Annotated in this window: 50 protein-coding genes, 6 tRNA genes, 1 pseudogene and 1 riboswitch; of the genes and pseudogenes, 14 read left to right on the top strand and 43 right to left on the bottom strand. The window is 64.1% G+C overall.

The window, feature by feature from the left end; translation table 11 throughout:
- Nucleotides 1–159 precede the first annotated feature (159 nt).
- From hflX to rlmE, 7 genes are all read right to left on the bottom strand, one after another.
- On the bottom strand, nt 160–1,470 hold the full coding sequence (gene hflX, locus AC1VWL_RS09160) for a ribosome rescue GTPase HflX (RefSeq protein ID WP_282271180.1): 1,311 nt from the start codon (nt 1,468–1,470) through the stop codon (nt 160–162).
- 14 nt (nt 1,471–1,484) lie between these two features.
- Nucleotides 1,485–1,772 (bottom strand): RNA chaperone Hfq, encoded by a 288-nt coding sequence (gene hfq, locus AC1VWL_RS09155; protein ID WP_282271171.1) that lies wholly within the window; start codon nt 1,770–1,772, stop codon nt 1,485–1,487.
- A 92-nt stretch (nt 1,773–1,864) separates the two neighbouring features.
- Entirely contained in the window at nt 1,865–2,818 is a 954-nt protein-coding gene (gene miaA / locus AC1VWL_RS09150) for a tRNA (adenosine(37)-N6)-dimethylallyltransferase MiaA (protein WP_482986454.1), read from the bottom strand.
- Nucleotides 2,818–3,714: a dihydropteroate synthase gene (folP, locus tag AC1VWL_RS09145; RefSeq protein WP_482986453.1), complete on the bottom strand. Its 897-nt coding sequence runs from the start codon at nt 3,712–3,714 to the stop codon at nt 2,818–2,820. Before folP ends, miaA begins: the two co-directional genes overlap by 1 nt.
- A gap of 108 nt (nt 3,715–3,822) precedes the next feature.
- Entirely contained in the window at nt 3,823–4,011 is a 189-nt protein-coding gene (locus AC1VWL_RS09140; RefSeq protein ID WP_282271167.1) for a hypothetical protein, read from the bottom strand.
- Nucleotides 4,012–4,125: 114 nt separating this feature from the next.
- Nucleotides 4,126–6,051 carry an ATP-dependent zinc metalloprotease FtsH gene (gene ftsH / locus AC1VWL_RS09135; RefSeq protein ID WP_481614480.1) on the bottom strand — a complete coding sequence of 642 codons (1,926 nt, stop codon included), beginning with the start codon at nt 6,049–6,051 and terminating at the stop codon, nt 4,126–4,128.
- A gap of 58 nt (nt 6,052–6,109) precedes the next feature.
- Entirely contained in the window at nt 6,110–6,742 is a 633-nt protein-coding gene (gene rlmE, locus AC1VWL_RS09130; RefSeq protein WP_282271929.1) for a 23S rRNA (uridine(2552)-2'-O)-methyltransferase RlmE, read from the bottom strand.
- 64 nt (nt 6,743–6,806) lie between these two features.
- Here rlmE and yhbY point away from each other — a divergent pair, with 64 nt between their 5' ends.
- Both yhbY and AC1VWL_RS09120 read left to right on the top strand, forming a co-directional pair.
- Complete coding sequence (gene yhbY, locus AC1VWL_RS09125; RefSeq protein ID WP_282271931.1) at nt 6,807–7,112, top strand: ribosome assembly RNA-binding protein YhbY; 306 nt, start codon at nt 6,807–6,809, stop codon at nt 7,110–7,112.
- Between the two features lie 16 nt (nt 7,113–7,128).
- Nucleotides 7,129–7,509 carry an Mth938-like domain-containing protein gene (locus tag AC1VWL_RS09120; protein WP_296249158.1) on the top strand — a complete coding sequence of 127 codons (381 nt, stop codon included), beginning with the start codon at nt 7,129–7,131 and terminating at the stop codon, nt 7,507–7,509.
- Between the two features lie 726 nt (nt 7,510–8,235).
- Here AC1VWL_RS09120 and AC1VWL_RS09115 read toward each other — a convergent pair.
- The 4 genes from AC1VWL_RS09115 to surE are packed head-to-tail and all read right to left on the bottom strand — an operon-like array spanning nt 8,236 to nt 11,099.
- The gene (locus AC1VWL_RS09115) at nt 8,236–9,015 is read right to left on the bottom strand and encodes a peptidoglycan DD-metalloendopeptidase family protein (RefSeq protein ID WP_482986452.1); all 780 of its coding nucleotides are present in this window, start codon (nt 9,013–9,015) and stop codon (nt 8,236–8,238) included.
- Nucleotides 9,012–9,626, bottom strand: a complete 615-nt coding sequence (locus tag AC1VWL_RS09110; RefSeq protein ID WP_303749664.1) for a YqaA family protein — start codon at nt 9,624–9,626, stop codon at nt 9,012–9,014. Before AC1VWL_RS09110 ends, AC1VWL_RS09115 begins: the two co-directional genes overlap by 4 nt.
- A gap of 19 nt (nt 9,627–9,645) precedes the next feature.
- Nucleotides 9,646–10,323, bottom strand: coding sequence for a protein-L-isoaspartate(D-aspartate) O-methyltransferase (locus tag AC1VWL_RS09105; RefSeq protein ID WP_282271936.1), 678 nt, complete (start codon nt 10,321–10,323; stop codon nt 9,646–9,648).
- Nucleotides 10,320–11,099, bottom strand: a complete 780-nt coding sequence (gene surE / locus AC1VWL_RS09100; protein ID WP_482986451.1) for a 5'/3'-nucleotidase SurE — start codon at nt 11,097–11,099, stop codon at nt 10,320–10,322. Before surE ends, AC1VWL_RS09105 begins: the two co-directional genes overlap by 4 nt.
- Before the next feature lie 181 nt (nt 11,100–11,280).
- On the opposite strand from surE, the gene AC1VWL_RS09095 reads away from it, so the two are divergent.
- Entirely contained in the window at nt 11,281–11,820 is a 540-nt protein-coding gene (locus tag AC1VWL_RS09095; RefSeq protein WP_482986450.1) for a Smr/MutS family protein, read from the top strand.
- A gap of 175 nt (nt 11,821–11,995) precedes the next feature.
- On the opposite strand, the gene truD is transcribed toward AC1VWL_RS09095, so the two are convergent.
- From truD to AC1VWL_RS09060, 7 genes are all read right to left on the bottom strand, one after another.
- Entirely contained in the window at nt 11,996–13,087 is a 1,092-nt protein-coding gene (truD, locus tag AC1VWL_RS09090) for a tRNA pseudouridine(13) synthase TruD (protein WP_482986449.1), read from the bottom strand.
- Nucleotides 13,084–13,584, bottom strand: coding sequence for a 2-C-methyl-D-erythritol 2,4-cyclodiphosphate synthase (gene ispF, locus AC1VWL_RS09085; RefSeq protein ID WP_296249138.1), 501 nt, complete (start codon nt 13,582–13,584; stop codon nt 13,084–13,086). Before ispF ends, truD begins: the two co-directional genes overlap by 4 nt.
- 45 nt (nt 13,585–13,629) lie before the next feature.
- A complete protein-coding gene (gene ispD, locus AC1VWL_RS09080) occupies nt 13,630–14,328 on the bottom strand; it encodes a 2-C-methyl-D-erythritol 4-phosphate cytidylyltransferase (RefSeq protein ID WP_482986448.1) in 699 nt (232 codons plus the stop codon).
- The gene (ftsB, locus tag AC1VWL_RS09075; protein WP_296249134.1) at nt 14,325–14,702 is read right to left on the bottom strand and encodes a cell division protein FtsB; all 378 of its coding nucleotides are present in this window, start codon (nt 14,700–14,702) and stop codon (nt 14,325–14,327) included. The genes ispD and ftsB overlap by 4 nt, the downstream gene beginning before the upstream one ends.
- A gap of 5 nt (nt 14,703–14,707) precedes the next feature.
- Nucleotides 14,708–16,000, bottom strand: coding sequence for a phosphopyruvate hydratase (gene eno, locus AC1VWL_RS09070; RefSeq protein WP_282271948.1), 1,293 nt, complete (start codon nt 15,998–16,000; stop codon nt 14,708–14,710).
- Nucleotides 16,001–16,293: 293 nt separating this feature from the next.
- The gene (locus AC1VWL_RS09065; protein ID WP_481614488.1) at nt 16,294–17,958 is read right to left on the bottom strand and encodes a CTP synthase; all 1,665 of its coding nucleotides are present in this window, start codon (nt 17,956–17,958) and stop codon (nt 16,294–16,296) included.
- Between the two features lie 129 nt (nt 17,959–18,087).
- Complete coding sequence (locus AC1VWL_RS09060; RefSeq protein ID WP_482986447.1) at nt 18,088–18,339, bottom strand: hypothetical protein; 252 nt, start codon at nt 18,337–18,339, stop codon at nt 18,088–18,090.
- Between the two features lie 157 nt (nt 18,340–18,496).
- Here AC1VWL_RS09060 and parE point away from each other — a divergent pair, with 157 nt between their 5' ends.
- A complete protein-coding gene (parE, locus tag AC1VWL_RS09055; RefSeq protein ID WP_282273023.1) occupies nt 18,497–20,386 on the top strand; it encodes a DNA topoisomerase IV subunit B in 1,890 nt (629 codons plus the stop codon).
- Between the two features lie 248 nt (nt 20,387–20,634).
- On the opposite strand, the gene AC1VWL_RS09050 is transcribed toward parE, so the two are convergent.
- Nucleotides 20,635–21,756, bottom strand: a complete 1,122-nt coding sequence (locus AC1VWL_RS09050) for an inorganic phosphate transporter (RefSeq protein ID WP_482986446.1) — start codon at nt 21,754–21,756, stop codon at nt 20,635–20,637.
- A gap of 12 nt (nt 21,757–21,768) precedes the next feature.
- Nucleotides 21,769–22,395 (bottom strand): DUF47 domain-containing protein, encoded by a 627-nt coding sequence (locus AC1VWL_RS09045; protein ID WP_057628278.1) that lies wholly within the window; start codon nt 22,393–22,395, stop codon nt 21,769–21,771.
- 276 nt (nt 22,396–22,671) lie between these two features.
- Here AC1VWL_RS09045 and AC1VWL_RS09040 point away from each other — a divergent pair, with 276 nt between their 5' ends.
- Together AC1VWL_RS09040 and AC1VWL_RS09035 are read left to right on the top strand one after the other, a co-directional pair.
- Nucleotides 22,672–24,015, top strand: coding sequence for a hemolysin family protein (locus tag AC1VWL_RS09040; protein ID WP_282272630.1), 1,344 nt, complete (start codon nt 22,672–22,674; stop codon nt 24,013–24,015).
- A complete protein-coding gene (locus AC1VWL_RS09035; protein WP_481614491.1) occupies nt 23,999–24,673 on the top strand; it encodes an exopolysaccharide biosynthesis protein in 675 nt (224 codons plus the stop codon). The genes AC1VWL_RS09040 and AC1VWL_RS09035 overlap by 17 nt, the downstream gene beginning before the upstream one ends.
- Before the next feature lie 112 nt (nt 24,674–24,785).
- Here the strand turns inward: AC1VWL_RS09035 and AC1VWL_RS09030 are convergent, their stop codons facing one another.
- From AC1VWL_RS09030 to AC1VWL_RS09020, 3 genes are all read right to left on the bottom strand, one after another.
- On the bottom strand, nt 24,786–25,781 hold the full coding sequence (locus tag AC1VWL_RS09030) for an LLM class flavin-dependent oxidoreductase (protein WP_482986445.1): 996 nt from the start codon (nt 25,779–25,781) through the stop codon (nt 24,786–24,788).
- Between the two features lie 109 nt (nt 25,782–25,890).
- Entirely contained in the window at nt 25,891–26,646 is a 756-nt protein-coding gene (locus AC1VWL_RS09025) for a sulfurtransferase (protein WP_482986455.1), read from the bottom strand.
- A 232-nt stretch (nt 26,647–26,878) separates the two neighbouring features.
- Nucleotides 26,879–27,244, bottom strand: coding sequence for a DUF6164 family protein (locus AC1VWL_RS09020; RefSeq protein ID WP_482986444.1), 366 nt, complete (start codon nt 27,242–27,244; stop codon nt 26,879–26,881).
- 61 nt (nt 27,245–27,305) lie between these two features.
- Between AC1VWL_RS09020 and AC1VWL_RS09015 the strand changes: the two genes are divergently transcribed.
- Both AC1VWL_RS09015 and AC1VWL_RS09010 read left to right on the top strand, forming a co-directional pair.
- On the top strand, nt 27,306–27,737 hold the full coding sequence (locus AC1VWL_RS09015; RefSeq protein WP_482986443.1) for an FKBP-type peptidyl-prolyl cis-trans isomerase: 432 nt from the start codon (nt 27,306–27,308) through the stop codon (nt 27,735–27,737).
- Nucleotides 27,721–28,950, top strand: a complete 1,230-nt coding sequence (locus AC1VWL_RS09010; protein WP_482986442.1) for a TIGR03862 family flavoprotein — start codon at nt 27,721–27,723, stop codon at nt 28,948–28,950. Before AC1VWL_RS09015 ends, AC1VWL_RS09010 begins: the two co-directional genes overlap by 17 nt.
- Nucleotides 28,951–29,211: 261 nt before the next feature.
- On the opposite strand, the gene AC1VWL_RS09005 is transcribed toward AC1VWL_RS09010, so the two are convergent.
- The 5 genes from AC1VWL_RS09005 to AC1VWL_RS08985 all read right to left on the bottom strand — a co-directional run bounded on the left by AC1VWL_RS09005 (nt 29,212) and on the right by AC1VWL_RS08985 (nt 34,235).
- Entirely contained in the window at nt 29,212–30,834 is a 1,623-nt protein-coding gene (locus AC1VWL_RS09005; protein ID WP_482986441.1) for an FMN-binding glutamate synthase family protein, read from the bottom strand.
- Between the two features lie 31 nt (nt 30,835–30,865).
- The gene (locus AC1VWL_RS09000; RefSeq protein WP_482986440.1) at nt 30,866–32,155 is read right to left on the bottom strand and encodes a nucleotide sugar dehydrogenase; all 1,290 of its coding nucleotides are present in this window, start codon (nt 32,153–32,155) and stop codon (nt 30,866–30,868) included.
- 22 nt (nt 32,156–32,177) lie between these two features.
- Nucleotides 32,178–32,264, bottom strand: a tRNA-Leu gene (locus AC1VWL_RS08995).
- A gap of 89 nt (nt 32,265–32,353) precedes the next feature.
- On the bottom strand, nt 32,354–33,760 hold the full coding sequence (gene hemN / locus AC1VWL_RS08990; protein WP_482986439.1) for an oxygen-independent coproporphyrinogen III oxidase: 1,407 nt from the start codon (nt 33,758–33,760) through the stop codon (nt 32,354–32,356).
- A 91-nt stretch (nt 33,761–33,851) separates the two neighbouring features.
- Entirely contained in the window at nt 33,852–34,235 is a 384-nt protein-coding gene (locus tag AC1VWL_RS08985) for a group III truncated hemoglobin (protein ID WP_481615017.1), read from the bottom strand.
- 180 nt (nt 34,236–34,415) lie between these two features.
- Between AC1VWL_RS08985 and AC1VWL_RS08980 the strand changes: the two genes are divergently transcribed.
- The 3 genes from AC1VWL_RS08980 (at nt 34,416) to AC1VWL_RS08970 (ending at nt 37,227) form a co-directional block, all read left to right on the top strand.
- Entirely contained in the window at nt 34,416–34,703 is a 288-nt protein-coding gene (locus AC1VWL_RS08980; RefSeq protein WP_282266568.1) for a hypothetical protein, read from the top strand.
- Nucleotides 34,700–35,779 (top strand): 4Fe-4S dicluster domain-containing protein, encoded by a 1,080-nt coding sequence (locus AC1VWL_RS08975; protein WP_482986438.1) that lies wholly within the window; start codon nt 34,700–34,702, stop codon nt 35,777–35,779. Before AC1VWL_RS08980 ends, AC1VWL_RS08975 begins: the two co-directional genes overlap by 4 nt.
- 248 nt (nt 35,780–36,027) lie before the next feature.
- Nucleotides 36,028–37,227, top strand: coding sequence for a leucine-rich repeat-containing protein kinase family protein (locus AC1VWL_RS08970; RefSeq protein WP_482986437.1), 1,200 nt, complete (start codon nt 36,028–36,030; stop codon nt 37,225–37,227).
- Between the two features lie 177 nt (nt 37,228–37,404).
- On the opposite strand, the gene AC1VWL_RS08965 is transcribed toward AC1VWL_RS08970, so the two are convergent.
- Together AC1VWL_RS08965 and AC1VWL_RS08960 are read right to left on the bottom strand one after the other, a co-directional pair.
- Nucleotides 37,405–37,478: transfer RNA gene (locus AC1VWL_RS08965), tRNA-Cys, on the bottom strand.
- A 72-nt stretch (nt 37,479–37,550) separates the two neighbouring features.
- Nucleotides 37,551–37,626, bottom strand: a tRNA-Gly gene (locus tag AC1VWL_RS08960).
- A 241-nt stretch (nt 37,627–37,867) separates the two neighbouring features.
- Between AC1VWL_RS08960 and AC1VWL_RS08955 the strand changes: the two genes are divergently transcribed.
- The 3 genes from AC1VWL_RS08955 (at nt 37,868) to pnuC (ending at nt 41,980) form a co-directional block, all read left to right on the top strand.
- Nucleotides 37,868–39,004: a phosphotransferase enzyme family protein gene (locus tag AC1VWL_RS08955; RefSeq protein ID WP_482986436.1), complete on the top strand. Its 1,137-nt coding sequence runs from the start codon at nt 37,868–37,870 to the stop codon at nt 39,002–39,004.
- A 43-nt stretch (nt 39,005–39,047) separates the two neighbouring features.
- Nucleotides 39,048–39,143, top strand: a riboswitch (TPP riboswitch).
- A 69-nt stretch (nt 39,144–39,212) separates the two neighbouring features.
- Nucleotides 39,213–41,387 (top strand): TonB-dependent receptor, encoded by a 2,175-nt coding sequence (locus AC1VWL_RS08950; protein ID WP_482986435.1) that lies wholly within the window; start codon nt 39,213–39,215, stop codon nt 41,385–41,387.
- Entirely contained in the window at nt 41,384–41,980 is a 597-nt protein-coding gene (gene pnuC / locus AC1VWL_RS08945; protein ID WP_482986434.1) for a nicotinamide riboside transporter PnuC, read from the top strand. The genes AC1VWL_RS08950 and pnuC overlap by 4 nt, the downstream gene beginning before the upstream one ends.
- A gap of 133 nt (nt 41,981–42,113) precedes the next feature.
- Here pnuC and AC1VWL_RS08940 read toward each other — a convergent pair.
- The 13 genes and pseudogenes from AC1VWL_RS08940 to AC1VWL_RS08880 form a co-directional block, all read right to left on the bottom strand.
- Nucleotides 42,114–42,189: transfer RNA gene (locus tag AC1VWL_RS08940), tRNA-Gly, on the bottom strand.
- A 55-nt stretch (nt 42,190–42,244) separates the two neighbouring features.
- Nucleotides 42,245–42,320 (bottom strand) — tRNA-Gly (locus AC1VWL_RS08935).
- Between the two features lie 60 nt (nt 42,321–42,380).
- A tRNA-Gly gene (locus tag AC1VWL_RS08930) sits at nt 42,381–42,456 on the bottom strand.
- Nucleotides 42,457–42,504: 48 nt separating this feature from the next.
- Nucleotides 42,505–43,119 (bottom strand): CDP-diacylglycerol--glycerol-3-phosphate 3-phosphatidyltransferase, encoded by a 615-nt coding sequence (pgsA, locus tag AC1VWL_RS08925; RefSeq protein WP_481534132.1) that lies wholly within the window; start codon nt 43,117–43,119, stop codon nt 42,505–42,507.
- Between the two features lie 7 nt (nt 43,120–43,126).
- The gene (gene uvrC / locus AC1VWL_RS08920) at nt 43,127–44,974 is read right to left on the bottom strand and encodes an excinuclease ABC subunit UvrC (protein ID WP_482986433.1); all 1,848 of its coding nucleotides are present in this window, start codon (nt 44,972–44,974) and stop codon (nt 43,127–43,129) included.
- Entirely contained in the window at nt 44,971–46,386 is a 1,416-nt protein-coding gene (locus AC1VWL_RS08915) for a hypothetical protein (protein ID WP_481534134.1), read from the bottom strand. The genes uvrC and AC1VWL_RS08915 overlap by 4 nt, the downstream gene beginning before the upstream one ends.
- On the bottom strand, nt 46,383–46,874 hold the full coding sequence (locus AC1VWL_RS08910; protein ID WP_482986432.1) for a low molecular weight protein-tyrosine-phosphatase: 492 nt from the start codon (nt 46,872–46,874) through the stop codon (nt 46,383–46,385). Before AC1VWL_RS08910 ends, AC1VWL_RS08915 begins: the two co-directional genes overlap by 4 nt.
- On the bottom strand, nt 46,871–47,644 hold the full coding sequence (kdsB, locus tag AC1VWL_RS08905) for a 3-deoxy-manno-octulosonate cytidylyltransferase (protein WP_481534136.1): 774 nt from the start codon (nt 47,642–47,644) through the stop codon (nt 46,871–46,873). Before kdsB ends, AC1VWL_RS08910 begins: the two co-directional genes overlap by 4 nt.
- A 36-nt stretch (nt 47,645–47,680) precedes the next feature.
- Nucleotides 47,681–48,703 (bottom strand): tetraacyldisaccharide 4'-kinase, encoded by a 1,023-nt coding sequence (gene lpxK, locus AC1VWL_RS08900; RefSeq protein WP_482986431.1) that lies wholly within the window; start codon nt 48,701–48,703, stop codon nt 47,681–47,683.
- Nucleotides 48,703–50,448 carry a lipid A export permease/ATP-binding protein MsbA gene (msbA, locus tag AC1VWL_RS08895; protein WP_481534138.1) on the bottom strand — a complete coding sequence of 582 codons (1,746 nt, stop codon included), beginning with the start codon at nt 50,446–50,448 and terminating at the stop codon, nt 48,703–48,705. Before msbA ends, lpxK begins: the two co-directional genes overlap by 1 nt.
- On the bottom strand, nt 50,445–50,867 hold the full coding sequence (locus AC1VWL_RS08890) for an ExbD/TolR family protein (RefSeq protein WP_481534139.1): 423 nt from the start codon (nt 50,865–50,867) through the stop codon (nt 50,445–50,447). The genes msbA and AC1VWL_RS08890 overlap by 4 nt, the downstream gene beginning before the upstream one ends.
- Nucleotides 50,868–50,871: 4 nt before the next feature.
- A complete protein-coding gene (locus AC1VWL_RS08885; RefSeq protein ID WP_282270584.1) occupies nt 50,872–51,534 on the bottom strand; it encodes a MotA/TolQ/ExbB proton channel family protein in 663 nt (220 codons plus the stop codon).
- A pseudogene (locus tag AC1VWL_RS08880) lies at nt 51,428–53,952 on the bottom strand (DNA internalization-related competence protein ComEC/Rec2). Before AC1VWL_RS08880 ends, AC1VWL_RS08885 begins: the two are co-directional and overlap by 107 nt.
- Between the last annotated feature and the right edge of the window lie 458 nt (nt 53,953–54,410).

Here is a 54,410-nt window from a genome sequence, read left to right as displayed (position 1 = left end):
GCACAGGTGCGGTTGTTGTAGTAGGGGCTTATGCGGCTAAGCTGATGATGCTGAAGTGGCTGGCAGCTGTGCCATCTGATGACGCATCTGCTTCGCGGCTTACGCCGCTCCCACAAACAAAACAGCCGGCACGGGGCCGGCTGTCTCTTCCCGCCCGAATCACCATTCGGGCAATTTTTCCGGCAACAGCGGGCGTATCACCGCACCATCCTCGCTTGCTGCAAGCTTCTCGGCTTCGGCAATCGGGATATCCACGTCGATCAGCCAACCTTCTTCATCAGCCTGCTCACTGCGGATGACCTCCAGCTGGTGCAGGCGTGCGCGCAGGCGGCCGGCACTTGGCGGCAGACGGATCTGGCCGGTGACATGCTGCAGGCCCAGGCGCTTGCCCAATACCGATTGCAGCAGTTCCAGCCCACGGCCATCACGCGCGGAAACCCAAACCCGCTCGCGCCGTGATTCATCCGGCACGCCATCCTGCGCGTCGTGGCGCACTTCAGCACCTTCGATGCGATCGATCTTGTTGAACACCAGCAGCTGCGGAAGGTCACCCGCACCTACGGCCTCCAATACTTCATCGACCTGGGCGATACGTTCCTCGCGCAGCGGATCAGCGGCATCGACCAGATGCAGCAGGAAATCCGCCTCACGCGCTTCGGACAAGGTAGAGCGGAACGCCGCCACCAGGTCATGCGGCAGGTCGCGCACGAAACCGACGGTGTCGGCCAGCATCGCATTGCCACCGGGCAAGGTGATACGCCGCACGGTGGGGTCAAGCGTCGCAAACAGCAGGTCTGCGGCGTAGGCACCAGCGCCGGTCAAGGCATTGAACAAGGTGGACTTGCCGGCATTGGTATAACCAACCAGCGCGATACGCGGCATTTCGCTGCGCACGCGCGCGCGACGCATCTGGGTGCGTTGCACCTCGACCTTCTCCAGCCGCTTCTGCAGCTGCTCCACCCGCTTCTGCAGCAGGCGGCGGTCGGTTTCCAACTGGGTTTCACCCGGGCCACGCAGGCCGATGGAACCACCGCGCTGGCGCTCAAGGTGAGTCCAGCCGCGGACCAGTCGCGTGGCGATATGCCGCAGCTGGGCAAGCTCCACCTGCAACTTGCCTTCATGGCTGTGCGCACGCTGGGCGAAGATGTCCAGGATCAGGCCGGTACGATCAATGACCCGGCGTTCCAGGTAGCGCTCAAGATTGCGCTCCTGCACCGGACTGAGCTGATGGTTGACCAGCACCAGATCGGCGCCAGTGGCATCGGCCGCAGCCTTCACCTCTTCCAGCTTGCCGCTGCCGATCAGCGTGGAGGGGTTCGGCCTGTCCATGCGCGCAGTGATGGTCGCGGCAACACTTGCCCCGGCCGAGCGCGCCAGATCGGTGAATTCCTCCAGTACATCTTCTTCCAGCCGGCCAACATGCGGCTGGATCAACAGCGCATGTTCGCCCTTTTTAGAGCGGTCAAACATGCGCCGCCACCTGCTTATTCGTTGTCGTTGTCAATATCGTCATCAGCTGCCTGACTTCCGTCACCCGATTGCACGTAGCCACCACCCGGCCCCACGCGCACGTTGCGCGCCGGCACCACGGTGGAAATGGCGTGCTTGTAGACCATCTGGCTGACGGTATTGCGCAGGAGCACCACGAACTGGTCGAACGACTCGATCGTGCCCTGCAATTTGATGCCATTTACCAGGTAGACCGAAACCGGCACGCGCTCGCGGCGCAACGCATTCAGAAACGGATCCTGCAAAGACTGCCCCTTGGACATCGTCTACTCCTCGTTATTGTTTTTATGGACCGGACCGATGGCGGCATCCCCTGCCCGTCCGGAACCCTGATGGTACACCGCCGCGCGCTCGCTCAGCCTTGCAGAAAGCGGGAAACCGCGTTCTGCACACCGGACATGTCCCGAACTGGGTCGAACCAGCGGGCATCCAGCTCGCCGCGCAGCCAGGTGAGCTGACGCTTGGCCAGCTGGCGGGTGGCGAACACCCCCTTGTCACGGAACTCGGCGGCCGTGCCCAGCCCGTCCAAATACTGCCAGGCCTGCCGGTAACCGACCGCACGTACCGCCGGCAGATCCAAGGGTGCCGCCACCGCCGCCATCTGTGGCAAGGCCCGCAACGCCCGCACCTCCTCCAGGAAACCACGCTCCAGCATCAGGTCGAAGCGTCGCTCGATGCGCTGATGCAGTACCGCACGGTCGGCCGGAGCCAGCACCAGCTTCAGCACCCGCGCCGGCAGGCGCGCGATGCCAGGCAAGCCTTGCCAATAGCTGATCGGCTTGCCGGTCAGCCGGTACACCTCCAGCGCCCGCTGGATGCGTTGCGGATCGGTGGCATGGATGCGCGCGGCAGCGACCGGATCGAGTCCGGCCAGCTGTGCGTGCAAGGCGGGCCAGCCGCAGACTTCAGCCTCGGCAGCAATAGTTGCGCGCAAGGCCGGATCGGCTTCCGGCATCGGCGACAACCCCTGCAGCAATGCGCGGAAATACAGCCCGGTACCGCCAGCCAGGATCGGCAACTTGCCGCGCGCAACGATGTCACGCACGGCCTCGGTGGCGTCAGCGGAGAACTCGGCCGCCGAATAGGTCTGCCAGGGGTCGCGCAGATCCAGCAGGTGATGGCGGATGCCATCCTGCTCGGCGGCGTCCGGCTTGGCTGCACCAATGTCCAAACCACGGTAGACCAGCGCCGAATCGACGCTGACGATCTCACCGTCATAGGCCTTGGCCAAGGCGATGGCCGCGGCCGTCTTGCCCGAGGCGGTCGGCCCCATCAGGGCGATGGCCAAGGGGCGTTGATCGATGCTCATCAATCCTCGTCCGGCCAGCGCGGCATGGCCGGCTTGGCGGCGCGCGGCGCCGGCACCGCATCGAATGCAGCCAGCACCTTGAGCGCGTCAACCGTCGCGGCCACGTCGTGCACACGCACCATCATCGCTCCCTTCTGCACTGCCAGCAGATGCGCGGCCAGCGAACCGGCCATGCGCTCGGCAGCCACCGTCCGCCCGGTGACATCACCAATGCAGCGCTTGCGCGAGAAGCCCGCCAGCACCGGCGCGCCCAGATCGTTCAAGCGATCCTGTGCGGCCAGCAAGGCAAAGTTCTGCGCGGTGTCCTTGTTGAACCCGTAGCCCGGATCGAGCAGCAGGCGCTTGCGTCCGATACCGGCCATTTCCGCGGAGAAAACACGCTCGGCCAGGAAGCGCTGCACATCACCGGCTATATCAACATAGGCCTGGGCGAGGCCTGCATCGTAGGGGCCGCCGACCGCATGCATCAGCACCACCGCCGCCTTCGACGCAGCCACCACCTCCAGCGCGCCAGGCTGCTGCAATGCCTGCACGTCATTGATCATGTGCGCGCCAGCCGCCAGCGCGGCGCGCATCACTTCCGGCTTGAAGGTATCCACGCTCAGCGGCACGGCGACCTGTGGAAGCAAAGCCTCGATTACCGGCACGACGCGGTCAATCTCCTCCTGCACCGACACCGGGCTTGCACCCGGACGGGTGGATTCACCACCGATGTCGAGCAGATCCGCGCCCTGCTCGACCAGCGCCAGGGCATGCGCGACGGCAGCAGCGGTGTCTGCATGCTGGCCACCATCGGAAAACGAATCCGGGGTGACATTGACGATGCCCATCACCTGCGGCCGATCCAGCCGCAGCGTACGGTCGCCACATTCCAGGGTGGGGAAAACATCAAACATGGGCGCTCCGGTGGACTGCAACAGCGCCTAGTTTAAGCCACCGCAACGGCGCGCCAGCGAAGCCGGCGGCACACTCTCAACCAACAGAAGACAGCGCAATGCCGGCGATCAGTCCTTGTTGCGGGCGCGGATACGGCTGCCAATCAGGCTCAGGATCACGCCCAGCACCACGCCTATGAAGATACCGGCGAGGAAGTTGTTGGTCTTCACCCCGAAACCAACACCGGCCACGGTGGCGATGATCATCTCCGGCACGTTGGCCGAGGGCGCCTTTGGCGGCGGTGTGGAATCATTCATGGGACACAACCAGGGAAAATCAAAGTACCGCTATTCTCGCCCAGCACGACGGCTGGCGCATAAAAAAGGGCCGGAAAACCGGCCCGTTCTGTTTGTATCGATGCTGCTGCCGGCTCAGTGCTGGCCGGCCGGGTCGGTGATCGGCGTCACCGGCTGCGGAGCGTCGCCACCCTTGCCGTCGTCGGCACGGTCGTTGTTGCCGCCCTTGTCCACCCAACCTGCTGGCGGCGACGGCTTGCGACCTTCCATGATCGCCTTGACCTGCTCGGCGTCGATGGTTTCCCAGTCCAGCAGCGCGGCAGTCATCGCTTCGACGATGTCGCGCTTTTCGTCAAGTATCCGGTACGCAACGTTGTACTGCTCGTCGAGGATGCGACGGATTTCCGCGTCCACCTTCTGCTGGGTAGCCTCGGAAATGGTCTTGCTGTGCATGCCATAGCCGCCTTCTTCATCGGCGTAGACCATGATGCCCAGCACATCGGACATGCCGTACTTGGTGACCATGCCCCGGGCCAGCTTGGTAGCGCGCTCGAAGTCGTTGGAGGCACCGGTCGACATCTCGCCGACGAAGATCTCTTCAGCAATGCGGCCGCCGAACAGGATCGCCAGCTCTTCCAGCATGCGCTCCTTGTACTTGCTGATGTGGTCGTGCTCAGGCAGCTGCCAGGTCAGGCCCAGCGCCCAACCGCGCGGCATGATGGTGACCTTGTGCACCGGGTCGGCCTTGGGCAGCGACATGGCGACGACGGCATGGCCAGACTCGTGATAAGCGGTATTACGACGCTCTTCCTCACGCATGACCATGCTGCGGCGCTCAGGACCCATGTAGATCTTGTCCTTGGCGTCCTCGAAGTCCTTCATGTCGACTTCCTGCTTGTTGCGACGAGCCGCAAACAGGGCGCCTTCATTGATCAGGTTGGCCAGATCGGCACCGGAGAAGCCCGGGGTACCGCGCGCCAGCACTTCCGGACGCACGTCGTCTGCGGCCGGCACCTTGCGCAGGTGCACGCGCAGGATCTGCTCGCGGCCCTTGATATCCGGCAGGCCAACCATGACCTGACGGTCAAAACGGCCCGGACGCAACAGCGCCTTGTCCAGCACGTCCGGACGGTTGGTGGCAGCGATCACGATCACGCCTTCGCCACCTTCAAAGCCGTCCATCTCGACCAGCATCTGGTTCAGGGTCTGCTCGCGCTCGTCGTGGCCACCGCCGGTGCCGGAGCCGCGGTGACGGCCAACGGCATCGATTTCGTCGATGAAGATGATGCACGGCGCATGCTTCTTGGCCTGCTCGAACATGTCGCGCACGCGGCTGGCGCCGACGCCGACGAACATCTCGACGAAGTCCGAACCGGAGATCGCGAAGAACGGGACCTTGGCCTCGCCGGCAATGGCGCGGGCCAGCAAGGTCTTGCCGGTACCCGGCGGACCAACCATCAGCACGCCGCGCGGGATCTTGCCGCCCAGCTTGGTGAACCTGGAGGGGTCACGCAGGAACTCGACCAGCTCGCCAACTTCTTCCTTGGCTTCGTCGCAGCCCGCGACGTCGGCAAAGGTGACCTTGATCTGGTCTTCGCCCTGCAGCTTGGCGCGGGATTTACCGAAGGACATCGCGCCCTTGGCACCGCCGCCACCGCCCTGCATCTGGCGCATCATGAAGATCCAGAAGCCGATCAGCAGCAGGATCGGCAGGAACTGCAGCACGATGCCCCAGAAACTCGGGCCAGCCGGTTCCTGACGGGCAACTTCAACGTTCTTGGAATACAGCTGGTCCAGCAGCTTCGGGTCGGCCGGTGCGTACAGCGCACCGTCGGAACCATCAGCGCGCTTGAAGCGCAGGTGGTTGGTGGTCAGCGTGGTCTTGTCGGTGTACTCGACCGACTTGATCCTGCCCGCATCCACTTCCTGCAGGAACTGCGTGTAATTGCGTGCATCGCCAGCGGCGGCTGCCCCACTGCGTGGAGCGAAGCTCTGGAACACCACCATCAGCACGACGGCGACAACCACCCATAAAAGGAGGTTCTTGGTCAGGTCGTTCATCCTCATCGGCTCCGGTGTCCCTCTAGATACTAATTACTGAAAAGTCGTATGGCTGAGCTTACTTTATCTGGGTGCGCTTGCCCTGCCCGAGGGCATAAACCTCAGGTGAACGCTTGCGCGAGGCATCCGGCTTGCGAATGGCGACTTTTTCATAACGACGGCGCAGTTCACGCACGTAGTCGTCAAAGCCGACGCCCTGGAACAACTTGATCAGGAACGCCCCACCCGGCTTGAGATGGTTGTCGGCAAAATCCATCGCCAACTCCGCCAAGTGCATCATCCGCGGCTGGTCAACCGCATCCATACCACTCTTATTGGGGGCCATATCCGACAGCACAAGGTCTACCGGCTGGTCGCCAACCATGGCTTCGAACTGCGATAGGACCGTTTCTTCCCTGAAGTCCCCGTGAAGGAACTCCACGCCAGCCAAGGGCGGCATCTCAAGGATATCCAGCGCCAAGACACGGCCGGTGTCGCCCATCTGCCTGCGCACCTGCTGCGACCAGCCACCCGGCGCGGCCCCCAGATCGACCACCACCATATGCGGCTTCAGCAGGCGGTCACGCTCCAGCAGCTCCTCCAGTTTGTAGGCCGCGCGCGAGCGCATGCCCTCCTTCTGGGCCTTTTTCACAAAGGGATCGGAGAAATGTTCTTTCAGCCAGCGCTGGCTACTTTTGCTACGGGAAGGCATTGGCAATGGGGCTCACAGGGGTGGTCATGATACCCTGAACCCCCTTGATTACCTGTAGTCCTGCATGTCCATCGTCCTGACCTCGGCCCAGAACCGATTCCTGCGCGGCATCGCGCACGACCTGAAAGCACTGCTGCAGATCGGTGGCAAAGGGGTCACCCCGGCCTTTTTGGCCGAACTGGACGAGGTGCTGGAGCGCCATGAACTGGTCAAGGTGAAGGTTGCCGCCGAAGACCGCGAAGCCCGTGACACCCTGATCGGCGAACTGATCCAGGCCAGCGGCGCCGCCCTGGTACAGCGCATCGGCCACGTTGCCGTGCTGTATCGCCCGGCCAAGGAAAAGCGCCAGATCGTGCTGCCGCGCGGCTGATCGCCGAGGAACACCCATGCAGTTCAGCCGCGAGCTCCCCGATTACATCTATTCCCTGCGCTCGGCCGATGGCCGCCATGCGCAGGTGAACGACCGCGCGCTGAGCCGCAGCTTCATCCTTGCACCGAACAGCTTGATTGAAGACTGGCCGGTTGCATCGGTGGCCGAGTTGCGCGCCGAAGATCTGGACGCCGCGCTGGAACTGAATCCGGCGCTGGTGATCCTTGGCACCGGCGACAAGCAGATTTTCCCGCCAGCGGCGATCATGGCCGCCTGCCTGACCCGCGGCATCGGCATCGAGGTGATGAACAACGCCTCGGCCGCACGCACGTACAACGTGCTGGCCGGCGAAAACCGCCGCGTGGTGATGGCCATCATCCTGGAAAGCACCCCGTAGCGCGCAGCCACGCTGCGCCGGGGCATTTTTGTAGGAGCGGCGTAAGCCGCGAAGCTGACGGTTTAGTAGCCCGCAGACATGCCGGCAATCCCAATGACACCTGATCGGCAGTCCGTGCCAGCAGAGCTGGATGCCGCACTGTAGTGCCGAGCCATGCTCGGCAAGGGCCTTACAGGCAATGCATCAGATGGTTCATCAGCTTCGTGACTTACACCGCTCCCACAGTCCGGTGCGTGCTGGCGCATCACTGCAAAAGCCGCTGCCGAGCATGGCTCTGCACTACAGGAAAAGCTGCAACACCTGCCGGATTTCCTGCCACACCTGCAGATATCAAGAACCCGGTGACGCCGGGCTCTGCATGTTGCTCTCTAACGGGCCAGCGGCTCACCTTTCAGCCAGCACACCAGCAGCATCGACACCGCCACGCAAGCATGGAAGCCGGCGAACGCGACCGGACTGGTCGTAGGCGGAAACAACAAAAATCCTGCCGGCAACAGCACTGCCACCAACGCGTATACCACCCAGCCCTGCCAGGTCAGGGGCCAGCTCCAACCCTGCCCATTGCTTGCGGCCTGGAACCAGTACCTCGGCTTCTGCACCTGCCCCCCCCTCTTCAAACATGGATGCCATCACGGCACCGAAGCAATCCCGGTACCGCCCTCGACTATTGGGCCTGACCCATCTGCTGCAGGTCCCGCCCGATGATCAGGACGGGACCGCAGACATCTAGCGGCTTGGCAGATAGACCAGCGGATCGACCGGCTTGCCGTTGTAACGGATCTCGAAGTGCAGCATGTCGCGTGAGGTGCCGGTACGGCCCATCTCGGCGATCTGGTCGCCGACCTTCACGTTCTGCCCTTCGTTGACCAGACGCTTGCGGTTGTGGCCGTAGGCCGACAGCCACTGGTCGTTGTGCTTGATGATGATCAGCTCGCCATAACCAACCAGGCCAGCGCCGGAGTACACCACCACACCAGGGCCCGCGGCACGTACCGCCTGGCCGCTGCTGCCAGCGATATCCACGCCCTGCTTGGTGGCTTCGCCCGCGACAAAACGGCCCACCAGGGCACCCTCAGCAGGCCAACGCCAGCCGATGCCGCTATTGACTGGCGTGGGTGCAACCACCGTTGGCTGCGTTACCGGACGGGTGGTGGTGGTCGTCGAACCACCAGCAGCCGGTGGCCGGCTGGCCGTCGTCCCGCCCGGATACAGCCGCAGCGCCTGTCCTGGATAGATCGTGTACGGCTCGGACAGGCCATTCCAGGCAGCCAGATCACGCGGGGTGATGTTGTTGATCCGGGCAATGCCGAACAAGGTGTCGCCACGACGCACGATGGCCGTCTGTCCCGGCTTGGGGACGGAGGTGCGCGGCGTGGTCGAGGCGGATGAACCCGAACTGCCGCCCGAGGGCTTCACCACCGTGGCAGTTCCGCACGCCGCCAACGAGACCACCGCCAGAACGGCCAGCGCCCTGCCCAAGCTCTTGCCCACCATCAATGCATTCATGCGAATTTAGCCCTCCAGACCAGCCACGCCACCAGGCCCACCACCAATGCGGTGGCAATCCAGCCCAATGGCTCAATCCAGCGCCGCAACCGCTCAGCCGCCTGTGCGCCGCCGAAGCGGATCACCGCCGCCAACAAATAAACCCGCTTGCCGCGCCCAACCAGCATGCTCAACACATACTGCGGCAACGGCACGCCGACGATACCCGAGGCCCATGTGAAGACCTTCATCGGGATGGGCATGAAGCCACCCAGCACCAGGAAGGTGAATACCGCCCATGGCGACTCCGCCATCTTGGCTTGCAGGGTAGCGATACCGCTTTCAATCGCCGGCAGCATGCCCATCGCCTCGAACAGCGGCTTGATCACCTCGAAGGCGTAGTGGCCCAGCGCATAACCCACCATCGCGCCGGCCATGGAACCAATCAGGCTCAGGGTCGCAAAGCGCCACCCCTTGCGCGGCTGTGCCACGCACATCGGCATCAGCATCACTTCCGGCATCACCGGGAAGATGATGGCCTCGATGAAACTGAGCACGGTCAAATAAGTGGGCGCACGCTCATTGGCAGCCCAAACCATGGCGCGGTCGTATAACGGCCCGAAAATCTTCATTCAGTGAGTAGTCCTGTTCTCAGTCCAGCATGCCCGGCAACAACGGCACGAAGCTCACCGGCGCCAGCTCTTCCTGGACAATGGTGCCATCGGCCTGCCGGGTCAGTTGCAACAGCACCTGTCCGCCCGGCCCGCCAACCGGTGCCACCAGGCGGCCGCCGACGGCCAACTGGTCGATCAAGGCATCCACCAGCGCCGGCGCAGCAGCTGTCACCACGATGGCATCGTACGGGCCGTGCTCTGGCCAGCCGATACGGCCATCGTCGTGCTTGGTGCGGATGTTCATGCCCAGATGCCGGAAGCGCTTGCGCGCCTGCCGCAGCAGGTCGCCGATACGCTCGACAGTGAAAACCTCAAGGCCCAACGCGCCAAGAATGGCGGCCTGGTACCCCGAGCCGGTGCCGACTTCCAGCACCTTTTTCGGCGCGACCGCCAACACCACTTCGGTCATGCGCGCCACGACCCAGGGCTGGGAGATGGTCTGGCCATGGCCGATCGGCAGTGCGGTGTCCTCATAGGCGCGTGAGGCCAGCGCCTCATCAATGAACAGGTGCCGTGGCACCACGCGCACGGCGTTGAGCGTGGCCTCATCGGCAATGCCCACTTCGCGCAGGCGGTCGACCAGACGGTCGCGCACCCGCTGCGAGGTCATGCCGATACCCACGGCCTCCGGCTGCAGGCGCAGGCGCGGCGTCATTCAGGCTTCCCCAGGGTTTCGGTCAGCCCACCGACCCAGCTGGCGACCTTTTCCAGCGCCGAATAGCGGGTCAGGTCGACCTGGATCGGGGTGATCGAAATATGCCCGGTACGCACCGCGTGGAAGTCGGTGCCGGGACCGGCGTCCTGTTCACTGCCAGCCGGGCCGATCCAGTACACGGTATTGCCGCGCGGATCGGTCGCCGGAACACAGGCTTCGGCGCGATGGCGGTTGCCAAGCCGGGTAACCTCGAAGCCTCGGATCTGATCCCAAGGCAGGTCCGGCACGTTGACGTTGAGGATGGTGTCGGCCGGCAATGGATCGGCGATCAGCCGCGACACTATCTCCACCGCCGCGCGTGCGGCAGTAACGAAATTCTTGGCTTCGTGCTTGTGCGTGACCAGCGATACCGCCACCGAGGGCAGGCCGAGGTGGCGCCCTTCCATCGCCGCCGACACCGTGCCCGAATAGATCACATCATCGCCGAGATTGGCGGCATTGTTGATGCCTGACACCACTATGTCCGGCTCGAATTCGAGCATGCCGGTCAGCGCCAGATGCACGCAGTCGGTCGGCGTACCCGCCACCGCGCAGGTGTAATGGTCAATGCGGCGCAGACGCACCGGTTGATCCAGCGTGAGTGAGTTGGATGCACCGGAGCGATCACGGTCCGGTGCCACCACGGTGACTTCGTGTCCGGCGTTGCGAAGCTCCTCGGCCAACATCTTGATGCCGGGGGCGTCCACACCATCGTCATTTGATACAAGTACGCGCATTAAAGGCCTGGGTTACTGGATCAACACGCGACGCTCCCACTCAGCGCCGCAATCGCCGGAACCTCCGGTTAGTACATCACCGTGACGGACCGACCTGAGCGACCATGATACCGGAATGCACCGCGGCACTTTCCACCCACCCGGGGCTTGCCTGCGATCGTGCGCACGTTACGCTGTAGGAATGTCGTACCCAGATGAAGAAGATGACGCTGCCCTGTTCCGCTCGGCCATTGGCGAAGTGACGCCGATGCGCCCGGTGGAAGCACCGGCTACCGGCAAGCCACGGCCCAAGCCGCGCGCACGCATGGCAGAACAGGATGAATCCCAGGCCCTGGGCGAATTTGCGCGCCTGCTGCGTTCCAGCAAGCCGCTGGAAGCCGGCGACAACGCCAGCTACCGGCGCGACAACCTGCCACCTCAGATGTTCCAGCGGCTCAAGCGTGGCCAGTATTCGGTACAGGACGAACTGGACCTGCACGGCGCCACCGCCGCCCAGGCCGAAAACATGCTGCGCCAGTTCCTGCTGGAGGCACGCGCACATGAACACGGCTGCGTGCGCATCATCCACGGCAAAGGCCTGCAGTCGGATGGCGGTGCGCCGGTGCTGAAGAACCTGGTCGACCGCATGCTGCGCCAGCGCAATGATGTGCTGGCGTTCCATTCCGCGCCGCCGACCCAGGGCGGCACCGGTGCGGTTCTGGTATTGCTGGCCAATCGCTGAGCGATCCGCTCGGCCAGTCGATTCGCATGGACGGCGCGGCACCGCAGTCTCTGTAGCCCGGGTAAGCGCAGCGCACCCGGGGCTGTTCGCGACGCATGAGGCATATTGAAGTACCACTGGATCCTGCTTCCCGGGTGCGCTGCGCTTACCCGGGCTACGATCTGAGCAGCGGTACTCAGTCAGCGGCGCTCTCTTCGCTTGACGCTTCGGCTTCAGCTGCCGGAGCGCCCGCAATTTCATTGCGACTGGCGTCGGTCACTTCACCCAGTTCATGCAGCACCGCGGTGGCGTAGCAGCCCGGCGGCAATGCAAACGACACTTCCAGCACGTCATCGGCCAACCACTGGTGCTGCATCAACATGGGCTTGAGGCGCAACGAACGGCGCTCCTGCTTGAGCCCGGCCTGCTCCAGCCCGGTCCGCAGCGCCAAGGCCTGCTCATCACCCAGTGCCTGATCTTCCAATGCCCGTGCGGCATCGGTCGCGCGCAGCTCACCAACGCCCCACAACGGCGCGCTGGGGTGGATATCGAAACGCGCCAGGCGCTCGGCCAGCACCTCGCTCATCGGCTCCGGGCCAAACACCGAACGGCTGCCGTCCAGCATCCACACCTCGCCTTCCAGCGCCGTGTCCCAGTTGCCCTGTTCCACGCGCGCGGCCAGCACGCGGTTGAACAATGCAGAGCGCGCGGCGGACAGCAGCATCGAACGCTGGTCCTTGCGCACCCGGCGGCCAGCAAACATCTGCAGCGCCGCCGGCACATTGCCGCCATCGCGGCCAAAGCGCTGTTCGCCAAACCAGTTTGGCAGGCCGCGTGCAGCGACAATCTGCAGGCGCTCCTCGATGGCCGCCTTGTCACCTTGCACACCACGCAGCACCAGCTTGAAGCGGTTGCCCGTCAATGCGCCACGCTGCAGCTTGCGGTTGTGCCAGGTCGACGCCAGCACATACAGCTCGTCCGACTCCAGCAGCGCCAGATCCGGCGCCACGCGCTTGGGCAGGTGCACGCTGAAGCGCTGCGTGGTCACCGCATGCCGATCTTTCTGCCCGGCATAGCTGACGCCCATTTCCGGCACGCCCGCCCACTGCGCCAACTGTTTGGCAATCGCCACGGTATTGGCGCCACGCTTGCGGATGTCCAGCAGCAGGTGCTCACCCACACCCGTCGCCTCGAACGCAGGGATTTCATCAACCTGGAAATCTTCCGGCACGCTGCGAATCGCCGCGGTCAGTACCGGCTCACCAAAGGCCAGCGGCAGCGCGATCATGCAGCCACCAGCAAGGCCACGGCCTGCGCGGCGATACCTTCTTCGCGGCCGGTGAAGCCCAGTTTCTCACTGGTGGTGGCCTTGATGCTGACCCGATCCAGATCGATCGCCAACAGCTGCGCAACCGTCTCACGCATCGCCAGTGCATGCGGGCCCACCTTGGGCCGCTCGCAGATCACGGTGATGTCGACATTGCCGACCTGCCAGCCACGCTCGCGCAGCAGTTCATTGCAATGACTGACGAAGCGGCTGCTGTCCGCACCTTTCCAGCGATCGTCGGACGGCGGGAAATGCACGCCAATGTCTCCCAGCGCCAGCGCGCCGAGCATTGCGTCACACAGCGCATGCAGGGCGACATCGCCATCACTGTGCGCGAGCACGCCGCGGCTGTGCGGCACGCGCACGCCGGCCAGCATGATGTGGTCGCCCTCACCAAAGGCATGCACGTCATAGCCTTGGCCGATACGGATGGGAGGGAAGGAAACAGAAGAGTTCATGGCAGTACTTCTTGGCAGAGCCGGCGCCAACGCGCCGGCAAGGGATCAGCTGCCGCGCCGCGACAGCTCGAATTCGAAACGGGCCAGATCGGCCGGCGTGGTGACCTTGAAATTGCTTTCCGCGCCCTCGACCAGCAACGGGCGCACGCCTTGGCGCTCCATCGCCATCGCCTCATCGGTGACGTCGACACCTGCTGCAGCGGCATCGAGCAGCGCGCGGGTGAGTTGATGCCGGCGGAACATCTGCGGGGTCAGCGCGCGCCACAGGCGCTCACGCGGCTCCGTGCCGTCAATGCCACCATCATCACCAGCACGCTTGAGCGTGTCGCGCACCGGCGCGGCGAGAATGCCACCGACCGGATCGGCACGCCCCACTTCCAGCAAACGGCTCAGATCGGTCGCCGCCAGATTTGGCCGCGCGGCGTCGTGGACCAGCACGAAGTCATCGGCACGCACGCTCTCCGGCAGCGCCTGCAGGCCTGCCAATACCGACGCCGCGCGGGTCTCTCCTCCCACGCAGGTCAGCACCGGCTTGTCAGCAAACGAAGTCCAACCCGGCCAATCGGCATCGTTCTCGGCAATGGCCACCATCACCCCGGCCACGCCGGGATGGGCAAGCAGGGACTGCAGGGTGTGCGCGAGCAGCGGCTCACCGTCGGCCAACAGGTACTGCTTGGGCACCGGACCACCAAAACGCGCGCCGCGCCCAGCCGCGGGAACCACCGCCCAGGTCTGCACGATCACGGGATGTTCTCCGATGGCGACTGCTGGTTACCCTGCCCGGCCGACGGTTCCGTCGCCGCGGCAGGCGCAGGCACCACGGGCGCAGCCACCGGGGCGTCCTCGACGACCCGGTAGAACTTCTCACCCGGCTTGATCATGCCCAGTTCGCTGCGCGCACGTTCCTCGATGGCAGCCTCGCCATCCTTGAGGTCCTGGACTTCCGCCGCCAGGGAATCATTGCGCTGCTGCAGACCGTCGTTGTCACGCTTCTGGTTGGCCACCTGCGCCTCGAGCATCATCACTTCGCCCGAGTTGCCCTGGCCAAACCAGAAGCGGTACTGCAGCAATCCCAGCAGTACCGCCAGCACCAGCAGCAGCCAGCGCCAATTACGCATGACGATCAGCGCTTGAGCGAGACAAACGCGTCACGGCCGGCATAACGCGCGCCGCTGCCGAGGGCTTCCTCGATACGCAGCAGCTGGTTGTACTTGGCCACGCGATCGCTGCGGCACAGCGAGCCGGTCTTGATCTGGGTGGCAGTGGTGGCCACGGCGATGTCGGCGATGGTGGTGTCTTCGGTTTCGCCCGAGCGGTGCGAGACGATGGCCGCATAACCGGCCTTGTCGGCCATGGCGATGGCTTCCAGGGTCTCGGTCAGGGTGCCGATCTGATTGACCTTGATCAGGATGGCATTGGCGGTGCCCGACTCGATGCCTTCGGCGAAGATCTTCGGGTTGGTGACGAACAGATCGTCGCCGACCAGCTGCACCTTGTTGCCGACGCGCTGGGTCAGCAGCTTCCAACCGGCCCAGTCGTTCTCGGCCAGGCCGTCCTCGATGCTGATGATCGGGTACTGCGCGCTCCAGTCGGCCAGGAAGTCGACGAACTGCTCGGAGGTCAGGCGCTTGTTCTCGCCAACCAGGTTGTACTTGCCGTTCTCGTAGAACTCGCTGGAAGCGACGTCCAGGCCGAGCAGGATGTCTTCGCCGGCGGTGTAACCGGCCTTGCCGATGGCTTCCAGAATGGTGTCCAGCGCCTCGACGTTGCTGCGGAAGTCCGGCGCGAAGCCGCCTTCATCGCCCACCGCCGTGCTCAGGCCGTGGCCCTTCAGCACCGACTTCAGCGCGTGGAAGATTTCGGTGCCGGCGCGCAGCGACTCGCTGAACGAGCTGAAGCCGACCGGCAACACCATGAATTCCTGGAAATCGACGTTGTTATCGGCGTGCGCGCCACCGTTGATGATGTTCATCATCGGCACCGGCAGCGACGGGGTGGCGCCGGTCTTGGCGGCCAGATACTGCCACAGCGCCTGCTTCTTGGAAGCGGCAACCGCGTGGGCGGCGGCCATGGAAACACCGAGCAGGGCATTGGCGCCGAGGCGGCCCTTGTTCTCGGTACCGTCCAGATCGATCAGGCGGCGGTCCAGGCCTTCCTGGTCTTCGGCATTGAAGCCGGCCAGTGCGGTGGCGATCGCACCATTGATGTTGCCCACGGCGTTGCGCACGCCCTTGCCCAGGTAACGGGTCTTGTCGCCATCGCGCAGCTCCACGGCCTCCTTGGTGCCGGTCGAAGCGCCGGACGGGACGGCGGCGCGGCCGAACGAGCCGTCGGCCAGGGTGACTTCGGCTTCCAGCGTGGGGTTGCCACGGCTGTCGAGGATTTCACGGGCGTGGATCTTGGCGATGTTGGTCATGTCTGGGGGCTAGGCTCGTTCAGGAGAGTCTGTTATCGACGGGAAACACAAATACCAGCCGGGAGTTTAAACGAAGCGCAGGCTGGCGCGGCCGTTGCTTTCGCCTGAAAGCGGCGCGGGCCGCTGAAACGCACAAGGCCCGCACTGGGCGGGCCTTGTTTGGGTAGCACCTTGCCCTTCTCCCTGTGGGAGAAGGTGCCCGAAGGGCGGATGAGGGTAAGGAGAGCGAAGCTCGCCTTCATTCACACGCCACGGGTAACGCCCCCTGCCGAGCATGGCTCGGCACTACCTTTTCAGGCGCGGGCTTCCTGCAACAGCTTGCCGCCGGCCTTCTTCTCGCGCGCGGCGCGGATGAAGCCGATGAACAGCGGGTGGCCACCACGCGGGGTGGACAGGAACTCCGGGTGTGCCTGACAGGCCAGGAACCACGGGTGCTGGTCACGCGGCAGCTCGACCACTTCCACCAGCGTGTCATCCATCGACTTGCCGGCAATCACCAGACCCGCGTCTTCCAACTGGGTGCGGTAGCGGTTGTTGAACTCGTAACGGTGGCGGTGACGCTCGGCCACCACGTCCTTGCCGTACAGCTCGCGGGCCAGGGTGCCCGGCTTGAGGCGCTGCTCCTGCAGGCCCAGGCGCATGGTGCCGCCCAGGTCGGACTTCTCGTCGCGCTTCTCGACTTCACCGGTGGCGGTACGCCATTCGGTGATCAGGCCGATCACCGGATTCGGCGACTGGCGGTCGTTCTCGGTGCTGTTGGCGCCTTCCAGGCCAGCCACATGGCGGGCGTAGTCCACCACAGCCGCCTGCATGCCATAGCAGATGCCGAAGTACGGCACCTTGTGCTCGCGGGCATACTGCGAGGTCAGCACCTTGCCCTCGAAACCACGGTCACCGAAGCCGCCCGGCACCAGGATGCCATCGACGCCGTCCAGCGCAGACAGGCCGGATTCCTCCAGTTCCTGCGCTTCCAGCCACTTCAGGTTGACCTTGGTGCGCTGGCGCAGGCCGCCGTGCTTGAGCGCCTCGCCCACCGACTTGTACGCATCCTGATGGTCGACGTACTTGCCGACCACGGCGATGGTGACGTCGTCCAGCGGATGCAGCGCTGCATCCAGCACCGACTCCCACTCGGACAGGTCCGCCGGACCAGCCTTGTCACCGAGCTTGAGCTGGTTGACCACGATCTCGTCCAGACCCTGCGCATGCAGACCCATCGGCACGCGGTACAGGACTTCCACGTCCGGCACGCTGATCACGGCGCGCTCGGAAACGTTGGTGAACAGCGAAATCTTGCGGCGCTCCGAGTCCGGGATTGCATGCTCGGAACGGCACAGCAGCACGTCCGGCTGGATGCCGATCGAGCGCAGTTCCTTGACCGAGTGCTGGGTCGGCTTGGTCTTCAGCTCGCCAGCGGCACCGATGTACGGCACCAGGGTGAGATGCATGAACAGCGCCTTCTCCGGGCCACGCTCGGTGCGCACCTGCCGGATCGCCTCCAGGAACGGCAGCGACTCGATATCGCCAACGGTGCCGCCGATTTCCACCAGCGCCACGTCGAAGCCAGCAGTGGCCTCGTCGATGCAGCGGCGGATTTCGTCGGTGATGTGCGGAATGACCTGCACGGTCGCGCCCAGGTAATCACCACGGCGCTCCTTGCGGATCACGTTCTCGTAGATACGCCCGGTGGTCACCGAGTTCTTGCGGCTCAGGCGGTTATGGACGAAACGCTCGTAATGGCCCAGATCGAGGTCGGTCTCGGCACCGTCGTCGGTGACATAGACCTCGCCATGCTGGAAGGGGCTCATCGTGCCTGGATCGACGTTGATGTACGGATCCAGCTTCATCATGGTGACCTTCAGGCCACGCGCCTCGAGAATCGAGGCCAGGGACGCGGCTGCGATGCCCTTGCCTAGCGAGGACACCACACCACCGGTAACAAAAATAAGGGGGGTCACGGCTCACTGCCTCCCGGAAAGCCCTAGTTTAAAGGTTGTCGCCAAAACACCCAAGCACTGGATGCGGCGGATTAAAAAAAAGACGCCCCGACCTGCGCCGGGGCGTCCTTGAAACTCAGCAAAAGCGCGTCAGCGACGGCGACGGGCTTCCTCTTCCTCTTCTTCACGCGGCACCGGCTGGTCAGCCTTGGCCTTGTCCTGGGCAGCCGCGGCAGCGCGGCGCTTGGCCTTCTGCTCGGCCTCGCTCTGCGCCTTGTCGACCGGGGCAGCCTGCGCGGCCTCGGCAGCCTTGCCCTTGTCAGCGCTCTGCGCCATCACGAAGGGAACGGCGGCAACGGCAGCGACAACAACACCCAGGGCCAGCAATTTTGATGTTTTCATCCAAAACCTCCTCGGCTTGCCCCGCCTGGAATGGCGGGCCTTTTTGGAACCGGATACAGGATACCTCGTCGCAGCTGCCCCGGCCCTGAATGCCCTGCGTGCAAAAATCGCCGCCAGACCGCACACTCCCACGTCGATTTGCGCCCTACCGAGATCCATGAACGCCCGTTACAACGCCGCTGACATCGAAGTCCTCTCTGGCCTGGACCCGGTCAAACGCCGTCCTGGCATGTATACCGACACTGCCCGCCCGAACCATCTGGCGCAGGAAGTGATCGACAACTCGGTCGATGAGGCCCTGGCCGGCCACGCCAAGACCGTGGAAGTCACCCTGTTCAAGGATGGCAGCTGCGAGGTCAGCGATGACGGCCGCGGCATGCCGGTGGACATCCACCCGGAAGAGAAAATCCCGGGCGTCGAACTGATCCTGACCAGGCTGCACGCCGGCGGCAAGTTCAACAACCGCAACTACACCTTCTCCGGCGGCCTGCACGGCGTCGGCGTATCGGTGGTCAACGCCCTGTCCACGCTGGTGGAGATCCATATCCGCCGCGACGGCAGCGAGCACCGCATCACCTTCCGCGATGGCGACCGCGCCAGCCCGCTGGAAGTGGTCGGCAGCGTCGGCAAGAAGAACACCGGTACCCGCGTGCGCTTCTGGGCCGACCCCAAGTACTTCGACACGCCCAAGTTCAATGTGCGCGCGCTGCGCCACCTGCTGCGCGCCAAGGCGGTGCTGTGCCCGGGCCTGACCGTGAAGCTGACCGACGAAGCCACCGGCGAAGTCGACACCTGGTATTACGAAGACGGCCTGCGCGACTACCTGAAGGCCGAGCTGGGCGAGCGTGAAATGCTGCCGGCCGATCTGTTTGCCGGTTCGCTGAAGAAGGAAACCGAGATCGTTGACTGGGCCGTGGCCTGGCTGCCGGAAGGCGAGCTGGTGCAGGAAAGCTACGTCAACCTGATCCCGACCGCCCAGCACGGCACCCACGCCAACGGCCTGCGCACCGGCCTGACCGAGGCGCTGCGCGAGTTCTGCGACTTCCGCAACCTGCTGCCGCGCGGCGTCAAGCTGGCCCCGGAAGATGTCTGGGACCGCGTCTCCTTCGTGCTGTCACTGAAGATGACCGATCCGCAGTTCAGCGGCCAGACCAAGGAACGCCTGTCCTCGCGCCAGGCCGCCGGCTTCGTCGAAGGCGCCGCCCACGACGCCTTCAGCCTGCTGTTGAACCAGAACGTGGAACTGGGCGAAAAGATCGCGCAGATCGCCATTGAGCGTGCCAGCGCGCGCCTGAAGACCGAGAAGCTGGTCACCCGCAAGAAGGTCACCCAGGGCCCGGCCCTGCCCGGCAAGCTGGCCGACTGCATCAGCCAGGACCTGTCGCGCACCGAGCTGTTCCTGGTGGAAGGTGACTCGGCAGGCGGCAGCGCCAAGCAGGCCCGCGACAAGGATTTCCAGGCCATCCTGCCGCTGCGCGGCAAGATCCTGAACACCTGGGAAGTCGCCTCGGGCAGCGTGCTGGCCTCGGAAGAAGTGCATAACCTGGCCATCGCCATCGGCTGCGACCCGGGCAAGGACGACCTGTCCGGCCTGCGTTACGGCAAGATCGTGATCCTGGCCGATGCCGACTCCGACGGCCTGCACATCGCCACCTTGCTGACCGCCCTGTTCCTGCGTCACTTCCCGTCACTGGTGGATGCCGGCCACGTGTTCGTGGCGATGCCGCCGCTGTTCCGTGTCGACGTGGGCAAGCAGGTGTTCTATGCGCTGGACGAGGAAGAGAAGCGCTCGCTGCTGGACAAGATCGAGCGCGAGAAGATCCGCGGCCAGGTCAGCGTCACCCGCTTCAAGGGTCTGGGCGAGATGAACCCCTCGCAGCTGCGCGAATCCACCATCCACCCGGATACGCGCCGCCTGGTGCAGCTGACCGTGGACGACAGCGAGCAGACCTCGGCCCTGATGGACATGCTGCTGGCCAAGAAGCGCGCCCCGGACCGCAAGGGCTGGCTGGAGAGCAAGGGCGACCTGGCCTCGCTGGAAGCCTGATCCAAGCGATCTCGCAGCACCGAAAGCCCGCCCTCACCGGCGGGCTTTTTGTTGGCCGCGCGCCGCCATTTTCTTTTTTGTGGGAGCGGCGTAAGCCGCGAGGCAAGCACATCTTCAGATGGCAAAGATCCCTGACCCGCCAGCAGCACCGGCTTCGCGGCTTACGCCGCTCCTACAAGCAGCCGCGCCCCAACAAAAAACCCGCCATCGCTGGCGGGTTTTTGCTTGCAGGCTGCGAACCGACTGACTCAGTTCCAACCCACCATTTCGAACAGACGCAGGATCAGGTAAGCACAGCCGCCTGCCGCCGGGATCGTCAGGATCCACGCCCACAGGATGCGTTCGATCACGCCCAGGCGCAGCGAACGCGGGTTCTTGGCGAAGCCAACGCCCATGATCGCAGTGGAGATGCTGTGGGTGGTCGAGACCGGCATGCCGAAGTGCGCAGCCAGGGTCAGGATGGTGGCCGAGCTGGTCTCCGCGGCAAAGCCGTGGATCGGGTGCAGCTTGACCATCTTGTGGCCCAGGGTCTTGATGATCTTCCAGCCGCCCGAAGCGGTACCGGCCGCCATCACCACTGCACAGGTCAGCACGATCCACATGGCGATACCGTCGCCAGCGTGGGCATCCGGGTGCATGAAGGCCAGCCACGAGGGCAGGTCGTTCAATGCGCCGGTTGCCTCGGCACCAATCAGGGTCATGGCGATGATGCCCATGGTCTTCTGCGCATCGTTATGGCCGTGGGCAAAACCCATGTACGCCGCCGAGACGATCTGTGCCTTGCCGAAGAAGGCATTGACCCAACGCGGGCGCGCCAGCCGACCGAGCATGCCACCAACGCGGGCCATGCCGGCGATGATCGCCCACAACAGGCACATCACCACCACGCCGAGCAGGAAGCCAGCGATCGGCGAGGTGATCATCGGCACGAACACCTTCCACAACAGGCCCTTGTTCTGCGCCCAGTTGCCGAGGTTCTGCGACCAGATCAGCGCATCCCAGTTGTTATGCGCAGCGGCCAGACCGGCACCGCACAGGCCGCCAATCAGCGCATGCGAGGACGAGGAAGGCAGGCCCTTCCACCAGGTGATCAGGTTCCAGACGATGCCGCCCAGCAGCGCGCACAGGATCACCTGCGGGGTCACATCGACCACGTCGGTGTTGAGCAGGCCATTGGCGATGGTCAACGCGACGGCGGTGCCGGTGAGCGCGCCGATCAGGTTCATGAAAGCGGCCAACATCACCGCCCAACCGGGCGACAGGACCTTGGTTGCCACCACGGTGGCAATTGAATTGGCGGTGTCGTGGAAGCCGTTGATGAACTCGAAGACGAGCGCGGCCAGAATCACCACCAGGACAAGGGTGAGCATAGGGCGTCCCCGTCAGCTGTTCTTGAGCACGATCTGGTAAGCCACCACGCCGGCTTCGCGGCAACGGTCGATGGCCTTTTCCAGAATCTCGAAGAATTCCTTGAGCAGGAACATCTGCAGGTTGTCCAGGCGACCGGAGTAGATGTCGCGGTACAGCTCCAACATCAGGCGGTCAGCTTCGTTTTCCAGCGAACGCAGCTTCTCGTTGAGCGCGGTCATGCGATCCAGGTTCATGTGGCGCAGGTCGTTGACCATTTCCACTACCACGCCTGCGGCCTGCTCCAGCATCGCTGCGCGCGGGGCGAAGTCGATCTGGTCCAGATGCTGCACGGCCAACGAGTAGCGGTCGGCGAACTTCTCGATCTGCTTGGGGATCTTGTACAGCGCCGAACCCAGCGCTTCGATGTCCTCGCGCTCGATCGGGGTCATGAAACTGTCAACCAGCGCCTGACTGATCTTGTCCGAGGCGGCGCGCTCGCGCAGACGGGCGAGCTTGAACGCATCCAGCGCCGGCTGACGATCGGCCTCGCGCATCATGCTGTGCAGTGCCTTGGCACCGTCATAGGCGGCCTGCGCGGCCTCGTCGAGGTAGGTATAGAACTGCTTGCCGGAGCCAAAGATGGTCTGCAACGAAAACATGGGGAGCCTATTCGCCGTCGCGGGAGGGACGGCACCAAGGGCGAATTATGACGGCTAGATGGCATTCAGGGTATTCCTGACGTCTTTTTTACATCTGAAATGTGAACGGCCGGTCGTACCAGAGCCCCGGGGGTTTGCTAATATCGCCAAGCGCCCTCGCGGCGCACCCTATGGACGACGACCCTTATCCCCCGCCACAGCGCCGGATTCCGCCCCTGAGCGGCCGCCGCCACTGCAAGCACCCGCCCTCCCTGTCACCAACCCGGGGAGAGACCCGTGTTTGAATTTTTCATCGTACTGGCCTTGATTCTGCTCAACGGCTTCTTTGCCATGTCCGAAATGTCGGTCATGACCTCGCGCAAGAGCCGCCTCAAGCAGCTGGCCAGCTCGAGCAAGCGTGCCGCCCGCGCCCTGGCCCTGTCCGAGAAGCCCGAGAACTTCCTGTCCACGGTGCAGATCGGCATCACCCTGATCGGCATCCTGACCGGTGTTTACGGCGGTGACGCGATCGGCGGTGCCATTGCCCAGCACCTGCAGGCCCTGTTCCCCGCACTGTCGGCGAACTTCTCGCTGTTTGGCGCCACCCAGCCCTGGTCGGAGTTCATCGGCAAGACCCTGGCCGTTGCGCTGATCACCTACCTGACGCTGATCTTCGGCGAACTGGTGCCCAAACGTGTCGCGTTGACCCGTTCCGAAGACATCGCCGGCATTGTCGCGGTGCCAATGAGCTGGCTGGCCCGCATCGCCGCCCCCGGCGTTTGGCTGCTCTCGCACTCCACCCGGCTGGTGCTGCGCCTGCTCGGCCTGGGCAAGACCGAATCGGCCTCGGTCAGTGAAGAGGAGATCCGCATGCTGGTGGCCGAGAGCCATGAGCAGGGCGTGATCGACAGCCACGAGCGCGACATGATGAACCGCGTCATGCGCCTGGGCGACCGCACCGCCGACAGCCTGATGACCCCACGCAACCGCATCGCCTGGCTGGACACCAACGCCGACCCGGAAAAGAACCTGTCCGCCATGCGTGACCACTCGTTCTCGCGCTACCCGGTGTATCGCGGCAACGACCAGGACATCGCCGGCATCCTCGAGGTCAAGAGCCTGGTGACCCGCCTCAGCGGCGGCAGCCACAGCCTGTTCGAGAACCTGCGCGAGACCCTGTACGTCTCCGAGTCCACCCACGCGATGAAGCTGCTGGAGATCTTCCGCGAGGAACACCAGTCAATGGCACTGGTGGTGGACGAGTACGGCGAGATCCAGGGTCTGGTGACCATCTCCGACCTGATGGGCGCGGTGGTTGGCCGCCTGCAGGCAACCGAGAACACCGACGACGACGCCTTGGTTGTCACCCGCGAAGACGGCTCGTTGCTGGTCGATGGCTCGCTGCCGGTGGACGACCTGCAGGAGCTGATGAACGGCGCCGAGCTGCCGGATGCGGAGGAAGGCGATTACTACACCATCGCCGGCATGTGCATGCATTACTTCGGCCGTATTCCGCACGCGGGCGAATACTTCGACTGGGCCGGCTGGCGCATCGAGATCGTCGACCTCGACGGTGCCCGCATCGACAAGCTGCTGCTGCGCAGGCTGCCGGAAGAAGATGCCGATGACACCACCGGTTGACCCGGACGGCACCACGCCGGACGCCGGCAGGACGGATACCGGCGGCTATCGCAACGAAGGCATCCGCACGCTACTGGCGATGTTCGAACGCGGCGACCCGGATGAACATCTGCCACTGGGCAAGGTTCTGCAAGGCCTGGAACAGAGCGCCTTCGGCGTATTCCTGTTCATCGCCATCCTGCCCGCCTTCATCCCGATCCCGGGCATAGGCGGTGCGGTCAGCAGTCCGCTGGTGTTCCTGATCGGCAGCCAGTTGTTGTTTGGCATGTCGCGGCCGTGGCTGCCGGGCTTCATTGCCAGACGCGGCCCCAAGCGCAGCACCGTGCACAGGTTCCTGAGCAAGATCAGCCGACCGCTGCAACGCCTGGACCGGATGCTGAAACCACGGCTGGCAGTGCTGATCGTGCCATTGCCGGCGCGCATGCTGACCGGCGTGCTGTTGTTGCTGGTCGGCCTGCTGCTGTCGCTACCGATTCCGTTCACCAACTACCTGTTCGGCTTCCAGCTGCTGTTGTTCGCACTGGCACTGATCGAGCGCGATGGCGCGCTGATGCTGTTCAACTGGTTGGCAGCGATTGCTGCCGGTCTGTTCTTCGGCTTCGGCTCCGGCCAGCTGATCAGCGAGAGCATTGCGCTGTTCGAGCGCCTGACCAGTTGACCGTCCACGGCAGGCCGTAGTGCCGAGCCATGCTCGGCAAGAAGCTTTACCAGCAAAAATCACCCCTCCCCAACCCTCCCCTTCGCTGAGCGAAAGGGAGGGAGCAAACGGCTTACGCCGCCGCCACCCGCTGCCAGGCCTGCATCGCCAGATCGAACGAACGCAGCCGCGCTGCTGGATCATAGATATTGGCGGCCAGCATCATTTCATCCGGGCGATGGCGCTCGACAAAGGCCGCCAAGCCTTCAGCCACCTGCGTCGGATCACCGACGATGCTGCAGGCCAAGGCACGCTCGACACCCGCCTTTTCATGCGGCGCCCAGAACGCCTCGATGTCATCCACCGGTGGCGGGATACGCCCCGGCGTACCGCGCCGCAGATTGACGAAGGTCTGCTGCAGGCTGGTGAACAAGCGCTTCGATTCGGCCTCCGATTCGCTGGCCACCACATTCAAGGCCAGGATCGCGTAAGGCGCCTGCAAGTGCTCGGAAGGACGGAAGTCGCGGCGATACAGCGCCAGCGCCTCATCCATGGAATCCGGGGCGAAGTGCGAGGCAAACGCAAACGGCAGGCCCATCGCCGCCGCCAGGCGCGCACTGAACAGACTCGAGCCCAGCAGCCAGACCGGCACCGGGATGCCGCCACCAGGCACCGCCTGTACCGTCTGCCCGGGCTGTACCGGCGCGAAGTAATGCAGCAGCTCGGTAACGTCCTGCGGGAACTGGTCGGCGCTGTCGAAGTAACGGCGCAAGGCGCGCGCGGTGGGTTGGTCGGTGCCGGGCGCCCGGCCCAGCCCCAGATCGATACGATCCGGGTACAGCGAGGCCAAGGTGCCGAACTGTTCGGCCACCTGCAACGGCGAATGATTGGGCAGCATCACCCCACCCGAACCCACGCGGATGCGCGAAGTGCCACCGGCCACATGCCCGATCAGCACCGCGGTCGCGGCGCTGGCGATGCCGGGCATGTTGTGGTGCTCGGCCAGCCAATAACGGTGATAGCCCCAGCGATCGGCGTGCTGGGCCAGCTCCAGCATGTTGGCAAACGCCTGCTGCGGGGTTGAGCCCTCGCAGACAGGGGCCAGGTCAAGGATGGAAAGGGGGATCATTCTGCGGTCTCCGTGGACGATACGAAGGACATGGGGTTCGTCCTCGCATTCTCCATGCAGTCACCACGCATTCCACCGGGACACTGTTTCCCACCCTGTCGGTGCGGGATCAGGCTTGGGCGTCGTCCTGCCGGTCCACCAGCGGCTGCAGCTGCGCATCCAGCGCCACACGTTCATCAAACACGAAACAGCGGCCGTCATAGCCCTCACCACCGACTTCCTCGAAGTAACCGAGGATGCCGCCTTCCAGCTGCAACACGTTGTGCATGCCATCGTTCTGCATCCACAGCGCCGCCTTCTCACAGCGGATGCCGCCGGTGCAGAAGCTGACCACGGTGGCATCGGCCAGCGACTCGCGGTGCGGCTCCAGTGCGGCCGGCAGATCGGTGAACTTGGCGATCGGCAGGGTCAACGCGCCCTGGAAGGTGCCATGCGCAAATTCCTGCCAGTTGCGCGTATCCAGCATCACCACCCGCTTGCCGTCGTCATCGTGACCCTGCCGCAACCAACGCTGCACGGTGGCCGGGGCCACGCTGGGTGCGCGCGGGTAATCCAGCGGCTGGCCGTCTTCGCGGCGGAAGCTGATGATTTCCGACTTGAACTTGGCCTTCAGCCTGGCGAACGGCTGCATCTGGCTGTGGCTGTACTTGATGCGCATGTCAGCGAAGCGCTCATCGGTCTTGAGCTGGCTGTAGAAGCCGTCAATGCCTTCGCTGCTGCCGGCGAGGAACAGGTTGATGCCCTCCGCCGCGATCAGGATGGTGCCGCGCAGCTCCAGCGCCTTTGCGCGTTCATGCAAGGTGGCGGTCAAGGCTTCGGCATCAGCCAGCGGAACGAAAAGATAGGCAGCGGTATTGACGATCATGCGCATAGTTTAAACGACCGGCCCGATGGCCGTTGTGGGAGCGGCGTAAGCCGCGAAGCTGGCAATACCCGAAAGGCCCAAAAGCCAACCCCTCCCCAACCCTCCCCTTGCCTGCGGCAAAGGGAGGGAGCTGAGCTGTAGGAGCGGCGTAAGCCGCGAAGCTGGTAATGCCCGAAAGCCCCCCCCCAACCATCCTCTCCTCCTACGGAGCAAGGGAGGGAGTTGAAAGCCCTCACCCCCGCAGCAGGAAATACGGCAGCAGCACCAAGGCTGAAACAACCACCATGCCCAGCAGCACCGCCAGCACAAACAATGGCCGATTGCGCAACATCGAACCGAACGTCTCCGCACTGCCATCCCGCAGCGCGGCGGCGCGCTCTTCACGCACGCGCTGCCCGCGTTCAGCCTGATAGCTCGCCATCAGGCTTTTCGCGCGCGACAGATCATCGTTCTCGCGCAGCCAGATGCCGCCATTGGAAATACCCCAGGGACTGGGTTCAGTTCGGTACCAGGCGATGCCGTTGCGATCGAGCAGTTCGCCGACCTCGGCGCTTTCGTCGTCGCCGACATTACGTAGATTGAGCAGCAATTTGGCCATGCCGCAATGATACCCGGCAGCGATGCGCTACCCTGCACGCCCCTTTCCAACGGAGCGCGCCATGCGTCGTCTGTTCATACCGCTGCTGCTGTCCCTGCTGGCCGCCGGCTGCACCCCGCCGGGCCCGCCTCCGGGTGGCACCATTGCCAAGTTCGAGCAGATCGACACCCAGCCCGGCACCGGTGCTGAAGCCGTGGCGGGCAGCAAGGTCAGCGTGCATTACACCGGCTGGATCTACGACGAGCGCAAGCCTGACAAGCATGGCGAGAAGTTCGACAGCTCGGTGGATCGCGGCGAATCGTTCAGCTTCAACCTTGGCGAAAAGCAGGTCATCCGCGGCTGGGATGAAGGCGTCGTAGGCATGAAGGTCGGCGGCAAGCGCACCCTGATGATTCCGGCCGAGTACGGCTATGGCAACCGCGGCGTCGGCCCGATTCCGGCCGGCTCCTCATTGGTCTTCGATGTAGAACTGCTTGATGTCAAACCTCGCTGACAAAACCGTTTCCGTGATTGGCGGTGGCCCGGCCGGCCTGTTTGCCGCCGAGCGCCTTCGCGCGGCCGGCGTGGCGGTCAACCTGTATGAAGCCAAGGGCTCGCCCGGGCGCAAGTTCCTGATCGCCGGCAAGGGCGGGCTCAACCTCACCCACTCCGATCCGCGCCCGCTGTTCGACAGCCGTTACCGCGAACGCCAGGCCGAAGTCGCAGCCTGGCTGGACGGCTTCGATGCCGATGCCCTGCGCCGCTGGGCGCAGGGTTTTGGCGTGGAAACCTATGTCGGCAGTTCCGGCCGTGTGTTCCCGGTGGACCGCAAGGCGGCACCGCTGCTGCGCGGCTGGGTGCGCCGATTGAAGGAACAAGGTGTGCGTTTCCACGTGCAGCATCGCTGGCTGGGCTGGAACCCGGACGGCAGCCTGCGCATGGCCACCGCCGATGGCGAGATCGCTGTTCGCGCCGATGCCACGGTATTGGCGCTGGGCGGTGGCAGCTGGCCGGAGCTGGGCTCTGACGGCAGCTGGATGCCGGTGCTGCAGGAACGCGGCGTCGATACCGCGTCGCTGCAGTCGGCCAATTGCGGCTTCGACATCGACTGGACTGCGCACTTCCGCGACCGCCATGCCGGTGCACCGATCAAACCCGTGATCGCGCACTGGACTGACTTGCAGGGACACGCACAGTCGCTGCAAGGCGAATGCGTGATCAGCGAATACGGCATTGAAGGCAGCCTGATCTATGCACTGGCCGCCGATCTGCGCGAAACCCTCAATCGCGATTGTGCGGTGACGTTGGAACTGGACCTGGTACCCGGCCGTGACGAAGCACGCCTGCTCGCCGATCTGGGCCGCTCACGCAAGGGCCGCAGCTTCGGCGAGCACCTGCGTCGCGCCACAGGCGTTGATGCAGCCAAGGCCGGGCTGCTGTTTGAAGTACTGGGCAAGGATGCTGGCAATGACCTGGAAGCCGTCGCGCGCACCCTCAAGCGCCTGCCCTTGCAGCTGCTGCGGCCACGCCCTATGGCCGAAACCATCAGCACAGCTGGCGGTGTAAAGCTGGAAGCGATGGATGACGGGCTGATGCTCATCGCGCAACCAGGCGTGTTCTGCGCTGGCGAAATGCTGGATTGGGAAGCCCCCACCGGCGGCTACCTGTTGACCGCCTGCTACGCCAGCGGCCAACGCGCAGCAGAAGGCGTGATCCGCTGGCTGTAGTGCCGACCCATGGTCGGCAGCGGCTTCGCCGATAGCGTCGCCCCGTAGTGCCGACCCATGGTCGGCAGAGGCTTCATCGATAGCACCGCCCTGTAGTGCCGACCCATGGTCGGCAGAAGCTTCACCGATAGCACCGCCGCTTGTGGGAGCGGCGTAAGCCGCGAAACCAAAGATCAATCCGATTGCAGAAAAAACCGCAGCTTCACTGCTGCGGGCTTTCGCGGCTTACGCCGCTCCCACAAGTCACAAAATGCGGGCCGCTCAACACATCTTGCTTGTACGCAACGCCGCCACTCGCGAAGGCGGGGTAAAGGAATCACTGCGCGCCTCGGCCCAGTACTCACGGAACACGGTGTGCTCGGGCACCTTGTTCAACAATTCGCCTGGTCCCAGATAGCGGTACAGGCTGGCAAGCGAGCGGATCTCCACCGGCGATACCCGACGCAGGATGTGTTCCGGGCCCAGCTCGGACGGATCGTGCAGGCCAGCAGCACCAAGCAGGTCGCGCAGCGCGCGCATCGTGTTCTGGTGGTAATTGAATACGCGCTGGCCCTTGTCGACCGGCTCCAGATGCCGCCAGCGGCTCGGGTCCTGGGTGGCAATGCCGGTCGGGCATTTGTCGTTGTGGCAGCTCAGCGACTGGATGCAGCCCAGCGCGAACATGTAACCACGCCCGGCATTGCACCAATCCGCACCCAAGGCGATGGTGCGGGCGATATCGAACGCCGTGGTCACCTTGCCGGCCGCCCCCAGGCGGATGCGGTCACGCAGGCCAAGCCCGACCAGGGTGTTGTGCACCAGGATCAGCGCCTCGTTCATCGGTACACCTACGTGATCGATGAACTCCGCCGGCGCGGCGCCGGTGCCGCCTTCGGCACCGTCGACCACGATGTAGTCCGGCAGCATTCCGGTTTCCTGCATCGCCTTGGCGATACCAAACCATTCCCACGGATGGCCGATGGCCAACTTGAAACCAACCGGCTTGCCGCCGGACAACCCGCGCAGACGCGCAACGAACTGCAGCAGCTCAATCGGCGTGGAGAATGCCGAATGCTTTGACGGTGATACACAGTCCACGCCCATCGGCACACCACGGGTCGCGGAGATTTCGGCACTGACCTTCGCCGCCGGCAACACACCGCCGTGTCCCGGCTTTGCGCCCTGCGACAGCTTGATCTCGATCATCTTGACCTGATCGGAGCTCGCATTCTCGACAAAGCGCTCTTCGCTGAAGCGACCATTTTCATCACGGCAGCCGAAGTAGCCCGAACCGATTTCCCAGACCAGATCGCCGCCGTTTTCACGGTGATACGGCGAGATCGAGCCTTCGCCGGTGTCGTGGCAGAAGCCGCCCATTTTCGCGCCCTTGTTCAGCGCGCGGATCGCATTGGCCGACAAGGAACCAAAGCTCATCGCCGAGATATTGAACACGCTGGCCGAGTAAGGCTTGGCGCAATCAGGCCCGATCAGCACCCGGAAATCGTGGTGCGCAATGCTGGTCGGCGACAGCGAATGATTGATCCATTCGTAGTCCACGGCATAGGCACTGCGCAGCGTGCCGAACGGCACCACATCCATTTCGTTGCGCGAACGCTGGTAGATCAGCTGGCGTTGCTGGCGCGAGAACGGCACGTCCTCCAGATCGCTCTGCACGAAGTACTGGCGGATTTCCGGGCCGATGGACTCGAAGCCGTAGCGGAAATGCGCCAACACCGGATAGTTGCGACGCAGCACGCTGCGCCGCTGCAACACATCCCAGGTGCCCAGCACCGCCATCAGGCCGAACAGGCCAACGCCCCAGTACCAAGCAGGCCAGTGGGTAGCCAGCGCCAGTGATACTGGCAGCAGGATCAGTGCCAGCACATAAACCAGATAACGATGCATTACCGTCCTCGAACAACACGGATGGCGGATTCTACAACCGGTCGTCCACCACTTGCCTCGGCCAGGCCGATTTCACGTCGTAGACCACCATGTCCGGCACACCCAGGGCACGGATCCGGGCCTCGTCGAAGGCACGGAACTGCTGGTGCGCCACGGCCAGAACCACCGCATCGTAGACACCTTGCTGTGGCGCCTTCACAAGCGCTACACCGCCCATGTCGTGCGCGTTGCGTGGATCGGCCCAAGGGTCGAAAGCGTCCACCTGTGCGCCGGCAGCAGCCAGCATCTGTACCAGATCCAGAGCACGGCTGTTGCGCAGGTCCGGGCAGTCCTCCTTGAAAGTCACCCCAAGCACGAGCACGCGTGCGTTCTGCAACGGCTTGTTCCGGACTTCCAGCAGCCCACGCACGCGGGTGACCACATGCGCCACCACACGGTTGTTGACCTGGCGTGCGGTGTGGATCAGGTCCGGGTGATAACCAACGCTCTCGGACTTGTGCAGCAGGTAATAGGGATCAACACCAATGCAATGCCCGCCAACCATGCCCGGCCGGAACGGCAGGAAGTTCCACTTGGTGCCTGCCGCTTCCAATACATCAAGAGTATCGATACCGAGCTTGTCAAAGATCAGCGCCAGCTCGTTGACCAGGGCGATGTTCACATCACGCTGGATGTTCTCCACCACCTTGGCCGCCTCGGCCACGCGCAACGACGACGCCGGCCAGGTGCCGGCGGTGATGATGCGCCGATACAAGGCATCCACCACGGTCGCCGCTTCGGGCGTGGAGCCGGAGGTGATCTTCTTGATATCCGGCAAACGCCGCTGGCGATCACCCGGATTGATCCGCTCCGGGCTGTAACCGCAATAGAAATCCTGGTTGAAGCGCAGCCCCGAGCCCTGCTCGAGCAAGGGCACGCAAACCTCTTCGGTGGTCCCCGGGTAAACGGTGGACTCGTAGATCACCAGGTCACCGGGTTTGAGCACCGCAGCAATCAACGTGCTGGCACTGCGCAGCGGGCCAAGATCCGGTTGCTCATACGCATCTATCGGCGTTGGCACGGTGACGATGAAAACATTGCGCGCCGCCAGATCGGTCTTGTCGGCGGTGTAACGCGCCAGCACGCCAGCGGCGAGCTCGGTGTCATCCAGTTCCAGCGTATGGTCATGCCCCGCCTGCAACTCGGCAACGCGGGCAGTATCGATGTCATACCCCAGGGTATCGAGCGTTTTGCCGAACTCGACTGCCAATGGCAGGCCAACATAACCCAGCCCGATGATGGCGATCTGCGGCGCTACCGCGGCGGTGATCTCGGCGCTCATGCCATCCCCTGAGGTTGCGAACTGGTGCCCGGAGCCGGAATCGAACCGGCATGGCCTCGCGGCCGGCGGATTTTAAGTCCGATGCGTCTACCAGTTTCGCCATCCGGGCATCGCAATAGCCTGCCTGATTGCGGCCCAATTGTGAATCGCGAATACGCGAATATTGGCGGCAGCGCTGAATCCGCCGCCAATGTGATCTCAACCAATGGCGCGCGAATAGCGCGCAGGCTGCTGCGCGGCCTTCAGATAACGGTCAAAACACATCGCGATCAAGCGCAGCAAGGGCCGGCCCTGCTCGGTGGCGGCAACCACGCCATCGTTGCAACTGGCCAGTCCGTCGTCCTGCAGGTGCTGCAAGGCAATCAGCTCCTCGGCGAAATAGACATCAAAATCGACACCATGCCGCCGCGCCAGCGCGCGGCCATCCACGCTGCCATGGCACATCAACTGCTGGATCAGTTCAGCACGCAGCAGGTCATCGTCGTCCAGCTCCAGCCCGCGCCATACCGGCACACCGCCTTCGGCAATCTTTGCCTCCCAATCCTTGAGGTCGCGTGGGTTCTGGCTGTAGCTGCTATCGATATGGCTGATCGCACTGACACCCAGCCCCAGCAGGTCACTGTCAGCGTGCGTGGTATAGCCCATGAAGTTGCGATGCAGGCTGCCCGCACGCTGCGCACGCGACAGGTCTTCTCCCGGCAATGCGAAATGATCCATGCCGATGTACTGGTATCCGGCGGCCGACAACCGCTCGACCGCGAGCCCAAGCAGCGCCAGCTTCTGCTCCGGATCAGGCAGGTCGCGGTCCTGTATCTGTCGTTGCGCCTTGAACATATGCGGCAGATGCGCGTAGCCGTAGATCGCCAGCCGATCCGGACGCGCGGCTATCACCGTGTCCAGGGTTCGGCCAAACCCGGCCAGCGTCTGCAGCGGCAACCCGTAGATCAGATCCACATTGACCGAACGCATGCCATGGTCGCGGCAGGCCTGGATGATGGCCATCGTCTCATCCACGTCCTGCACGCGATTGATCGCCTGCTGCACCTGCGGGTCGAAGTCCTGGATACCCAGGCTTGCGCGATTGAAGCCCAACTCTGCCAGCACACCGATGTCGTCGACGCTGACCGAACGCGGATCCAGTTCGATCGAGAAGTCGCGCGCGCTGCTGTGGCTGAAATTGAACAGTTTCTCCAGTCCGCCAATCAATCGACGCAGCTGTGCAGGCTCCAGGAAATTGGGTGTGCCACCGCCCAGATGCAGCTGCACGACCTCGCGTTCGCGTGCAAACAGCGGCGCAAGCCAGTCCGCCTCAACCAGCAGCTGATCGACATAGCGTTCGCCCTTGCTGCGGTCGCGGCTGATCACGCGGTTGCAGCCACAGTAGAAACACGGGCTGCTGCAGTACGGCACATGCACATACAGCGACATCGGCCGCCCCACCGCGTTGCTGCGCGCCACCGCCGCACAGAACTGCGCCTGCCCATAACCATCATGGAAATGCGGGGCGGTTGGATAGGACGTATAGCGTGGACCCGGCCGGTCATGCCGGCGCAGCAGGTCCGCGTCGAAGGTCCAGCCCAGGGCATTTGAGGTTGGCAGCGGCATGTTCATGGCGCCAGCTTGCCCCCGCCAAGGCATCACCGCCTTGAGTTAGATCAATTCACCTATTCATGAACGGGCCCAACCCGGCATCCGTTCAGAGTATCGGGAACGAAGGGGCGTGGTATCGACGCCAGATGGAGCCGGCCACCCGCCCGGCCGCCTCATCCGCCAAGACCTGCATCGTCGGGTTGCCCAGCTCTGCCGTGGTCTGTGCAAACAACGCCAGCCAGCGCTCGAACATCGGCCACTCCAGCCCGGGAATCGCCAGGTGCTTGGGCATCGGCGCGCCATTGAAGCGCGAGGTTCCACGCAGCAGGGCCGACCAGAAATCAATCAGCTGCAGCAGATGCGCCTCCCAATCATGCACCCGTGCCTCGAATATCGGCCCAAGCACCGCGTCCTCGCGCACCCGCGCGTAGAAGCGCCGCACCAGTCGATCCACCTCTTCCTCACTGCAAACATCCGGCCCAGCCCGCACAACCCACCTCCTGCCACCTAGTCAGAACCTACTACGCCCGGCCAAGGCCCGCTTGATCAGGATCAACGACGCCCATCCACACACCCCCTAGCCTTGCACACCGGGCTGCCAGCTGCGGCCATACCGCCGAGCCGCCCACCCGATTCTATTCCTTCGCCACGAGGCACCCAGGAATCCACAATGACCGCTTCTGCCGACGCCAGCACCCGCCGCTCACTGCCAATGATCCAACGCCTGGGCGCCGTGGTGTGGCCCAGCTTCTTTACAGCGGCGGTGATGTCGGCGGTCTTTTTTGCTTTCATCGACCCGCTGGAACTGCAGCAGATCAGCTTCCCGCAGCACGTGATCAGCCGTGAAGTTGGCTATTCACTGGGCTTCTTCATGTTCTGGGCGGGCACGTTGTGCGCGTGCGGGGTGACCGCGCTGCTGATGCGCCCTGCAAGCGAGCAGGAGGAGGTCTTCGAATGAACCCGGTGCGCAGCATCGGCGAAGCCAGCGCCGGCACCGCCCGCAAGCGCGACAGATTCCGCCAGTTCACCAGCTTGGCAATGCTGGCTGCGTTCTATGGCCTGCCTTGGCTGCACTGGGGCGGTAAACCCTGGTTGCTGCTCGACATTGATGCGCGCCAGTTCCAGGTTACCGGTATTTCGATGCAACCGGAGCAGTCATTGCCGCTGCTATGGTTTGCGCTGGCCGCGCTGGCCCTGCTCTGCCTTGCCACGAGCCTTTACGGGCGCCTGTGGTGCACCTATGCCTGCCCGCAGACGGTGTTGACCCGCCTGTTTCGCAGACTGACCCGCCTGACCGATCTCAAAGGCAGGGCGAAGCCATTGGCAACGCCGCTTCGACACGCACTGTGGGCGGCAATCTCGCTGTGGACCGGCATCAGCTTTGTGGGCTACTTCACGCCCATCGGGGAGCTCGCGCGGGGCTTGCTCACACTTACGCTCAGCGGCTGGGAATTATTCTGGATCAGCTTCTACGGCCTGGCGACCTGGGCAAACGTGGTGTACCTGCATGAACAGGTCTGCAGCTATCTCTGCCCCTACAGCCGCATCCAACCGTTGATTGCCGATGCGCGCACGCCCTGCATCCAGTACAACGCGCCACGTGGGGAGCCGCGCGGCGAACGCGGCCAGGAAAACGCCAGCGTATTGCATCGTTCACGCGGCCTGCTCGATGCAAGCACTGCGGCCGACTATGTATTCCGCGCCGCCCACCCAGCCATTGCCGGCGCCATGCCCAAGTTCAGCCCGGCCCACCTCGGAGACTGCACCGATTGCGGCGCCTGCGTTGCCGCCTGCCCGATCGGCCTGGATATTCGCAATGGCCGCTCCAGCAGCTGCATCGAATGCGGCAATTGCATGGATGCATGTGACGATGTGATGGCCGCCAGTCACTACCCGCTGGACCTGATCCATCGCGCCCGTCCAGCCGGCGATGGCGATACCGCCCCATCTGGATTGCGCCTCAAGCCGTTGGCGTTCGCCGGCATCACGTTGCTTTGCTTCGCCCTGGCGGCATTCACCGCTGCAAGTATTTAGCCGGACGCAACCGGTGGGATCGACTGGCACGAGCCTCCAGACGAAAGCCTGGCTTGCCTGTAGGAGCGGCGTCAGCCGCGAAGCTGACGTTGCTTGAACCATGGGCATCCATGCCATCTGATGATCTATCGGTTTCGCGGCTTACGCTGCTCCTACAAAAGCCCTGTGCTGATGAACTGCCTGCTTCGCGGCTGACGCCGCTCCCACAACAGCCTTGTGCGCGGGCGGTGCCGGTACACTCGCACTGCATGCATACCCTTGAAGATCTCACAAGCGGCGCGCTCAACAACGCCCGTACTGTTCGTCTGGTGAATCTGGGCCTGACCGAATTCCCGCAGGCGCTGCTCGCCCTGGCCGATACGCTGGAAGTGCTGGATCTCTCCGGCAATCAACTTACCTCCTTACCCGATGACATGGGGCGACTGCGCAAGCTACGCATCCTGTTCTGCTCCAACAACCCGTTTACGCAATTACCAGTCACTCTCGGCGACTGCGAACAACTGGAGATGATCGGCTTCAAGGCCTGTGCGATCGCGCGCGTTCCCGAACAGAGTCTGCCAGCACGGCTGCGCTGGCTGATTCTGACCGACAACCAGTTGGGTGAACTACCCGCAGCGCTCGGCCAACGTCCGCGACTGCAGAAACTGATGCTTTCCTGCAACCAGCTCGCCAGCCTGCCCGATCTAAGCAATTGCACAGCACTGGAACTGTTGCGGATTGCCAGCAACCATTTCGATGAGACTCCAGCGACATTACTTGCATTGCCAAACCTGGCCTGGCTGGCCTTGGCCGGCAATCCCCTGACGGCGGCTGCCGAACACGTTGCTTTGGCCGATGCGCATCACCACGCCATCCGCTACGAGAATCTGGAGATTGGCGAGCTGCTGGGCGAAGGGGCGAGCGGACACATCCATCGCGCCGCGCTCAAGCACAGCAATCAGGCGATTGCCGTCAAAGTATTCAAGGCAGCGTCCACCAGCGATGGCACGCCGCACTCGGAACTGGCTGCCGGGCTGGCCGCTGCTGGTCATCCCAACCTGCTTGCGCCACTGGCCCTCGTCGAAGGACACCCGCAAGGGCGCTTGGTGGTGGCAATGCCCCTGCTGCCGCCGCAGTACATCAACCTGGCCGGCCCACCCAGCTTTGCCAGCTGCACGCGCGACGTCTACGCCGCAGATACACGATTTACGCCTGCCATCGCCGAACGCCTGCTGGGCTGCATCCGCTCGGCACTCACCCATCTGCATGCGCAGGGCGTGCTGCATGGCGACCTGTATGCCCACAACATCCTGTGGAATCCAGCCACCGGCGACGCCGTACTGAGTGACTTCGGTGCAGCGATGTTGAGCAGCGGCCTGCCACCAGCAGATCGCGCGCGACTGCAGGCTATCGAGTGGCGCGCATTCGCCCATCTTGAAGCTGAGATAGCCGCACGCATCAACAACTGACAGCGGCCCGCCAGCAACCGGAGCGTTCACTCACACGCAGCATGTCAGCGGCGGCTCGCCTGCCGGAAACGGCGACAAACAGCGCACTCCGCCGCCACACTCCTGGACTCTGCTGACCGGAAGCAAATCGCAGAAAACAAAAAAGCCCCGATTTCTCAGGGCTTTTTGCTTGCTACATGGAGGCCTGGGTCGGAATCGAACCGGCGTACGCGGATTTGCAATCCGCTGCATAACCACTCTGCTACCAGGCCAAACTATTGCACCGCCGAAGCATTACACCGCCTCGACATGAAAAGACCCCGCTGCGGGGGCCCTTTCCGATTTGGAGCGGGAAACGAGACTCGAACTCGCGACCTCAACCTTGGCAAGGTTGCGCTCTACCAACTGAGCTATTCCCGCGGTGTGGGCGAATCATACAGACTTCGGCAGGGGCGCGCCAGCGCTTTTTAACAATTCCTTTCACATGGCTTGTCTGGCTGTCGGCGTTGGATCTTGAATCCCTGTAGAGCCGAGCCATGCTCGGCTGGCGCTTTACCGGGAAGGCCCCTAGCCGAGCATGGCTCGGCACTACATTCAGCAGCCTTGGCGGAGCTGACGTACCATCTCGCCTCCCTCGCATCACCTGTCCCAGCCTGTTCCGATGACCCAGCAATCCCACCGCGTGCAAGGCCTGAACAACGATGAAGTGGCTGCTGACTGGCCCCCCATCAATGCGACCGAGCTTGCCTGGCTGTGTAATCGCTACCCGCAGTTGGACGCTGACAGCACCTTGCTATGGCACAGCCCGCGGCCGATGTCGGCCGCCGCGATTGTCCAGGGCCAGCACGGCAGGGTCTTCGTCAAACGCCATCACCGACTGGTCCGCAGCGCCATGTGCCTGCAGGAAGAGCATCAATTCATCACCCACCTCGCAAGTGCCGGGATTCCGGTTACCCAGCTCCTGCATGGCCACGATGGTCAGACCGCCATTGCGCACGGCGATTGGACCTACGAACTGCACGCCGTAGCCGATGGCCAGGACCTTTACCGCGATGCACCTTCGTGGACGCTGCTGACCGAAGTCGAGCGAGCCCGCGCTGCCGGCCGCATGCTGGCCACCCTGCACCGCGCTTCAGCCAGCTATCACGCACCCCAGCGCAGCACCCATCTGCTGGTCGCCCGTGATGAACTGATCCGTAGCGAAGACCCGATCGCCGCACTCAAGGCCGATCTGCACAACCGCCCCGGACTGGCCCGTTACCTCGCACGTATCCCTTGGGAGCAGCAGTTGCGGCGCAGCGTCCTGCCCTGGCATGCCGGACTGCCCGCGCGCCTGCAGACAGAACCGCAGTTGTGGGCGCACAACGACTGGCACGTCTCCAACCTGCTGTGGGGCCACGGCCACAACGCGATGCAGGTCAGCAGCGTGCTCGATTTCGGCCTGGCCTCTCCCACCAGCGCCCTGTTCGACCTGGCCACCGCCATCGAACGCAATGCCGTGGCCTGGCTGGAACTGGGGCGCGGCGCCGAGGCGGTACGTATCGATATCGCATTGGCCCTGCTCGACGGCTACCGCGAGGTATTGCCTTTGTCGGCCGAACGGGTACACCTGCTGGCCGACCTGCTGCCAATGGTGCATTTCGACTTTGCGCTGTCCGAAGTCGAGTATTTCGAAGGCGTCACCGGCTCCACCGCGAATGCCGATGTCGCTTGGCAGCCCTTCATGCTCGGCCACCCTGAATGGTTCGCCAGCCATCACGGCCACGCCTTGTTGCAGGCCCTGCGCGCCGCCGCCTGAAGCAGCCCGACTCGCAAATCATTCGCATTTGTAGTGAAATGGCGCCCTGAAGCGGGGGTGCCTGGATTTGCCAGGCTGAGAGAGTCCCTTGGAACCTGATCCGGTTTGCACCGGCGTAGGGAGCTTTGAGCAGCAGCCGTAGCGCCGTCATTGGCGCTGCGCATGCGCGCCTTCGCTTCGTCTCCCTTGTTGCCTGAAGACGAATCGAATGAACCGCTGCCTGCGCCCCACGTTGCTGTCTCTCGCCTTGAGCACCGCCCTGCCGCTGTACGCCAGCGACACCGGCCTTGACGCTGCTGCCGAACACTCCCCGACCGAACTGGCCACCGTACGCGTGCAGGCCCGCCAGCCGGAGACGGACAACTCCCGCGCCAACAGCTTCGGCAGCGGCGACTGGAAAAGCACGCCGGCATCGATGAACGTGCTGGATCGCGACTTCCTCGACCACCAGCAGGTGCGCTCGCTGTCCGAGCTGGCCAGCAATGACGCCTCGCTCGGCGACGCCTACGCCCCAGTCGGTTACTACCAGAACGTCGCCATCCGCGGCTTCGCGCTGGATACGGCCACTGGCTACCGCTTCAACGGCATGTCGATAGCAGGAGAACAGCGTCTGGCACTGGAGAACCTGCAGTCAGTGGAAGTGCTCAAGGGCGAAGCTGGCTTGGCGGCCGGCGTGATGGCGCCGGGTGGCATCATCAACTACGTCGGCAAACGGCCGGCCGAAGTGCGCACCGTCACCCTCGGCACCGACAACGAAGGCTCGCGCTATGCCGCCATCGACGTCGGCCATTGGCTGACCCCGCGCATCGGCCTGCGCTTCAACGCCGCCTGGGACGACAGCAGTTCCTATATCGAACATGCCGATGGCCGCCGCAATTTCTATTCGCTGGCGACCGACTGGCTGATCGGCGAGCGCGGCAAGCTCGAAGTCGATGCCAACTACCAGACCAGCGCGCAGCGCTCGGCCTCAGGCTACCAGCTGCTGGGCGGACGTGAACTGCCGACCGGCGTGGACCGTGAGCAGTTGCTCGGCTATCAGCCGTGGCAGCAGCCGGTAGGCATTGCCAGCACCAATATCACCGCGCTGCACACCTACGACTTCAACGCCAATTGGCAATCGCGCGTTGCCGTCAGCCACAGCCGCACGGTGATCGATGACAACGTCGCCTTCGCCTATGGCTGCTACTACGCCGCCGAATGTGCCGATGGCAGCGTGCCGGGCAATTACTTCGCCCCCAACGGCGATTACGACATCTATGACTACCGCAGCCCGGACGATACCCGCCGCAACCAGGAGCTGCGCGCCGAGCTGCGCGGCAGCTTCGACACCGGCAGCATCGGCCATCAGCTGACCGTTGGTGCGGACCAATTCCGCCGCACCGTGGACAAGCGCCGCAACGTCAACGAATACGTCGGCACGGTCAATATCCACGACAAGCAGCTGCCCATGTTCGAACCCTCGCCGCTGATACCCGGCGCGTCCGCACGTCGCCTGGACAGCCGCCAGACCGCTGTCTTCGCATTGGACCGCATCCAGCTCAATGAAGACTGGCAGTGGCTGGCCGGCGGCCGCTACGTGCGCCTGGACGAACGCGCCTACGACAAGCGCGGCAACCCGCAACGTCGCAGTCGCCTGTCGCGCTTCCTGCCGCAGACTGCGGTGATGTGGAAGGCCAGCGACAGCACCAATGCCTACGCCAGCTATGTCGAAGGCATCTCGCTGGGCCAGGAAGCACCGTTCTGGACCGCCAATGCCGACACCTTCCTGCCGGCAGTGCAGTCGCGCCAGCTCGAAGTCGGCGTGAAGTATTCCAGCAGCGAGCAGCTGACGCTGGGCGCGGCACTGTTCCGCACCACCCAGCCGTACCAGTACGCAAAGCCCGACAACAGCGACGTCGGCTACACCTTCGTCGAGGAGGGCAAGCAGGCCCACGTCGGCCTTGAACTGACCGCCAACGGCCAGCTCACCGATGCACTGCAGATCGTCGCCAGCGCCAGCGTATTGCAGGCACGTGCACGCGATACCGGCACGCCAAGCTACGAAGGCCACCAGCTGGTCAACGTTCCCAAGCTGCGCACCAGCGTGCACCTGAGCTATGCGCTGCCCTTCGTAGAAGGGCTGGACCTGACCGGCGGCTGGCGCTACGCATCGGCCAATACCGCGCGCGCTGATGGCGCAGTACGCGCACCGAGCTACAACCTGTTCGATGCCGGGCTGCGCTTCCAACACCAGCTGCAGGGCCACGCAGTCAGCTGGAACCTGTCGGTGGACAATCTCTTCAACCGCTTCTACTGGCGCGACACCGGCAGCAGCATGGGTGACTACTACCTGTTCCCGGGCGCACCGCGACAGGCACGCCTATCGGTGAGCGTCGCGCTGTGAGCAGCGCCGCGCTCGAATGGTCGGCCGCGCTATGCAGCATCCTCGGCGTCTGGCTGATGGCGCAACGGCGGATGGTCGCCTGGCCAGTCGGCCTGTTGTCGGTCGCGCTGTATGCACTGGTATTCGCCGAAGCCAAGTTGTATTCGGACACCCTGCTGCAGCTCGCCTTCGCCGTTTTCCTGGTCTACGGCTGGATCAACTGGCGTCACCATGCCGCCGACGAAGGCAGCGTGCGCATCGTGCCCCTGTCACGCAGCAAGATGCTGCGCGACCTGGGCATCGGCCTGCTTGGCGGCATCGCGCTTGGCGCCGGCATGCACAGCTTCACCGATGCCTCGCTGCCTTGGCTGGACGCGATACTCACCGGATTGAGCCTGGTCGCACAGTGGTGGCAGGCACGCCGCCATACCGCCACCTGGTGGCTGTGGATCGTGGTCGACGTGGTGTACGTGGGCGCGTATCTGTTCAAGTCGCTGCATGTGACCGCGGCGTTGTACGTGTTCTTCCTCGGTCTTGCCGTGGTCGGGCTGCGTGCATGGAGTGCAGCGGCCCATACCCCCACTGCGGAACCTGCAGCGCACGGCGCGCGCTGAGCAGCGTCACGCACTGTCAGCAGCTGCCGATGTCGGCAGCTGCTGGCTGAAGGTAAATCGCGGACAACAAAAAAGCCCCATCAGGGGCTTTTCTTTACCTGCAGATATCACATGGAATCTGCTGGTTATTATCTGGAGCGGGAAACGAGACTCGAACTCGCGACCTCAACCTTGGCAAGGTTGCGCTCTACCAACTGAGCTATTCCCGCGGATTGAATGCAGCACCTGAAACAGAGCACCAACATTCGAGATGTATCGCAAGACTGGAGCGGGAAACGAGACTCGAACTCGCGACCTCAACCTTGGCAAGGTTGCGCTCTACCAACTGAGCTATTCCCGCAGGCTTGCTACATCTATTTACTCACCGAACCACGAACGAACATGACTCGGTGCTTGAAACTGGAGCGGGAAACGAGACTCGAACTCGCGACCTCAACCTTGGCAAGGTTGCGCTCTACCAACTGAGCTATTCCCGCTTGGGAGGCGAAATTCTACATGCATTGGGCGCAGTGTCAACAGCCTGTTCACTTTTTAACTGCACCATTCCTTGCGGCTTTTTCGTCTTCACGCAGGCTCGGCCAGGCAGCTCGCAGGTACTGCAGTGCAGACACCAGAGTCAGCAAAGCGGCGATGGCCAACATCCAGTCACCAATGTGGAAAACCGGCTCGCCCATCCAGATGGTTTTGTACGAGGTATTGGGCGACACCGAGTACAGCAGGCACAGCAGCGCCACCATCTGCGCGGTGGTCTTGACCTTGCCGATCATCGCCACCCGCACCTTGGCGCGCTGGCCGATCTCGGCCATCCACTCGCGCAACGCCGACACCGCGATTTCACGGCCGACGATCACCGCCGCCCAGAACGCCATCCACGGCGTCGGGTGCCCCTGCACGATCAGGAACAAAGCCACCGCCACCATCAACTTGTCCGCCACCGGGTCCAGGAACGCGCCGAACGCCGAATGCTGCTCGTACTTGCGCGCCACCCAGCCGTCCAGCCAATCGGTGATCGCCGCCAGGCCGAAGATCGCCGCCGAGGCGAAATTGGTCCAGGCATAAGGCAGGTAGAAAACCAGCACCAGCACCGGGATCATCAGGATCCGCAGCAGCGTCAGCCAGGTGGGGATGGTCAATTTCATTACAACATTACTCCGCCGCCGGATCGGGTACCGACAGACCATGAAGGTTAGCGTAGATACGCGCAGCGAGGGCGGCATTGATGCCTTCCACGCGGGCGATTTCAGCCTCGCCCGCCGCCTTCAAGCCGGTGATGCCGCCAAAATGCTTGAGCAGGCTGGCGCGCCGACGCGGGCCGATACCGGGAATATCCTCGAGTTTGCTGGTCATGCGCGCCTTCTGGCGACGCCCGCGGTGGCCGGTAATGGCAAAGCGATGGGCTTCGTCACGCACCTGCTGGATGAACTGCAGGGCCGGTGACGCCGCGCCGGGGCGCAACTCGCGGCCATCGGGCAGCACCAGTGCTTCATGGCCGGCACGGCGCTCCACGCCCTTGGCCACGCCCACCAGCATCACCCCTTCCACGCCCAGGTCAGCCAGCGCTGCCTGTGCCTGCGCCAACTGTCCGGCACCGCCGTCGATCAGCAACACGTCCGGCAGCACCCCGCCCTCTTCCACCGCGCGGCGGAACCGCCGGTCGATGGCCTGGCGCATGGCGGCGTAATCGTCGCCCGGCTCGATGCCGCTGATGTTGTAGCGCCGGTACTGCGCGCGCACCGGGCCGGCCGCATCAAACACCACGCAGGAGGCCACTGTGGCCTCACCCATGGTGTGACTGATATCGAAGCACTCCACGCGCTTGACCGGCTCGGCCAGGCCCAGCATCTCGCGCACGGCCTCACTGCGCGCCTGCTGTGCGCCCGCACTGTCCATCTCGGCGACCAGTGTGATCTGCGCGTTGCGACTTGCCAGTTCCACGTAGCCGGCGCGTTCGCCGCGCACGTTCCACTTCAAGGCGACCTTGCGCTCGGCCGATGCGCTCAACGCGGCCTCGATCATCTCCGCATCCGGAATCTGCCGATCCAGCAGCACTTCGGCGGGCGGCTCATGTTCGACGTAATACTGCGAGACAAACGCCGCCAACACTTCTTCGGCACTGTCTTCGCCATTGGTGCGCGGGAAGAACGCGCGCGTGCCCAGATTGCGGCCATCGCGGAAGGCCAGCAGCATCACGCAGGCGCTGGCACCCTGGGTTGCACAGGCCAGCACGTCCAGATCAGCTGCGCGCCCATCCACGTACTGGCGGTTCTGCATGCTGCGCAACGAAGCCACCAGATCACGCAAACGCGCGGCGCGCTCGAACTCCAGCGTGTCGCTGGCCTGCTGCATCGCCTGCATCAGTTCTTCGGCGAGCTGATCGCTCTTGCCTTCCAGGAACATCGCCGCGCGCCGCACCGATTCGTCGTACTCGGCCTGTGGCACCAGCTCCACGCAGGGCGCGCTGCAACGACCAATCTGGTACTGCAGGCACGGCCGCGAGCGATTGCGGAACACGCTGTCCTCGCAGCTGCGCAGCTTGAACAGCTTGTGCATCAGGTTAAGCGTTTCGCGCACCGCGCCCACGCCCGGATACGGCCCGTAATAGCGGCCCGGCACCGCACGCGGGCCACGATGCAGGGCGATCCGCGGCCACTGCTCGCGGGTCAGCAGCACCTGCGGATAGGTTTTGTCATCACGCAGCGAGACGTTGTAACGCGGGTTCAGCGACTTGATCAGCTGGTTTTCCAGCAGCAGCGCTTCTGACTCGGTGCGGGTCACGGTGACATCCATCCGTGCCACCTGCGACAGCATCATCATGATGCGCCGGCTCTTGGGCGAGCCGTTGAAGTAGCTGCCTACGCGCTTGCGCAGCGCGCCGGCCTTGCCCACGTACAGCAAGGTGTCATCGGCAGCGTACATCCGGTACACACCTGGTGCGGTACTCAGTGCCGCAGCGAAGGCCTTGCCATCGAATTCATTGGCAACTACGTCGGTCATCCTTCAATCGGCACTTCACTCAGTTCGCCGCTGAGTGGATCAAAACGCAACACGGCGTGCGCGTCGGCCTCGGCAATCCAGATGGCACCGGCAGCCACCGCCAACGCGGCAGGGCCATGCAGGCGACGCGGTAGATTGACGGTCGAAAGGTCACCACCGCCCAGCCGCAAGGTACGCAGCGAGCCATTGCCTGCATCGGCAATCCACAGCAGCGGCGAATCCGGCCCCATCGCCAGCGCCAACGGGTACTGCAGCCGTGCGCGCAGGCGCGGGCCATCGACATTGCCCGACTCCCATGGCCCCTGCCCGACCAGCGTCTGCACCAGATCCCCCCGCAACTGCACCGAACGGATTGCTGAACCCAGCGCGTCGCAGACATACAGCGTCTGCTGGACCGCAACCAGGCTGCTGGGCTGCGCAAATGCCGCCAGGTGACCACTGCCGTCGCGCACTTCCATCACACCGGCACCCGCCCGCCAGCGCAGCTCGCGCGTGCCCAGGTCATAGCTCCAGATGTGGTTGTCACCGGCCATCGCGATGTGGACCTGGTTGTCCGCCACCGCAACTGCCGCAGGGTGATTGAGCGGGCTATCCCAGGGCTGGGCCAGCACGCCGGCGCGAGGATCACCGGCACGGCCATTGCCACACAAGGTCCCCACCTGTCCGCTGATCAGGTTGATGCTGCGCAGGGCGTGGTTGCCGGTGTCGGCCACGTACAGGATCTCGCGCACCAAGGCCAAGCCCTGCGGGCGATTGAACGCCGCCTCGCCGGTACCGCCATTGATCAGGTCGGCGCTGCCCAGGCCGAACTGACGCAGAACGCGGCCGTCATGATTGCATTCGAGAATTCGATGGTGGCCGGTGTCGGCCACATACAGGCGATCTGCCGTTGCAACCAGTCCGCCCGGGAACAACAGCGGCAGACGTGGCTCGGCGTTGATCTCACGGATGCCGTAGGCATCGTCGTCCAGCGGACGCATCATGCCTTCGCCCAGGCTGTTCAAGGCCCGTTCCAGATCACCAGTCGCGCCCACCAGCCGCTCCTGCTCCTGCCCGTAAGCATCGAGCAGCAGCAGGGTTGGCCAGGACTGCACCTCAAACCGGCGCCAGGCATCCCACTGCGCGTCCAGCACGATGGGCGCACTGATACCCTGCCGGCGCAGCAGCTTCAAGGCTTGCTGCGGTTCGCGTTCGAACTCGAAGCGCGGCACCTGTACCACCAGCAACTGCACCCGACCGGGGTTGCGCGCCTGCCAGCGCATGACCTCGGCCAGCCGCTGCATGCACCACACCGAGGCGCCGTTGACGAAGGCCAGTACCAGCGGGCGACCGCGCATGTCCTGCAAGGTCGCCGGCGCTGCATTCAGCCAGATGCCGGAGGTGGGCAGTTCCGTTACGCGGTTTTCGTTCATGCCGGGATTATGCCGGAGTCGTCGCGCCGCGACAGGCGGCGCACTGTGGCCTGGGCCGCAGTATCGAGCAGCGCCCAGCTGTGCTCGAAATCTCCCACATCACCGTAATAGGGGTCCGGCACCACATCGGCCCCGTCAATGCCTGCCCACGGCAGCCACAACACCGCACGCGCCTCGAACCCGGCCGGCGCCAGCTCCCGGGCCTCACGCAGATTGTCGGCATCCGCGCACAGGATCAGGTCGTATTCCTCGAAATCCTCGGCCAGCAGCTGGCGGGCCCGCTGGGCGGCTATGTCCGCCCCATGCTGGCGGGCACAGGCAACGGCACGCGGATCGGGGCTGCGCCCGGCATGCCAATGGCCCGAGGTTCCAGCCGAATCGACCTGCACCCAACTGCCCAGCCCCGCCTCGGCAATCCGCGCGCGCAAAGCCCCTTCACCCATCGGCGAGCGGCAGATATTGCCCAGGCAGACCACCAGCAGCTTCATTGCCCCGCCCTCATCTGCGCCTCGGCGCGATGCAGGTCTTCCGCGGTGTCGATACCCGGCGGGAATGGCGCGGGTGACAAGCCCACCGCGATACGGAAGCCAGCCTCCAGCACCCGTAGCTGCTCCAGCGATTCGATCTGCTCCAGATTACCCGGCGGCATGCCGGCGAACTGCTGCAGGAAACCGGCCCGGTAGCCATAGATGCCGATATGCCGCAACCACTGGCCGGCCGGCAGCACATCACGACTGACGGCGAAGCCATCGCGGTGCCACGGAATCGGCGCGCGGCTGAAGTACAGGGCATCGCCCTGCGCAGTCCGCACCAGCTTGACCACGTTGGGATCAAACAAGGTCTGGGCATCCTCCACCTGCGTTGCCAGCGTCGCCATCGGCGCGCCGCTGTCGGCAAGAATTGTCGCCACTGCCTGGATGCCTGCCGCTGGGGCGAAGGGCTCATCACCCTGCAGGTTCACCACGATCACATCGTCGGCCCAACCAGCCTGGCGCGCACATTCGGCAAGACGGTCGGTACCGGAGGCATGCGCGGGGTCGGTCATCGCCACATGGATGCCGGTCAATCCCGCCACCGCTTCCGCAATCCGCGCGTCATCGGTGGCCACCCACACCTCGCGGGCGCCCGCGTCCAACGCGCGACGCGCCACGTGCAGCACCATTGGCTCCCCGGCAATCAGCGCCAACGGCTTGCCCGGCAAGCGGGTGGAGGCATAGCGGGCCGGAATGGCCACCACGAATTCGGGAACCCTGCTCATCTCAACTCCTTCCAACACGTACGACAACAGCATGCATCAACCGCGGGACAGCTTACCCAGACGGTCGAGCAGGGCCACCCAGAATGCTGCCGGCAACTCAGCCTGCAGCGGCACAGCGTAGTGCCACGCGGTAGCGAAACCCTGGCATTTGACCGCGTCTTTTTCGGTCATCAATACCGGCAACTCGCTGCCGAAGGACAGGTCTTGCGGCGTGTAACGATGATGATCGGCAAAGGCATGCGGCACCACACCGATATCGCGGCTGCGTAGCATCTGGAAAAACCGTTGCGGATTGGCGATGCCTGCCACCGCGTGCACGCGCAGGCCGGCAAATGTCTTCAAGGGTTTGTCGCGACCGCCCTTCAGTGGCCGCGCCGATTCAATGGACAGACGCATCGCCCACTCACCGAAACCGGAGTCACCTGCCTGAGTGGGCGCATCACTGGTCTGCCCAAGGTTGACCACGCGGAAGTCACACTGCGCGGCGCGCGAGGCCGGCTCGCGCAGCGGCCCGGCCGGCAGCAACCGTCCGTTGCCATAGCGGCGCACTGCATCCACCACTTCGATTTCGATATCCCGCGCCAAGCGGTAGTGCTGCAGACCGTCATCGCAGACCACCACATCGCAACCGGCATCCAGCAGCGCCTTGGCCGCGGCGACCCGGTCCTTGTCTACCCGTACCGGCACGCCGGTCTTCCAGGCGATCAGCACCGGCTCATCCCCGCCCAGGCCCACGTCCATATCGGCGGTGACCCAGCGCGCAGTATCAGCCTCGTCGCGGCCATAACCGCGGCTGGCGACACCGGGTTTCCAGCCCGCTTCACGCAGACGGTTGACCAGTTCAATCGTCAACGGTGTCTTGCCGGTACCACCGGCAGTGATATTGCCGACCACGATCACCGGCAAAGGTACCTGCCGGGCATGCAGCCAGCCACGGCGGTAGAGGCTGCGGCGCAGGCCGGTTATCGCGCCATACAGCGGCGCCACCAGTCGTGCCGCCAGCGGCACCGGTGCATCGCCATACCAGTAGGCCGGCGTTTGCGGTCCTTGCTTGGCCATCATTCCTGCCTATCGCGGAACTGCATGCTGTGCAGATGTTCGTACACACCGCCCAAGGCAAGCAGCTCGGCATGGGTGCCACGCTCGACGATGCGCCCCTGGTCCATCACCAGCACCTGGTCCGCGTGCTCGATGGTGGACAGACGATGGGCAATAACCAGTGTGGTACGGTCGGGCATCAGCTTCTGCAGCGCATCCTGCACCAGCCGCTCGGACTCGTTGTCCAGCGCAGCGGTTGCCTCATCGAGGATGAGGATCGGTGCGTCCTTCAGCATTGCGCGGGCAATGGCCAGACGCTGGCGCTGCCCGCCGGACAGGCGACCGCCCTTGGCACCGACCGGCGCATCCACGCCCTGTGGCAACTGCTCGACGAATTCGCTGGCATTGGCACCGTCGATTGCCTGTTGCAACTGTTCGGCGCTGCGCTCCTGCAACTCACCGTAGGCCACGTTCTGGGCGATGCTGCCATTGAACAAGGTGACCTGCTGGCCGACCAGGGCGATCTGCCGGCGAAGATCGGCCAGTTTGTAGTCCCGCAACGGGTGACCATCGAGCAGGATTTCGCCGGCCTCGATCTCATAGAAACGCGGAATCAGCTTGATCAAGGTCGATTTGCCACTGCCCGAGCGACCAACGATGGCGGTTACCGTGCCCGGCTTGGCAATGAAGCTGATGTCTTCCAGCGCCGGCTTGGCCTGCCCCGCATAGCGGGCGGTGACGTGGCGGAATTCCAGCAGGCCATTGGCGCGCTGCAGCGGCAGGTTGCCCGCGTCCACTTCGTCCTTGGAATCAAGTACGTGGAACAGGCGCTGTGCGGACGCGATGCCTCGCTGTGTCATGTTCTGTACGTTGGTCAGCTGCTTCAGCGCCGGAATGATCGCCAGCATCGCCATCAGCAGACCAACGAAGTCGCCCACCGTCAAACGCCCGGCAGCGGCCTCATGCCCTGCGATGAGCAACAGCGCGGCCAAGCCGACCGCACCGATCAACTGCACCATGCTGGAAGAAATGCTGCGCGTCGCTTCGACCTTCATCGCCAGCCGCAGGTTGGTGTTGGCCAACCCGGTATAGCGGTCCAGCTCAGCCGGCTGCGCACCGTAGATCTTCACTTCCTGCTGGCTGGACAAGGCCTGATCGGCAGCCTGCAGAAGATCCGCGCCACTTTCCTGGATGCGATGACTGATGCGCCGGTAGCGCTTGGCGACGATGTTCATCACCCAGGCCAATGGCGGTGCCAGCACGAAGATCGCAAGGGTTACCTGCCAGCTGTAGTACAGCATCACCGCCAACGAACCCAATGCCTGCAGCGATTGCTGCAGCACGACCTTCATCGCATCGATCGCAGCCTGCGCCACCTGATCGCTGTCCGAGCCCAACCGTACCAACATCGATGGCACCGGCTCGGAATCGAAACGCTGTCCAGGCAGCCGCAGGTACTTGCCCAGCACCAGCACCCGGAAATCACGGGCGATGCTGCGTGCGGCCTTGCCCATGCCGATATCGGTCAGATAGCCAGCCACACCACGCAACAGGAACAACCCAATGACAGCCAAAGGCATCCATTGGTTGATGTCTTTCGGGTTCACCAGGCTATTGGTGATCGGGCTCATCAGGACCAGGAAACCACTGCCTGCGGCCGCCTCGATCAACATGCCAAGGCCCGCCATCAACAACAGCGGCCGATAGGGCTTGGCGGAGGCAAGCAAGCGCCTGTAGATCTTCCAGGCCGAGTCGTTGTCACTCATTGTTTGGCTTCCGGTGCGGTTGCAATCGCGATCCGGCGGAAACCGAGCTGACCGAGGGCATCCTGCGCAGTGACCACAGCTTGGTACGGCGTACGCGCGTCAGCACGCAGCAGCACGCTCTGCTCGCGGTCGGCACCAGCCAACTGGGCGATGATCTGCTTCAACGATTCGATGTCGGTGCGCAGCACTTCCTGGTCGTTGACGAAGTAGCGGCCATCGGCATTGACCAGCACGCTCAGCGAAGTCTGCGGCGCGCTGGTCTTCTGGTCGCTGGCCGTGGGCAACTGCACCTGCAGCGTCGAACGCGCATCAAAGGTGGTGGTGACCACGAAGAAAATGATCAGCACCAGGATCACGTCGATCAAGGGCACCAGATCGATATGCGGTTCATCCTGGGTGCGATTGCTACCAATCCGCATGGGCTCAGGCCTTCTCGGTTGCCGCCGGCCGCGGCGCGGCGGCCTTGCTGGCCGCCATGACCGCCGGGCGACCATCCAGTGCATCCAGCAGCGCGCTGGCTTCCTGCTCCATCTCGATCACGTAGCCATCGATCAGGCCACGGAAGTAACGATGGAACATCAAGGCCGGAATCGCGACCATCATGCCGGTCGCGGTACACACCAGCGCCTTGCCGATACCACCAGCAAGCTGGCCGACGTCGCCGACGCCGTGATCGAGAATGCCCAGGAACATCTGGATCATGCCGACCACCGTACCCAACAGGCCGAGCAACGGGCCAGCCGAGGCGATGGTGCCAAGTGCATTGAGGAAGCGCCCCATCCGGTGCACCAGATGGCGACCGGTGTCTTCAATGCGCTCACGGATCTGGTCACGCGGGCGATTGCGCGCTTCGAGCGCAGCAGCCAACAGCGCGCCCAGCGGCGAATTGGCACGCAGGGAATCAATATGGGAAGCATCCAGCTTGCCGCGCGCGGCCCAGTTGCGGACCTCCTGGCCCAGGCCTGGCGGCAGCACCTCGTTACGGCGCAGGCTCCAGAAACGCTCCAGGACGATCGCCAGCGCCAGCACGCCCAACAACAGCAACGGCACCATCGGCCATCCGCCGGCTTTGACCAATTCCCACACGTTTCAACCCTCCGGCGCCGTGGCCGCGTATTTGATGTCAGATAGGATAGCAGCCGCCCGCGCCCGCTCAGCGGCATCCCATGACCTTGAGCGCCAGATTCTGCGCTCGCGCAGCTGCAAGCCCTGCCTGCCCAACCAGACGTGCAGCGCCCCGCTGCCGGCCGTGGTCAGCACCTCGGCCCCGGAGCGCTGCCAGCGGGCCACCACGTCACCGCGCGGGTGACCAAAACGATTGCCGTGGCCACTGGAGATCAGCGCCAGCCGCGCGTCGGTTGCCGCCACGAAGCGATGGCTGGAGGATCCGCCGCTGCCGTGATGTGCCACCAGCACCACCTCCGCGCGCAGCTTTGCCGGCACGTGCTTGAGCAGGCGCTGCTCGATCACCTCGCCAATGTCGCCGGTCAACAACGCCGTTCCATGGGCGCCCTGGACCCGCAACACGCAACTGGATTCATTGCCCAGATAGGGAAAACCTGGCGTCGGATGCAGAAACTCAAGCAGCACCCCGTCCCATCGCCATGCCTGACCTGCCTCACAGGCCGCTGCAGCAGCTGCGCCCACTGCCAGTCCCGGCGGCATCAACAGCTCCGAAGGCGGTAGAACACCCTGCACCGCCGCCAGTCCGCCAGCATGATCATGATCGCCATGACTGACCACCAGCCGGTCCAAGCGCGGTACACCCAAGGCTCTCAGTGCGGGCACCACTACCCGCTCGCCGGCATCAAAACCGTCCGTTACCGCCGGCCCGGTGTCGAACAGCAAGGCGTGGTGCCGGGTACGCAATAACACTGCCAAACCCTGCCCGACATCCAGCGTGACCAGCTCGAACTCACCCGGCCCGGGCCTGTCGCGCCATGGCAGACACAGCGGCAGCCACAGCAACACCGCCAGGCCCTTGCCCGCAACCCCGGCCGGCAACAACAGCCACACGGCGCCGAGCAGCGCCAGAGGCAAGGCGAACCACGCCGGCTCAGGCAGCCACCACAATGAATAGCGAGCACTGCCCAGCATCTGGAACAACGGCCAGCTCAGATCGAAGCACCATGCCGAGGCCCGCCAGGCCAGGCCGCCCGCGCCGCTGCATATCGCTTCCAGCGCCGTACCGACAAGCGCCAGCGGCACCACCACCAGGCTCCACCAGGGAATGGCGACCAGGTTGGCCAACGGACCGATCGCCGAGGCCTGGCCGAACAGCATCACGGTCAGCGGCAACAGTCCCAACGTCGCCACCCGCTGCGCGGATAGAAAACTGCGCAGCCAATGCGCGCGCTCGGGCAGACACCACAGCAACCACGCCACCCCGGCAAAGCTGAGCCAGAAGCCAGCGGTCAGCACCGACAACGGTGCCAGCCACAGCACAGCCAAGGCCGCCAACGCCAAGGCGCCAGCCACATCGACCGGCCTGCGGCCAAGCCGTGCCAGCACCACCACCGCAACCATCAGCACGGTGCGCACCGTTGGCAGACCAAACCCGGCCACCGCCGCATACGTCGTGGCCCCAAGCAACGCACCAAGGGCAACCGCCTGCGGCCGTGGGCAATATCGGCCGCACCACGGCAACAAGCGCCAGAGTCCAGCCACCAACCACGCTGCGCACAGTGCAACCATGCCGACGTGGAAGCCCGAGATCGCAATCAGATGGGTCAGGCCGGTTGCGCGCAGCACCTGCCAGTCGCCTTCGCCGAGACCGCGTGTGTCGCCCAGCGCCAAGGCCTGCACATAGCGCGAAGATGCAGCCGGCACCTGCGCCGCGATCCGCGCGGCCATGCGTTCACGCCATGCGCCCAGGCCCGCAGCAGCCTCCAATCGTTGTGGTGCAGGCGATTGGCGCACGACTCCGCTGGCGGCAATGCCCTGTGCCAAGGCATGTCGCTCGGCATCAAAGCCACCGGGATTGACCAGCCCGCGCGGCGCACGCAGGCGCAGGTTCAACCGCCAACGTTCGCCCGCGTGCACGTGCAGCCGCGGACCGGGCGTTGTTGCACCAAAGTCGTCGTACCAGGACACCTGCACCGTCTCGCCCCGCAGGTCTGGCGGAAGGCTGGCTTCTGCATCCAGGCGTAGTTGAAAACGCGTGCGACGAACCTCGTGTTGGGGAAGGCTGCTTACAACGCCTGTCACCGTGATTTCCTGCGCCTCCCGGCGTGCGGCCAGCTGCTGTTCCAGGCCCCAACCCACATGCAGGAAAGCCCAGCCCAAACCGGCCAGCGCTGCCCCCAGCCAGCGCCAACGCGGGGCTGTGAACCACAACAGCACGCCCGTGGACAATGCCGCCCAGCGCACCCACGTTGACGGCAAGGCCGGAGCCAGAATGGCCGCACAGATACCGGCCATAAAGCATGCCGCTACGGCTTTTCCGGCGAAGGCGAGGGTTGAGTGGTGTTGAAGCGCGTCACCCGCGTTTCGCTGAGCTGGCATATCCGTCCCCGTTTGCGCCTTGGGGAATGCTGGCAGGCTTGTGCTCACCTTCCATCGGAGGAAGCAGGTGGTGGCAGGTCAGGAAGAGTGGGTCACGGCTGTCGAGCGCAACCATGCTGCGCCGGGGCGCCCCATCATTGCCTTGTGGGAGCGGCATGAGCCGCGAAGCTGGCTGCAATGAAACGCTGACCATGCCTGCAATCTGATCGACTGCGAGCTTCGCGACTCATGCCGCGCCTACAAGAGGTCGGGGGGGGTTGTCCGGGAAAGCTTCTGCCGAGCATCGCTCGGCACTACAGCTGCATGGGCACCATGCTTTGTGGGAGCGGCGTCAGCCGCGAAGCTGGCGACAATGAAACGTTGGCCTTGCCTGCAATCTGATCGACTGCGAGCTTCGCGGCTGACCCCCCGCCTTGGAATGTCGGTGGGGTGTCCGGGAAAGCATCTTCCGCGCATAG

This window comes from Stenotrophomonas sp. STEN063 (assembly GCF_056854515.1).
Note: the sequence above shows the minus strand (reverse complement) of the source record. Positions and strands in the feature narration are given on the sequence as shown.

Excerpts from the sequence above, each read along its gene's own strand:
- AC1VWL_RS09110 (WP_303749664.1), bottom strand. The coding sequence starts at position 9,626 with ATGAAGATTTTCGGGCCGTTATACGACCGCGCCATGGTTTGGGCTGCC.
- AC1VWL_RS09010 (WP_482986442.1), top strand. The coding sequence starts at position 27,721 with ATGTCAAACCTCGCTGACAAAACCGTTTCCGTGATTGGCGGTGGCCCG.
- AC1VWL_RS09095 (WP_482986450.1), top strand. The coding sequence starts at position 11,281 with ATGTCGTACCCAGATGAAGAAGATGACGCTGCCCTGTTCCGCTCGGCC.
- lpxK (WP_482986431.1), bottom strand. The coding sequence starts at position 48,703 with ATGGCCAAGCAAGGACCGCAAACGCCGGCCTACTGGTATGGCGATGCA.
- hemN (WP_482986439.1), bottom strand. The coding sequence starts at position 33,760 with ATGCCGCTGCCAACCTCAAATGCCCTGGGCTGGACCTTCGACGCGGAC.
- AC1VWL_RS08910 (WP_482986432.1), bottom strand. The coding sequence starts at position 46,874 with ATGAAGCTGCTGGTGGTCTGCCTGGGCAATATCTGCCGCTCGCCGATG.
- surE (WP_482986451.1), bottom strand. The coding sequence starts at position 11,099 with ATGCGCGTACTTGTATCAAATGACGATGGTGTGGACGCCCCCGGCATC.
- AC1VWL_RS09105 (WP_282271936.1), bottom strand. The coding sequence starts at position 10,323 with ATGACGCCGCGCCTGCGCCTGCAGCCGGAGGCCGTGGGTATCGGCATG.
- hflX (WP_282271180.1), bottom strand. The coding sequence starts at position 1,470 with ATGTTTGACCGCTCTAAAAAGGGCGAACATGCGCTGTTGATCCAGCCG.
- AC1VWL_RS09035 (WP_481614491.1), top strand. The coding sequence starts at position 23,999 with ATGACACCACCGGTTGACCCGGACGGCACCACGCCGGACGCCGGCAGG.
- AC1VWL_RS08950 (WP_482986435.1), top strand. The coding sequence starts at position 39,213 with ATGAACCGCTGCCTGCGCCCCACGTTGCTGTCTCTCGCCTTGAGCACC.
- miaA (WP_482986454.1), bottom strand. The coding sequence starts at position 2,818 with ATGAGCATCGATCAACGCCCCTTGGCCATCGCCCTGATGGGGCCGACC.
- AC1VWL_RS09020 (WP_482986444.1), bottom strand. The coding sequence starts at position 27,244 with ATGGCCAAATTGCTGCTCAATCTACGTAATGTCGGCGACGACGAAAGC.
- AC1VWL_RS09060 (WP_482986447.1), bottom strand. The coding sequence starts at position 18,339 with ATGAAAACATCAAAATTGCTGGCCCTGGGTGTTGTTGTCGCTGCCGTT.
- yhbY (WP_282271931.1), top strand. The coding sequence starts at position 6,807 with ATGTCCATCGTCCTGACCTCGGCCCAGAACCGATTCCTGCGCGGCATC.
- AC1VWL_RS09005 (WP_482986441.1), bottom strand. The coding sequence starts at position 30,834 with ATGCATCGTTATCTGGTTTATGTGCTGGCACTGATCCTGCTGCCAGTA.
- AC1VWL_RS09050 (WP_482986446.1), bottom strand. The coding sequence starts at position 21,756 with ATGCTCACCCTTGTCCTGGTGGTGATTCTGGCCGCGCTCGTCTTCGAG.
- pgsA (WP_481534132.1), bottom strand. The coding sequence starts at position 43,119 with ATGAAATTGACCATCCCCACCTGGCTGACGCTGCTGCGGATCCTGATG.
- AC1VWL_RS09015 (WP_482986443.1), top strand. The coding sequence starts at position 27,306 with ATGCGTCGTCTGTTCATACCGCTGCTGCTGTCCCTGCTGGCCGCCGGC.
- ftsH (WP_481614480.1), bottom strand. The coding sequence starts at position 6,051 with ATGAACGACCTGACCAAGAACCTCCTTTTATGGGTGGTTGTCGCCGTC.
- folP (WP_482986453.1), bottom strand. The coding sequence starts at position 3,714 with ATGTTTGATGTTTTCCCCACCCTGGAATGTGGCGACCGTACGCTGCGG.
- ftsB (WP_296249134.1), bottom strand. The coding sequence starts at position 14,702 with ATGCGTAATTGGCGCTGGCTGCTGCTGGTGCTGGCGGTACTGCTGGGA.
- rlmE (WP_282271929.1), bottom strand. The coding sequence starts at position 6,742 with ATGCCTTCCCGTAGCAAAAGTAGCCAGCGCTGGCTGAAAGAACATTTC.
- AC1VWL_RS09025 (WP_482986455.1), bottom strand. The coding sequence starts at position 26,646 with ATGATCGTCAATACCGCTGCCTATCTTTTCGTTCCGCTGGCTGATGCC.
- AC1VWL_RS08975 (WP_482986438.1), top strand. The coding sequence starts at position 34,700 with ATGAACCCGGTGCGCAGCATCGGCGAAGCCAGCGCCGGCACCGCCCGC.
- ispF (WP_296249138.1), bottom strand. The coding sequence starts at position 13,584 with ATGAACTCTTCTGTTTCCTTCCCTCCCATCCGTATCGGCCAAGGCTAT.
- kdsB (WP_481534136.1), bottom strand. The coding sequence starts at position 47,644 with ATGAGCAGGGTTCCCGAATTCGTGGTGGCCATTCCGGCCCGCTATGCC.
- AC1VWL_RS08915 (WP_481534134.1), bottom strand. The coding sequence starts at position 46,386 with ATGAACGAAAACCGCGTAACGGAACTGCCCACCTCCGGCATCTGGCTG.
- uvrC (WP_482986433.1), bottom strand. The coding sequence starts at position 44,974 with ATGACCGACGTAGTTGCCAATGAATTCGATGGCAAGGCCTTCGCTGCG.
- hfq (WP_282271171.1), bottom strand. The coding sequence starts at position 1,772 with ATGTCCAAGGGGCAGTCTTTGCAGGATCCGTTTCTGAATGCGTTGCGC.
- AC1VWL_RS09030 (WP_482986445.1), bottom strand. The coding sequence starts at position 25,781 with ATGATCCCCCTTTCCATCCTTGACCTGGCCCCTGTCTGCGAGGGCTCA.
- AC1VWL_RS09045 (WP_057628278.1), bottom strand. The coding sequence starts at position 22,395 with ATGTTTTCGTTGCAGACCATCTTTGGCTCCGGCAAGCAGTTCTATACC.
- AC1VWL_RS09120 (WP_296249158.1), top strand. The coding sequence starts at position 7,129 with ATGCAGTTCAGCCGCGAGCTCCCCGATTACATCTATTCCCTGCGCTCG.
- truD (WP_482986449.1), bottom strand. The coding sequence starts at position 13,087 with ATGATCGCGCTGCCGCTGGCCTTTGGTGAGCCGGTACTGACCGCGGCG.
- msbA (WP_481534138.1), bottom strand. The coding sequence starts at position 50,448 with ATGAGTGACAACGACTCGGCCTGGAAGATCTACAGGCGCTTGCTTGCC.
- AC1VWL_RS09000 (WP_482986440.1), bottom strand. The coding sequence starts at position 32,155 with ATGAGCGCCGAGATCACCGCCGCGGTAGCGCCGCAGATCGCCATCATC.
- AC1VWL_RS09115 (WP_482986452.1), bottom strand. The coding sequence starts at position 9,015 with ATGAATGCATTGATGGTGGGCAAGAGCTTGGGCAGGGCGCTGGCCGTT.
- AC1VWL_RS09140 (WP_282271167.1), bottom strand. The coding sequence starts at position 4,011 with ATGAATGATTCCACACCGCCGCCAAAGGCGCCCTCGGCCAACGTGCCG.
- eno (WP_282271948.1), bottom strand. The coding sequence starts at position 16,000 with ATGACCAACATCGCCAAGATCCACGCCCGTGAAATCCTCGACAGCCGT.
- AC1VWL_RS08890 (WP_481534139.1), bottom strand. The coding sequence starts at position 50,867 with ATGCGGATTGGTAGCAATCGCACCCAGGATGAACCGCATATCGATCTG.
- AC1VWL_RS08970 (WP_482986437.1), top strand. The coding sequence starts at position 36,028 with ATGCATACCCTTGAAGATCTCACAAGCGGCGCGCTCAACAACGCCCGT.
- AC1VWL_RS08955 (WP_482986436.1), top strand. The coding sequence starts at position 37,868 with ATGACCCAGCAATCCCACCGCGTGCAAGGCCTGAACAACGATGAAGTG.
- parE (WP_282273023.1), top strand. The coding sequence starts at position 18,497 with ATGAACGCCCGTTACAACGCCGCTGACATCGAAGTCCTCTCTGGCCTG.
- AC1VWL_RS08980 (WP_282266568.1), top strand. The coding sequence starts at position 34,416 with ATGACCGCTTCTGCCGACGCCAGCACCCGCCGCTCACTGCCAATGATC.